The sequence below is a fragment of the Actinoplanes couchii genome (genome assembly GCF_016862075.1).
Taxonomy (GTDB): domain Bacteria; phylum Actinomycetota; class Actinomycetes; order Mycobacteriales; family Micromonosporaceae; genus Actinoplanes; species Actinoplanes couchii.
The window spans coordinates 110,939-167,579 of the sequence record NZ_BOMG01000086.1 but is presented as its reverse complement, the minus strand read 5'-3'; the positions used below and the strand labels follow the sequence as shown (position 1 = coordinate 167,579).

At 68.0% G+C, this 56,641-nt stretch carries 51 protein-coding genes (2 of these 51 cut by a window edge); 28 read left to right on the top strand and 23 right to left on the bottom strand.

Translation table 11 applies throughout. The annotated features are described in order from the left end of the window. Positions 1–1,385, top strand: the 3' portion of a protein-coding gene (locus Aco03nite_RS35065) for a CCA tRNA nucleotidyltransferase (protein WP_203803367.1). Its footprint begins 40 nt before the window's first position; 1,385 of the gene's 1,425 nt are visible here — the last part of the coding sequence; the start codon falls outside the window, past its left edge; its stop codon occupies positions 1,383–1,385. On the opposite strand, the gene Aco03nite_RS35060 is transcribed toward Aco03nite_RS35065, so the two are convergent. Both Aco03nite_RS35060 and Aco03nite_RS35055 read right to left on the bottom strand, forming a co-directional pair. Continuing rightward, positions 1,382–2,395 carry a WD40 repeat domain-containing protein gene (locus tag Aco03nite_RS35060; protein ID WP_203803348.1) on the bottom strand — a complete coding sequence of 338 codons (1,014 nt, stop codon included), beginning with the start codon at positions 2,393–2,395 and terminating at the stop codon, positions 1,382–1,384. The two genes, Aco03nite_RS35065 and Aco03nite_RS35060, sit on opposite strands and share 4 nt — an antisense overlap. Further along, positions 2,392–2,904, bottom strand: coding sequence for a SigE family RNA polymerase sigma factor (locus Aco03nite_RS35055; protein ID WP_203803345.1), 513 nt, complete (start codon positions 2,902–2,904; stop codon positions 2,392–2,394). Before Aco03nite_RS35055 ends, Aco03nite_RS35060 begins: the two co-directional genes overlap by 4 nt. Positions 2,905–3,007: 103 nt before the next feature. On the opposite strand from Aco03nite_RS35055, the gene Aco03nite_RS35050 reads away from it, so the two are divergent. Further along, positions 3,008–3,652 carry a hypothetical protein gene (locus Aco03nite_RS35050; protein WP_203803342.1) on the top strand — a complete coding sequence of 215 codons (645 nt, stop codon included), beginning with the start codon at positions 3,008–3,010 and terminating at the stop codon, positions 3,650–3,652. A gap of 14 nt (positions 3,653–3,666) precedes the next feature. Beyond that, positions 3,667–4,131 carry a methylated-DNA--[protein]-cysteine S-methyltransferase gene (locus Aco03nite_RS35045; RefSeq protein WP_203803339.1) on the top strand — a complete coding sequence of 155 codons (465 nt, stop codon included), beginning with the start codon at positions 3,667–3,669 and terminating at the stop codon, positions 4,129–4,131. 33 nt (positions 4,132–4,164) lie between these two features. Here Aco03nite_RS35045 and Aco03nite_RS35040 read toward each other — a convergent pair whose 3' ends face one another. Both Aco03nite_RS35040 and Aco03nite_RS35035 read right to left on the bottom strand, forming a co-directional pair. Continuing rightward, on the bottom strand, positions 4,165–5,244 hold the full coding sequence (locus tag Aco03nite_RS35040; protein WP_203803336.1) for an inositol-3-phosphate synthase: 1,080 nt from the start codon (positions 5,242–5,244) through the stop codon (positions 4,165–4,167). 20 nt (positions 5,245–5,264) lie between these two features. Further along, positions 5,265–5,930, bottom strand: coding sequence for a PadR family transcriptional regulator (locus Aco03nite_RS35035; RefSeq protein ID WP_203803319.1), 666 nt, complete (start codon positions 5,928–5,930; stop codon positions 5,265–5,267). Positions 5,931–6,089: 159 nt separating this feature from the next. Between Aco03nite_RS35035 and Aco03nite_RS35030 the strand changes: the two genes are divergently transcribed. The 3 genes from Aco03nite_RS35030 (at position 6,090) to Aco03nite_RS35020 (ending at position 11,050) form a co-directional block, all read left to right on the top strand. Continuing rightward, positions 6,090–6,554, top strand: a complete 465-nt coding sequence (locus Aco03nite_RS35030) for a DUF5318 domain-containing protein (protein ID WP_203803306.1) — start codon at positions 6,090–6,092, stop codon at positions 6,552–6,554. A gap of 169 nt (positions 6,555–6,723) precedes the next feature. Then, positions 6,724–9,390 carry a transglycosylase domain-containing protein gene (locus Aco03nite_RS35025; RefSeq protein ID WP_203803301.1) on the top strand — a complete coding sequence of 889 codons (2,667 nt, stop codon included), beginning with the start codon at positions 6,724–6,726 and terminating at the stop codon, positions 9,388–9,390. Positions 9,391–9,499: 109 nt separating this feature from the next. Then, positions 9,500–11,050: a glycosyltransferase family 87 protein gene (locus tag Aco03nite_RS35020; RefSeq protein WP_203803288.1), complete on the top strand. Its 1,551-nt coding sequence runs from the start codon at positions 9,500–9,502 to the stop codon at positions 11,048–11,050. Here Aco03nite_RS35020 and Aco03nite_RS53390 read toward each other — a convergent pair. Together Aco03nite_RS53390 and Aco03nite_RS35010 are read right to left on the bottom strand one after the other, a co-directional pair. Then, positions 11,018–13,228, bottom strand: a complete 2,211-nt coding sequence (locus Aco03nite_RS53390) for a hypothetical protein (RefSeq protein WP_239145702.1) — start codon at positions 13,226–13,228, stop codon at positions 11,018–11,020. The genes Aco03nite_RS35020 and Aco03nite_RS53390 overlap by 33 nt on opposite strands. Before the next feature lie 52 nt (positions 13,229–13,280). Further along, a complete protein-coding gene (locus Aco03nite_RS35010) occupies positions 13,281–14,057 on the bottom strand; it encodes a deoxyribonuclease IV (RefSeq protein ID WP_203803276.1) in 777 nt (258 codons plus the stop codon). A gap of 96 nt (positions 14,058–14,153) precedes the next feature. Here Aco03nite_RS35010 and Aco03nite_RS35005 point away from each other — a divergent pair, with 96 nt between their 5' ends. The 5 genes from Aco03nite_RS35005 (at position 14,154) to rplI (ending at position 16,996) form a co-directional block, all read left to right on the top strand. After that, on the top strand, positions 14,154–14,936 hold the full coding sequence (locus Aco03nite_RS35005) for a hypothetical protein (protein WP_203803273.1): 783 nt from the start codon (positions 14,154–14,156) through the stop codon (positions 14,934–14,936). Between the two features lie 350 nt (positions 14,937–15,286). Further along, entirely contained in the window at positions 15,287–15,577 is a 291-nt protein-coding gene (gene rpsF, locus Aco03nite_RS35000; RefSeq protein WP_014448192.1) for a 30S ribosomal protein S6, read from the top strand. Positions 15,578–15,643: 66 nt separating this feature from the next. Continuing rightward, positions 15,644–16,252: a single-stranded DNA-binding protein gene (locus Aco03nite_RS34995; RefSeq protein ID WP_203803270.1), complete on the top strand. Its 609-nt coding sequence runs from the start codon at positions 15,644–15,646 to the stop codon at positions 16,250–16,252. Between the two features lie 40 nt (positions 16,253–16,292). Beyond that, the gene (gene rpsR / locus Aco03nite_RS34990; RefSeq protein WP_007073789.1) at positions 16,293–16,532 is read left to right on the top strand and encodes a 30S ribosomal protein S18; all 240 of its coding nucleotides are present in this window, start codon (positions 16,293–16,295) and stop codon (positions 16,530–16,532) included. Between the two features lie 14 nt (positions 16,533–16,546). Next, complete coding sequence (gene rplI, locus Aco03nite_RS34985) at positions 16,547–16,996, top strand: 50S ribosomal protein L9 (protein WP_203803267.1); 450 nt, start codon at positions 16,547–16,549, stop codon at positions 16,994–16,996. A 288-nt stretch (positions 16,997–17,284) separates the two neighbouring features. Here the strand turns inward: rplI and Aco03nite_RS34980 are convergent, their stop codons facing one another. Continuing rightward, positions 17,285–21,283, bottom strand: coding sequence for a hypothetical protein (locus tag Aco03nite_RS34980; protein WP_203803264.1), 3,999 nt, complete (start codon positions 21,281–21,283; stop codon positions 17,285–17,287). 603 nt (positions 21,284–21,886) lie between these two features. On the opposite strand from Aco03nite_RS34980, the gene dnaB reads away from it, so the two are divergent. From dnaB to Aco03nite_RS34940, 8 genes are all read left to right on the top strand, one after another. Continuing rightward, positions 21,887–23,359, top strand: coding sequence for a replicative DNA helicase (gene dnaB / locus Aco03nite_RS34975; RefSeq protein WP_203803261.1), 1,473 nt, complete (start codon positions 21,887–21,889; stop codon positions 23,357–23,359). 376 nt (positions 23,360–23,735) lie between these two features. Continuing rightward, positions 23,736–24,362 carry a TnsA-like heteromeric transposase endonuclease subunit gene (locus Aco03nite_RS34970; protein ID WP_203803473.1) on the top strand — a complete coding sequence of 209 codons (627 nt, stop codon included), beginning with the start codon at positions 23,736–23,738 and terminating at the stop codon, positions 24,360–24,362. Further along, a complete protein-coding gene (locus tag Aco03nite_RS34965; protein WP_203803258.1) occupies positions 24,359–26,563 on the top strand; it encodes a TnsB C-terminal domain-containing protein in 2,205 nt (734 codons plus the stop codon). The genes Aco03nite_RS34970 and Aco03nite_RS34965 overlap by 4 nt, the downstream gene beginning before the upstream one ends. Beyond that, positions 26,560–27,675 (top strand): AAA family ATPase, encoded by a 1,116-nt coding sequence (locus Aco03nite_RS34960; RefSeq protein ID WP_203803255.1) that lies wholly within the window; start codon positions 26,560–26,562, stop codon positions 27,673–27,675. The genes Aco03nite_RS34965 and Aco03nite_RS34960 overlap by 4 nt, the downstream gene beginning before the upstream one ends. Beyond that, on the top strand, positions 27,672–30,059 hold the full coding sequence (locus tag Aco03nite_RS34955; protein WP_203803252.1) for a TniQ family protein: 2,388 nt from the start codon (positions 27,672–27,674) through the stop codon (positions 30,057–30,059). Before Aco03nite_RS34960 ends, Aco03nite_RS34955 begins: the two co-directional genes overlap by 4 nt. 152 nt (positions 30,060–30,211) lie before the next feature. After that, positions 30,212–31,528 (top strand): hypothetical protein, encoded by a 1,317-nt coding sequence (locus Aco03nite_RS34950; RefSeq protein ID WP_203803249.1) that lies wholly within the window; start codon positions 30,212–30,214, stop codon positions 31,526–31,528. Next, entirely contained in the window at positions 31,497–32,741 is a 1,245-nt protein-coding gene (locus tag Aco03nite_RS34945) for a hypothetical protein (RefSeq protein ID WP_203803246.1), read from the top strand. The genes Aco03nite_RS34950 and Aco03nite_RS34945 overlap by 32 nt, the downstream gene beginning before the upstream one ends. A 120-nt stretch (positions 32,742–32,861) precedes the next feature. After that, positions 32,862–33,185 carry a hypothetical protein gene (locus Aco03nite_RS34940; protein WP_203803243.1) on the top strand — a complete coding sequence of 108 codons (324 nt, stop codon included), beginning with the start codon at positions 32,862–32,864 and terminating at the stop codon, positions 33,183–33,185. Positions 33,186–33,281: 96 nt separating this feature from the next. On the opposite strand, the gene Aco03nite_RS34935 is transcribed toward Aco03nite_RS34940, so the two are convergent. From Aco03nite_RS34935 to Aco03nite_RS34920, 4 genes are all read right to left on the bottom strand, one after another. Next, on the bottom strand, positions 33,282–33,959 hold the full coding sequence (locus Aco03nite_RS34935) for a Rossmann-fold NAD(P)-binding domain-containing protein (RefSeq protein WP_203803239.1): 678 nt from the start codon (positions 33,957–33,959) through the stop codon (positions 33,282–33,284). A gap of 282 nt (positions 33,960–34,241) precedes the next feature. Then, entirely contained in the window at positions 34,242–35,105 is an 864-nt protein-coding gene (locus Aco03nite_RS34930) for an SDR family NAD(P)-dependent oxidoreductase (RefSeq protein ID WP_203803236.1), read from the bottom strand. 39 nt (positions 35,106–35,144) lie between these two features. After that, entirely contained in the window at positions 35,145–36,167 is a 1,023-nt protein-coding gene (locus Aco03nite_RS34925) for an aldo/keto reductase (protein WP_203803233.1), read from the bottom strand. 98 nt (positions 36,168–36,265) lie between these two features. Continuing rightward, positions 36,266–37,183, bottom strand: a complete 918-nt coding sequence (locus Aco03nite_RS34920; protein WP_203803223.1) for an SDR family oxidoreductase — start codon at positions 37,181–37,183, stop codon at positions 36,266–36,268. Positions 37,184–37,286: 103 nt separating this feature from the next. Here Aco03nite_RS34920 and Aco03nite_RS34915 point away from each other — a divergent pair, with 103 nt between their 5' ends. Continuing rightward, positions 37,287–37,988, top strand: a complete 702-nt coding sequence (locus tag Aco03nite_RS34915) for a TetR/AcrR family transcriptional regulator (protein ID WP_239145701.1) — start codon at positions 37,287–37,289, stop codon at positions 37,986–37,988. A 47-nt stretch (positions 37,989–38,035) separates the two neighbouring features. Here Aco03nite_RS34915 and Aco03nite_RS34910 read toward each other — a convergent pair whose 3' ends face one another. From Aco03nite_RS34910 to Aco03nite_RS34890, 5 genes are all read right to left on the bottom strand, one after another. Then, the gene (locus Aco03nite_RS34910) at positions 38,036–38,782 is read right to left on the bottom strand and encodes a hypothetical protein (protein WP_203803217.1); all 747 of its coding nucleotides are present in this window, start codon (positions 38,780–38,782) and stop codon (positions 38,036–38,038) included. Positions 38,783–38,873: 91 nt separating this feature from the next. Beyond that, positions 38,874–39,587 (bottom strand): DUF998 domain-containing protein, encoded by a 714-nt coding sequence (locus Aco03nite_RS34905; RefSeq protein WP_203803215.1) that lies wholly within the window; start codon positions 39,585–39,587, stop codon positions 38,874–38,876. A 54-nt stretch (positions 39,588–39,641) separates the two neighbouring features. After that, on the bottom strand, positions 39,642–40,553 hold the full coding sequence (locus Aco03nite_RS34900) for an SDR family oxidoreductase (protein ID WP_203803212.1): 912 nt from the start codon (positions 40,551–40,553) through the stop codon (positions 39,642–39,644). A 337-nt stretch (positions 40,554–40,890) separates the two neighbouring features. Next, positions 40,891–41,601 carry a TetR/AcrR family transcriptional regulator gene (locus tag Aco03nite_RS34895; RefSeq protein ID WP_203803210.1) on the bottom strand — a complete coding sequence of 237 codons (711 nt, stop codon included), beginning with the start codon at positions 41,599–41,601 and terminating at the stop codon, positions 40,891–40,893. A 138-nt stretch (positions 41,602–41,739) separates the two neighbouring features. Next, positions 41,740–42,690 (bottom strand): alcohol dehydrogenase catalytic domain-containing protein, encoded by a 951-nt coding sequence (locus Aco03nite_RS34890; protein ID WP_203803208.1) that lies wholly within the window; start codon positions 42,688–42,690, stop codon positions 41,740–41,742. A gap of 139 nt (positions 42,691–42,829) precedes the next feature. Between Aco03nite_RS34890 and Aco03nite_RS34885 the strand changes: the two genes are divergently transcribed. Further along, the gene (locus Aco03nite_RS34885) at positions 42,830–43,765 is read left to right on the top strand and encodes a hypothetical protein (RefSeq protein ID WP_203803199.1); all 936 of its coding nucleotides are present in this window, start codon (positions 42,830–42,832) and stop codon (positions 43,763–43,765) included. A gap of 853 nt (positions 43,766–44,618) precedes the next feature. After that, positions 44,619–46,106 (top strand): DUF8370 family protein, encoded by a 1,488-nt coding sequence (locus tag Aco03nite_RS34880; RefSeq protein WP_203803197.1) that lies wholly within the window; start codon positions 44,619–44,621, stop codon positions 46,104–46,106. Positions 46,107–46,198: 92 nt separating this feature from the next. Here Aco03nite_RS34880 and Aco03nite_RS34875 read toward each other — a convergent pair whose 3' ends face one another. Next, positions 46,199–47,623, bottom strand: a complete 1,425-nt coding sequence (locus tag Aco03nite_RS34875; RefSeq protein ID WP_203803195.1) for a hypothetical protein — start codon at positions 47,621–47,623, stop codon at positions 46,199–46,201. A 304-nt stretch (positions 47,624–47,927) separates the two neighbouring features. Here Aco03nite_RS34875 and Aco03nite_RS34870 point away from each other — a divergent pair, with 304 nt between their 5' ends. The 3 genes from Aco03nite_RS34870 to Aco03nite_RS34860 all read left to right on the top strand — a co-directional run bounded on the left by Aco03nite_RS34870 (position 47,928) and on the right by Aco03nite_RS34860 (position 49,097). Then, positions 47,928–48,359 carry a hypothetical protein gene (locus Aco03nite_RS34870; protein WP_203803193.1) on the top strand — a complete coding sequence of 144 codons (432 nt, stop codon included), beginning with the start codon at positions 47,928–47,930 and terminating at the stop codon, positions 48,357–48,359. A 138-nt stretch (positions 48,360–48,497) separates the two neighbouring features. Then, entirely contained in the window at positions 48,498–48,740 is a 243-nt protein-coding gene (locus Aco03nite_RS34865; protein ID WP_203803191.1) for a hypothetical protein, read from the top strand. A gap of 39 nt (positions 48,741–48,779) precedes the next feature. Then, positions 48,780–49,097, top strand: a complete 318-nt coding sequence (locus Aco03nite_RS34860; protein ID WP_203803188.1) for a hypothetical protein — start codon at positions 48,780–48,782, stop codon at positions 49,095–49,097. Between the two features lie 327 nt (positions 49,098–49,424). On the opposite strand, the gene Aco03nite_RS34855 is transcribed toward Aco03nite_RS34860, so the two are convergent. From Aco03nite_RS34855 to Aco03nite_RS34845, 3 genes are read right to left on the bottom strand one after another with little or no spacing between them, the layout of a single operon-like run. Next, on the bottom strand, positions 49,425–49,655 hold the full coding sequence (locus Aco03nite_RS34855; protein WP_203803184.1) for a hypothetical protein: 231 nt from the start codon (positions 49,653–49,655) through the stop codon (positions 49,425–49,427). Positions 49,656–49,706: 51 nt separating this feature from the next. Beyond that, positions 49,707–51,095, bottom strand: a complete 1,389-nt coding sequence (locus Aco03nite_RS34850) for a hypothetical protein (protein WP_203803174.1) — start codon at positions 51,093–51,095, stop codon at positions 49,707–49,709. After that, positions 51,092–51,904 carry a hypothetical protein gene (locus Aco03nite_RS34845; RefSeq protein ID WP_203803172.1) on the bottom strand — a complete coding sequence of 271 codons (813 nt, stop codon included), beginning with the start codon at positions 51,902–51,904 and terminating at the stop codon, positions 51,092–51,094. Before Aco03nite_RS34845 ends, Aco03nite_RS34850 begins: the two co-directional genes overlap by 4 nt. Positions 51,905–52,139: 235 nt before the next feature. Here Aco03nite_RS34845 and Aco03nite_RS34840 point away from each other — a divergent pair, with 235 nt between their 5' ends. The 3 genes from Aco03nite_RS34840 (at position 52,140) to Aco03nite_RS34830 (ending at position 54,470) form a co-directional block, all read left to right on the top strand. Beyond that, a complete protein-coding gene (locus Aco03nite_RS34840; RefSeq protein WP_203803170.1) occupies positions 52,140–52,454 on the top strand; it encodes a helix-turn-helix transcriptional regulator in 315 nt (104 codons plus the stop codon). Positions 52,455–52,705: 251 nt separating this feature from the next. After that, positions 52,706–53,347, top strand: a complete 642-nt coding sequence (locus tag Aco03nite_RS34835) for a hypothetical protein (RefSeq protein WP_203803168.1) — start codon at positions 52,706–52,708, stop codon at positions 53,345–53,347. After that, positions 53,325–54,470, top strand: coding sequence for an XRE family transcriptional regulator (locus tag Aco03nite_RS34830; RefSeq protein ID WP_203803166.1), 1,146 nt, complete (start codon positions 53,325–53,327; stop codon positions 54,468–54,470). The genes Aco03nite_RS34835 and Aco03nite_RS34830 overlap by 23 nt, the downstream gene beginning before the upstream one ends. Positions 54,471–54,537: 67 nt before the next feature. Here Aco03nite_RS34830 and Aco03nite_RS34825 read toward each other — a convergent pair whose 3' ends face one another. From Aco03nite_RS34825 to Aco03nite_RS34815, 3 genes are all read right to left on the bottom strand, one after another. Next, positions 54,538–55,806, bottom strand: coding sequence for a hypothetical protein (locus Aco03nite_RS34825; RefSeq protein WP_203803164.1), 1,269 nt, complete (start codon positions 55,804–55,806; stop codon positions 54,538–54,540). After that, positions 55,803–56,390 carry an RNA polymerase sigma factor gene (locus tag Aco03nite_RS34820; RefSeq protein ID WP_203803162.1) on the bottom strand — a complete coding sequence of 196 codons (588 nt, stop codon included), beginning with the start codon at positions 56,388–56,390 and terminating at the stop codon, positions 55,803–55,805. Before Aco03nite_RS34820 ends, Aco03nite_RS34825 begins: the two co-directional genes overlap by 4 nt. A 133-nt stretch (positions 56,391–56,523) precedes the next feature. Further along, positions 56,524–56,641 carry the 3' portion of a hypothetical protein gene (locus tag Aco03nite_RS34815; protein WP_203803160.1) on the bottom strand. 89 nt of this gene lie beyond the right edge of the window, so only the last 118 of its 207 coding nucleotides appear in the window; its start codon lies beyond the right edge, outside the window; its stop codon occupies positions 56,524–56,526.

Sequence of the window (56,641 nt, the reverse complement as noted above, 5' to 3'; positions counted from 1 at the left end):
AGTTGCTCCGCGTGTCCCCCGTCGCCGATGAGCTCGGGCGGAGGTTCGCCGACGCCGGACACCAGCTGCACCTGGTCGGTGGCTCGGTCCGGGACGCGTTGCTGGACAGCCTCGGTGACGACCTCGACTTCTGCACCGACGCGCGACCCGAGCAGACCCTCGCCGTGGTCGACTCCTGGGCCGACGCGATCTGGGAGACCGGTCGCGAGTTCGGCACGATCGGCATCCAGAAGAACGGGCTGCGGATCGAGATCACCACGTACCGGGCGGAGGCCTACGACGGGGTCACCCGCAACCCGGTGGTCTCCTACGGCGACTCGCTGCACGACGACCTGTCGCGGCGGGACTTCACCATCAACGCGATGGCCGTCTCGGTGCCCGGCCACGAGTTCACCGACCCGTTCGGCGGGCTCGACGACCTGGCCGCCCGGGTGATCCGGACGCCCGCGTCACCGGCCCAGTCGTTCGGCGACGACCCGCTGCGGATGCTGCGGGCCGCCCGGTTCGCCGCGAAACTGCGGTTCACCGTCGACCCGCCGGTCCTCGCCGCGATGACGGACATGGCCGCCGACCTGGACCGGATCACCGCCGAGCGGATCCGGGACGAGTTCACCAAGCTGATGTGCGCCGCCGACCCGCTGACCGGCCTGCGCCTACTGGTCGACACCGGGCTCGCCGACCGCTTCCTGCCGGAGATCGCCGGTCTCAAGCTGGAGATCGACGAGCACGCCCAGCACAAGGACGTCTACGAGCACACGCTGATCGTGGTCAGCAACGCGATGCGCCTGGAAGGTGACGAGAGCCCCGACTTCGTGCTGCGGATGGCCGCGCTCATGCACGATGTCGGCAAGCCCGCCACCAAGGCGGTCGGCCGCGACGGGCGGGTCAGCTTCCACCACCACGAGGTGGTCGGCGCGCGGCTCACCAAACAGCGGATGAAGGCGCTCAAATATCCGAAGGACGTGACCTCCGAGGTGGTCGGGCTGGTCGCCCTGCACCTGCGGTTCTACGGGTACGGCCGGGGCGAGTGGACCGACTCGGCGGTGCGCCGGTACGTGACCGACGCCGGCCCGCTGCTCTCCCGCCTGCACAAGCTGACCCGCTCCGACGTCACCACCCGCAACCGTCGCAAGGCCGCCGGGCTGGCCGCCGACTACGACGCGCTGGAGGAGCGGATCGACCGGATCGCGGCCGAGGAGGACCTGGCCAAGGTCCGCCCCGACCTGGACGGCAACGCGATCATGGAGCTGCTCGGGGTGCCGCCGGGCCCGATCGTCGGGCAGGCGTGGCGGCACCTGAAGGAGCTCCGGCTCGACCGGGGGCCGCTGGACCGCGACGAGGCCGAGGCGGAGCTTCTTCGATGGGCCGAGGAGCAGGGCTTCTAAGGGCGCCCGACGCTCACGGTCCGGCCGGCGAACGCGGCCGGCAGCGTCTGCGTCTCGAGCAGGCGCCCCTTCACGTCGTACACCTCGGCGGTGGTGTCCTGGATCGACAGGATCCTTTCGTCGTCCAGGAAGTGCAGGGTCGAGTCGGGAACGGTGCCGATGACCTGCCCGTGCCGCACGTCGACGACATGCCGGGGTCCTTTCAGGTCGGCTGCGTCGACGACGATCACGAACTGGCCGTCCGGTGACCAGGCGCCTGGTCCGGCCGGAGATCCCTGAACGGGCAGCGTTCGGAGTTCATTGCCGGTCTCGGAGTCGAGCACGACGATACCGCCGGAGGCTTGTGGGAGAGCGATCTCCTTGCCGTTCGGCAGCCAGGTGAAATAGCAGATCACCTTGCAGTCCCGCAGCAACGGCGCCTTCTGGATCCGCTGGCCCTGCCCGGCGGCGACCTCCCAGATGGCGTACTCCTTCGAACCGGTGGTCAGCACCCGGTCGCCGTCCGGCGACCATTGCGGCGAGAAGCCGACCTTGTTGCTGACGCTGCTCGTCGCGGAGTCCGGCCCGTGCAGGACCCGCAGGGTGCTGCCGTCGGAGACGACCGCGCCGGTGGCCGTCGGCGAACCCCAGACCATCTCGTAGGCCCGGGGAATCTGCCAGTAGGTGCCGGTCAGCCGGTCGAGCATGATGTTGTCGTTCTGACTACCGGTGAGAGCCGTGACGATCAAACCGCCGGGCAACTGGTAGGGCTGATCCCACCAGTCCTTCTCGGCGACCGACGGCGACGGGGTGGGCGCGGCGGGCAGCGCCTCCCGCTCCTGCCGGAAGACGACGAACGGGGTGGCCGCCACCAGCAGCAGCGCGACCGCGGCCGACCCGATCGCGGTCCGGCGCCGGCGACGGATCCGGCGTCCCTGGGTACGCGCGGCGGTGGCCAGGTCGAACGGCGGTGGCGCGTCGTCCGCGAGATCCCGGACGGCTGCCCCCACGATCTCCTCCAACTCCTTCATCGGGTTCCTCCCATCGCGACACGCTGGTCACCAACCAGAGCGCGGAGTTTGTCGAGAGCCCGGGAGGCCTGACTCGCGACCGTGCCGGGCCGGCATCCCAGCATTTCGGCGGTCTCCTCGACACTGCGATCCTCCAGATAGCGCATCACCAGCACGGCACGCTGGCGGGTGGGTAGTGACAGCAGCGCCTCCCGGACCGTGATCCGGTCGGTGACGGCCTGGTCGTGACGGTTGTCGACAGCGGGTTCCGGCACGTCGGCGACGGACACCTCGTTGCGGCGGACGGGCCGGCGCCAGGCCGACACCCGGTCGTTGTAGATGATTTTCCGTACGTACGCCTCGGCGTCCCCGTGGATCCGGGGCCATCGGGCGTACGCCTTGGCCAGCGCGCCCTGCACCAGGTCCTGCGCGGCGTCCGGATCCCCCGTGAGCGCGTGCGCGATCCGGAGCAGTGACTGCCCCCGGGCCGCGACGAACGCGGTGAACTCGTCTTCGAGTGACTGTCTCAACCGGTCACCTCCGAAAGGGTCAGACGCGGCACGGGTCGGAATGTTTGCATGCATCGTCCGAAAAGCTGGTGACGTCGGAACGGTAGCGTTCTACATTGCTGCGGTGACCTCCGTACGCAATCGCGTTTTTGCTGCTCTTCTCGCCCTCACGCCGGCCGCCGGGCTGTTCGCCGCGTCGCCCGCCCAGGCCGCCCCGTTGAAGATCACCGTCAAGTCCGTCGCGGTCAGCAAGAGCACGTTCGTGCTCGGCTCCAAGGCCGGCAGCGGCGACATCGTCAAGGGCAAGAAGTTCACCCAGGTCGGCACGACGTCCACCTACAAGGGGTCGCTGAACCTCTGCGGCAAGGACACCGCCGGGCGCTGGACCGCCGACGTCTACGGCGTCGTGGTGAAGACCGGCAGCACCGAATTCGACTCCACCAACACCGTCACCAAGTCGATCTACCTCAAGCGGCCGTCGTCGCTGACCCTGAACGCCGCTCCCGAGCCGGTGGTCAAGGGCAAGAAGCTCACCACCAAGGGCGTTCTCAAGGTCAACGGCAAGGTCCTCGCCGGTACGACGGTGAAGATCTACTTCCAGGCGACCGGCGCCTCCACCTACACCTACAAGGGCGCCGCCAAGACCAACGCCAAGGGTGTCTACACCAAGGCGTTCACCGCCACCAAGAGCGGCGTGTGGAAGGCCGTCTACGCCGGTGGCAGCGCGCGCAACGCCGCCTCCGCGGTCGACGCCGTCAAGGTGAAGTAGGCAGACTGGGCGGCATGTTCGTCATCGAGACGTCGATCGGGCCGCTCGGAGTCGCCGTCGACGGTCCGGCCGTGGTGGGCGTGCGGTTCGCCGCCTTCGCCACCCGGCCGGATCCGTCCGCACAGCATCCGGCGCTGGACCAGCTCAAGGCCTACTTCGCCGGGGGCCTGACCGATTTCACCGTGCCGTTCGAGATGCGCGGCGGGTCGGAGTTCGAGCGGGCGGTGTGGGCCGAGATCGCGAAGATCCCCTACGGCGAGACGATCACGTACGGGGCGATCGCCACCGCCCTGGGTGATCCGGGCGCGGCCCGCGCGGTCGGCACGGCCTGCAACCACAATCCGGTTCCGGTGATCGTGCCGTGTCATCGGGTGGTCGGCGCCGGCAACAAGATGGTCGGTTTCGGCGGCGGCCTGGACCGCAAACGCATCCTGCTGGAGCTGGAGGCCGCGGTCGCCTTCCAGCGGGCCTGGAGCTGAGCATCAGCCGGCTCCAGGCCCGGTGGAACAAGGTCAGCGCTCGATGTCGCCCTTGATGAACGCCTCGACCGACGCGTGGGCGTCGTGGTCGCTGTACTGCACCGGCGGGGACTTCATGAAGTAGGACGACGCCGACAGGATCGGGCCGCCGATCCCGCGGTCCTTGGCGATCTTCGCGGCGCGCACCGCGTCGATGATCACGCCGGCCGAGTTCGGCGAGTCCCACACCTCGAGCTTGAGCTCGGCGTTCAGCGGGGTGTCACCGAAGGACCGGCCCTCCAGGCGGATGTACGCCCACTTCCGGTCGTCGAGCCACGGCACGTGGTCGGACGGGCCGATGTGCACGTCGCTCTTGATCATCTCGTGCGGGATCTGGGACGTCACCGACTGGGTCTTCGAGATCTTCTTGGAGACCAGGCGGTTGCGCTCCAGCATGTTCATGAAGTCCATGTTGCCGCCGAAGTTCAGCTGGTACGTGCGCAGCAGCTCGACCCCGCGGTCCTCGAACAGCTTCGCCAGCGCCCGGTGCACGATGGTGGCGCCGACCTGGCTCTTGATGTCGTCGCCGACGATCGGCACACCCGCGTCCTCGAACTTCTTCGCCCAGACCGGGTCGGAGGCGATGAAGACCGGCAGCGCGTTCACGAACGCCACACCGGCGTCGATGGCGGCCTGCGCGTAGAACTTGTCCGCCTCGTCGGAGCCGACCGGGAGATAGGAGACCAGGACGTCGACCTCGGCGTCCCGCAGAACCTGCACCACGTCGACCGGCTCGGCCGGCGACTCCTCGATGATCTCGCGGTAGTACGTGCCCAGGCCGTCGAAGGTCGGGCCGCGCTGCACGGTGACGCCGGACGGCGGCACGTCGGTCAGCTTGATGGTGTTGTTCTCGCTGGCGACGATCGCCTCGCTGAGGTCCATGCCGACCTTCTTGGCGTCCACATCGAACGCCGCGACGAACTTCACGTCGGAGACGTGATAGTCGCCGAAGGTCACGTGCATGAGACCCGGGACGCGGTCATCGGGGTCGGCGTTCCGGTAGTACTCCACGCCCTGCACGAGGGACGAGGCGCAGTTACCCACACCGACGATGGCGACGCGAACGGAGCCCATCGCGTTTTCCTCCTTGTTCGTCACGGCCGGTCCTGTTGGGGACGCGGTGTCTCTGGGGAAGCCGCCCCGGTCGTCGTCGGGTCGGCGACGGGGGCGGTGCTCGGGGCGCCGGTGAGGCCGGCGCGATTGCGGGCGGCGGGGGCCCGGCCGGAGCGCTCGTTGGTGATCAGCTCCTCCAGCCAGCGGACCTCGCGCTCGCACGCCTCCAGCCCGTGCCGCTGGAGCTCCAGCGTGTAGGCGTCGAGCCGGTTGGCGGCGCGGGCGAGGATCTCGCGCAGGCCCTCGCGCCGCTCCTCGATGCGGCGGCGACGGCCTTCCAGGATGCGCAGCCGGGTGGCGCGGTCGGTGCGGGAGAAGAACGTGAAGTGCACCCCGAAACCGGCATCGTCGTACGTCTCCGGGCCGGTCTGGGTGAGGAGGTCGGCGAAGTGTTCCTTGCCCTCGGCGGTGATCTTGTAGACGACCCGGCCGCGCTTGCTGGTCATCACCGGGACGACCTCGGTGTCGCCCTCCGCCGCCGCCTCGCTGATCCAGCCGGCCAGCTTCAGCCGCTTCAGCGTGGGGTAGAGGGTGCCGTAACTGATCGCGGCCCGGATCGTGCCGAGTTTGGTGGCCAGCTCCTTGCGGAGCTCGTAACCGTGCATCGGGGCCTCCTGGAGGAGACCGAGGATCGCCATGTCGAGCACTGGCCCTCCCTCTGGGTGTGGTCCCGATGTATCGGCCCGATACATCGCAACGGTAAATCGGGACCGCCGGACACGCAACTCGGCCCGCCAGCGCAGTCGTCACGCCACTGTGCGTGATGGCGGTCGCCGCTGGCCCGGCAACCGCGTACTCTCGTCGCCATGCGCACGCAGCGGCAGATAGTCGACTACTCGCTACAGAGGCGGGCAGTCCTGCGTGACGTTCGAAACGGCCGGATCGGCACGCTCGAGGTGTGTGACGCGTCTCCTTACCTGAGAAACGCTGCGACGTTCCACGGCGAGCCGACCGAAGAGCGATGCCCGATCTGCCGCCGGGAAAACCTGACGTTGGTGCATTACGTCTATGGCGACGAGCTCAAGCAGTCCGCTGGTCAGGCCCGGAAACTGGCCGAGCTGCCCGACCTGGCGGTCACTCTGCGTGAGTTCCAGGTCTTCGTGGTCGAGGTGTGCCGCTCGTGCTCGTGGAACCACCTCATCGAGAGGTTCGTACTCGGCCGTGACGGCCTCGTCACCGATGAGACATTGCCGACCGAAGTTATGGTCTCGTCCGGCGGTGGGGGATCCCGCCGGAATGGTCCGTCACAGAGCGGGGAGGTCCGGCGGTGAACCGGATCGATCCCGTTAACGTGTACGAGTTTGTGGCCGGTTCACGGTCAACGAAGACAGACGAGGGGGCTGCCGGGACCGCAGCCCATGACGCCCGATCGAGGCGCAGTGCCGGGGCGGCCCTTCCGGGCCGCCGGGCAGCGCCCCCGCGACCGGTAGGTGTGAGGGAATGAACGCGTACGGCGATCCGCAGAACGCACGAGCCCGGGCCAAAGTGCCCGGGCCGTCCGCTGCTTCCACGCCTGGCGACGAGCCGGCCGACGAGGGCCGTCCGGGTCCGGGCGCCTATCGGCGTCCATCCGGCGCCGCTCCGGTCGGCGGTTCGGGCCGGGCCTCGGTGGGGTCCGCCAGCCCGGGCCGGGCCTCGGTGGGCTCCGCCTCGGTCGGTTCGGCGAGCCCGGGCCGGGCGTCGGTGAGCCCGGCCGCTCCCGGCCGTGCCTCCGTCGGCGCGGCCGCGGTCGGTGGTCGCGCCTCGGTGGGCGCGGCACAGGTCGGTGGTCGTGCCTCGGTGCCACCCGGTGGCGGCGGGCCGCCCGGTGGTGGCTCCGGTGGTTTCGGCGGCGGCTCGGGTGGTTCCGGTGGCCGCAAGCCCAAGAACAAGGCCGATAAGAAGCACCGCCGCGCCAACATCCTGACGGCCGCGGCCGCGGTGCTGGTCATCATGCTCGGTGTGGGCATCGTCGGCGGCACCTACTTCTTCGACGACGTGAAGCTCCCGGCCGCCGAGGCCGAGGCGCAGATGAACAAGATCTACACGTCGAACGGCAAGCTGCTGGAGCAGACCGGCTCACCACGTATCAACGTGCCGCCGGAGCAGATCAGCAAGGTGATGCAGGACGCGGTCGCCGCTGCCGAGGACAACAACTTCTGGACCCACGAGGGCATCGACTTCAAGGGCATCATGCGCGCCGCGTGGAACAACTTCACCGGCGGCGAGCTGCAGGGCGCCTCGACGATCACCCAGCAGTACGCCCGGCACATCGCCGACGAGAAGGACATCAGCTACAGCCGCAAGCTGCGTGAGGCGGTCATCGCCCGCAAGCTGGAGTCGGAGTACTCCAAGACGCAGATCATGGGCATGTACCTGAACTACATCGACCTCGGCCGCGGCAAGTACGGCGCGGAGGCGGCGGCGAACGGCTACTTCGGCACCTCGGTGATCAACAACGCGAAGAAGCCGATCACCATCGAGCAGGCCGCGGTGCTCGCCTCGATCATCAAGCAGCCCTACGCCACCAGCACCCACAAGGGATACGACCCGGCGAACAACCCCGAGGGCGCCCTGGAGCGGTGGGAATACACCATGGGCAAGATGTACGAGATGGGGGCGATCACCAAGGCGCAGTACGACGCCCGGAAGTACCCCACCGTCAACGAGAACAAGAAGACCAGCAGCAACAACACCGCGGGCAAGCCGGTCGGCGTGGTCATGCGGCACGTGACGTACGAGCTGCACAAGCTCGGCATCACCGACGAGATGCTGGAAAAGGGTGGCTACACCGTCACCACCACGATCAACCCGAAGATCCAGGCGGCGGCGGAGAAGGCCGGCTCGCGGCTGAGCAAGACCTCGCCGTTGTACAAGCGGTCGGCCAAGATGCAGTCCGCGGTGATCGGCATCGACCCGGGCACCGGTGAGGTCCTCGGCATGTACGGCGGGGACGACCCGACCGGCACCGACTACGCCGGTTACATGTCCGGCAACGGTGAGGGCGTGCTGCCGAAGGCGGGTCAGTCGCCCGGCTCGACGTTCAAGATCTACACGCTGGCGGCCGGCCTGAAGGCGGACATGTCGTTCGACACGGTCTGGGACGGCACGAAGGAGCGCAAGGGCGGCGGCAAGATCAGCAACGCCGGCGCGGACCCGGGCGCCGTCTGTGGCGGCAAGATCGCCTTCTGTGACCTGCGGACCGGCACGATCAAGTCGTACAACTTCCCGTTCTACTGGATCGCCGACACCCTCGGGTCGGACAAGGTGATCGACGCGGCCCACCAGGCCGGTGTCGACACCATGTGGAACGACGACTTCGAGAAGATCGACCTGAACAACGCCAACGCGACCAAGCTGAACAACAACTTCGACAACGAGGTCGCGTTCGGTCAGTACCGTGTCGTCCCGCTCGAGCACGCCGCGGGTGTCGCCACGATCGTCAACCAGGGCGTCAAGCACGACGCGCACTTCATCAAGTCGATCAGCCAGCGGGACGCCAAGACCGGCGGCAACAAGGTCATCTACACCGCCTCCAAGAGCGGGAAGCGGGTCTTCGCCGCCGACCAGATGGCCGGACTGGCCGACGTGCTCAAGGAGATCGCGAAGAAGAAGCCGCTGGCCGGTGGCCGCCCGTCGATCGGCAAGAGTGGCACCTGGGAGATCAAGGTCGACGGCAAGAGCCTGAGTGGTGACACCTGGTTCGTCGGTGGCATCCCGCAGCTCGCGGCGACCGTCTGGGTCGGCGGCGCGCAGGACCGTGTCGCCCTGAAGGAGTCGAACGGCGACAACATGTTCGGCTCCGGAACGCCGATGTCCATCTGGAAGGAATTCCTGGACACCTCGGCCGAGGCGATGAAGTGGGACAACGAGTCCTTCCCGCCCGGTGTGAAGACCGGTCAGGACGACAAGGGCAACGGTGTCAAGCCGGTCCAGGTCGAGCAGCCGGAGCAGGACAACTCGGCGTACTGCGCGGTGGTCCCGGACGACCCGCAGTGCCAGAACAACGGCGGCGGCAACAACGGCGACGGTGACGACGACGGCGACAACAACGGTGACGGCAACGAGAACGAGAACGTCGGCAACAACGACGGCAACGGCAACGGCGGAGGCCGCGGCAATCGTTGACGACGCACACTGAGGAAACGGCGCTCATCTCGGACGAGGTGGGCGCCGTTTTCTCATGAGGACGCGCCGGTCGCCCTTCCCGGCCACCGATGCGGCATGATGCCAAGACATGAGCGCCCAACCGCCCACCGAACGGCCTGACGTCTCGAGTGCCACCTCGGACGGTTTTGTGCGGGGACTCTCCCAAGCCATCGGGGGGCCGCTCGGCGCGCACGCGGTGCCACCGGAGACGCGGCCCGGGCGGTTCTGGACCGTGCCGCGGATCGTGATGGCGCTGGCCTGTCTGGTGCTCGCCTTCTCCTGGGTGCAGAAGTCGCCCTGCATGGACGGCACCTGGCAGAACAACACCCAGTACACCCGGTACTGCTACACCGATGTGCTGGCGCTCTACTACGCCGAGGGCATCAACGAGGGCAAGGTCCCGTACAAGGACCACGCGGTCGAGTACCCGGTCGTCACCGGCTACTTCATGGGCGCGCTGGGGCTGCCGGTCCACGAGTACGGCAAGACCCACCCCGACATCAACCAGGGCAGCTGGTTCTACAACATCAACGCCCTGGTGCTGTCGCTGCTCGCGATCGCCACCGTGGCCGTCCTGCTCGCGTTGCGCCGCCGGCGCCCGTGGGACGCGGCCATCCTCGCGCTCTCCCCGATCGTCCTGGTCACCGCCACCATCAACTGGGACTACCTGGCGATCGGCCTGTGGGCGTTCGGGCTCTACCTGTGGGTCCGGGAGCGCCCGATCTGGGCCGGTGTCCTCTTCGGTCTCGGCGGCGCGGCGAAACTGTGGCCGCTGTTCATCCTCGGGGCGATCCTGGTGGTGGCCCTGCGCAGCGGCCGGCTGCGGTCGTTCGTCAGCGCCTTCGTCGCCGCCGGGGTCACCTGGCTGCTGGTCAACCTGCCGGTGATGGTGCTGTGGCACGACAGTTGGCTGCGGTTCTTCCGGCTCAACTCGGAGCGGCCGATCGACTGGGGCACGTTCTGGTACATCGGGCGGTACCTGGACGGCAAGTGGAACTCCGGTGAGGCCGGTGACCAGGGCCCGTTCCAGTGGCTGAGCGACAACATCCCGACGCTCAACGTCCTGTCGTACCTGCTGTTCGCCCTGTGCTGCCTGGGGATCCTGCTGCTCGGCCTGCTCGCCCCGCGCAAGCCCCGGCTCAGCCAGCTCGCCTTCCTGATCGTGGCCGCGTTCCTGCTGTTCAGCAAGGTCTGGTCCCAGCAGTACGTGCTCTGGCTCCTCCCGCTGATCGTCCTGGCCCGCCCGAAGTGGGGCGCGATCATCGCCTGGACCATCGCCGAGATCGGTTACCTGGCCGCGTTCTACGCCGAGCTGATCGGCGCCGGTGGCAAGTCGGTCATCCCGGAGGGCACCTTCGTGCTCGCCTCCACGGCGCGCCTGGTCACGGTCGCCGTCCTGGTCGGCCTGGTGGTGCGGGAGATCCTGCGCCCGGAGCTGGACGACGTGCGGGCGAGCTACGACGGCGCGGACCCGGACGGCGGCCGGGTCGACGGCCCCGAACACCCCTGGGTCACCGGGGTGCGCCGGGTCTTCGGCATGGGCCCGTCCGCGGAGGCGCCGCCGGCGCCGGCCGTCGACACCGTCGACAAGGGAGCCGAGCGGGACCTAGTTGAGGTAGAAGACCACCGCGTCCTCTAGGTCCTCACGGCGGATGCCGAGACTGTCCACCGGCCGGTCGGCGGCCACCTCCCAGGGGGTGCCGGCGACCATGTCGCGCAGCAGCAGGACCTTGGTGACGCCCATCGAGATCAGGTAGTCCGAGCTGGCGGCGTCCGGGAAGTTCGCGACCCGGGCCCGCAGTTCGGTCTGCTGCTGGGCGGCGAACGTACCGCCACCGTTGGCGATCTGCTGGAATTTGGATGTCGTCCACAGCTGCACGGTCTGATCACTCAGGTCGGCGGTCGGCAGGACCAGCATCGGTCCGGCGACGGTCCGCATCGACGCCGGTTGCGCCGGGACGACCGGGTGCGCGGTCAGGTTCCAGCCCTCGACCAGGACCAGGACCAGCGGTGTCAGAGTCGCCAGGCGCAGCCACGGCCCGGGCCACGGCGGGGTCCGCTGGGCGGCCAGCTGCTCGGTCCGGCGGACCAGGGCGTCGACGGCGCCCGCGGCCAGGATCGCCAGCAGCAACGTCACCCAGAGCATCAGCCGCCCGGGGACACGCTGGTCGAACGAGGCCGGGAAGTGACCGAACAGCGGCAGGTACGTCCACCGGCCACCGAAGAAGGTCGTGCCCAGGGTGAGGATCACCGCGACCGCCAGGCCGGCGACCAGCATCAGCCGGTGCCGGAGCCGCCAGACCGACAGGACCAGGCCGGCCAGTGCCAGCGCGTAGAGGGCGAACCCGGGCAGCAGCGTCATCTCACCGGCCCAGCCCAGCGAATCCCGCGGGGTGGCGTGCGCGGCGCCCCAGATCCGGGACTCGGCCGGGCCGATCAGCAGGCTCCGCAGCGGCGGGGAGAAGAAGGTGATCTCCTCGATCCGGGAGCCGGTGTCCAGGGCCCGCACGTAGGGCAGGGCCAGCACCGAACCGACCGCGACGAACGTCTGGGCCCCCAGGGCGTTGACCACGAACAGCCACCAGGCGGTGGACGGCTTCTTCGGCGGGGCGGGCCGCGGCCGGGGCGCCCGGGCGGCGGCCCGTTTCCGGGCCTTTTCGGTCACCGGCTGCCGGGCTCCGAACAGCAGCCACCGGCGGCGGCCCTTCGGTTCCACCGCCGGGGTGCCGGCCACCGCGTCCATCCGGGCGGCCTTGGCGACCTCCGACTCGGCGACCGGTTTCTCGGTGATCGGGGCGGCCGCGGGCTCGGATCTCACGGCCCGGCGTGCGGCCCGGTCCGCCAGCAGCCGCCGCACGTGCCGGTAGACGGCGGCGCAGAAGATCACGATCAGGAGCAGGCCCAGCACGTACGCGAACGGCACGCCCAGCGAGAAGCCGAGCATGAGCTGCCAGCACGCCACCAGCCAACCGGCCGCCGCCCACCCGGCGTGCCGGCGCTCCGGCCGCAGCCCCCAGCGCAGCGAATAGCCGTGGGCCCGCGCGAGCAGTGCCAGCGCCAGCGGGATGCCACCGGCCGAGACGATGTCCAGGTGACCCTCCTGCGCCAGCCGCCACGGGGCGTAGGCGAACGCGACGGCCGCCACCGCCGCCCCGGTGGGCCGGGCGCCGAGCTGGCGCACCAGCACGTAGGCGCCGAACATCAGCAGGGCGTGGGCCAGCACGAACAGCACGTTGTAGCGGAGGATCGCGGCGGCCGGACCGGTTCCGATCATCCCGGCGAACGCGTAGCCGACGAGGCTGTCGCCGAACGCGAAGTTGAACGGCTCCGGGTAGTAGGCGTTCGACTGCCACAGCTTGACCGGATTGGTGCTCAGGATGTGCCCGGCCCAGGAGACCTGCCACGCCTGACGGGACGGATCCCCGAGGTCCTGCGGCAGCGTGTACAGCGGGTAGCGCAGAGCCGGCCAGGTCATCGCCACGGCCACCAGGCAGGAGGCGTAGATCGCCAGCGCGTACTCGTGGACCAGGTTCCGCCCGAGCCACCGGGAGCCGCGCCGGATCCGCCCGGGGCCTCTCTCCGGGGTGCTGGCGAACGCGGTCCACGGGTCGGGCGGCGCGCCGGCCGGACGCTCGGTGGGCAGCTTGCCCCGCTGTTTGGGGACCGGGGCGGCTGGAACAGCCGGAGCCGGTGCGGCCGGTGCCGGGGTGGGTGCCGTCGCCACCCCGACCGCTGCCGGAGCGGGGGCGGGCCGGTTCCGGAAGAGACCGAAACGCCGCCGCTTCACGGGCGCGGGCGGCTGCGGTTTCTCGGTCATGACCCTCCCCGGCGGCAATGCGTCAGTCACCCGCCCGCTCCGGCGGAAGGGCTCAGTTGCCCGCCCGCTCCCGCAGGAGGGCTATGTCGGCGGTCTGACCCTCCACCCCGCCGGGCGTTTCCACAATGGCCGGAGCCCCGGAAGCACGGATGGCCGCCACCACCAACTCGGGGTCGATCTTCCCACTCCCGAGGTTGTCGTGACGGTCCTGGCCCGAGTCGAAAGCGCCCTTGGAGTCGTTGGCGTGGATCAGGTCGATCCGGCCGGTGATCGCCTTGACCCGGTCGACGATGCCGGGCAGCTCCTCGCCACCGGCGAAGGCATGACACGTGTCCAGGCAGAACCCGGCCCCGAACGGGCCGACCGCGTCCCACAGCCGGGCCAGGTCGTCGAACCGGCGGGCGCACGCGTTGTCGCCGCCGGCGGTGTTCTCGATCAGCACCGGGAGCGGCAGGCCGCCGTCCTTCTCCGCGTACTCGAAGGCCTTGCGCCAGTTCGCGAAGCCGTCGGCCAGATCGGCGCCGCGGCCGACGTGACCACCGTGCACGATCAGGCCTTTCGCCCCCAGCTCGGCAGCGGCACGGGCATGCGCCATCAGCAGCTTGCGGCTCGGGATCCGGATCCGGTTGTTCGGCGACGCGACGTTGATGATGTACGGCGCGTGCACGAACACGTCGAGCTCGGAGGCGCGGATCAGCTCGGCGTCCGCGCGGGGCTTGGGCGAGTTGTACTTCTGCGGGTCGGTCAGGAAGAACTGCACCGCCTCGGCACCGCGGGCGGCGGCCTCGGCCAGCGGGTCGGCTTGATCGACGTGGGCTCCGATGCGCATGTAGGGAGCCTACGACGCCGCACCCCCGCGTCACCGTGCTCGTCCACCCGTCGTTACCCCGGTGTTCCGACTGGACGGCGAGCTGGGGGATGACTCATGTCACGACAGTTCCGACACCGGATGACGGCCCTGGGCCTGTGCGGGTTCGTCCTCGGTGCGCCACTGCTCGACGGCGGCGCCGCGAGTGCCGACTTCCCGGCGCTGGTCACGGCGATTCCGTCGGCCGCCGCGGAGGAACCGGAGCCGGATCCGAACCTGGAGATCCCGGACGACGACGGCGCTGCGATCGTCACGAAGGCGCCCGGAAGGAGATTCCCGTCACGTACGTCCGTGGGGTCCGCCCGGAACGGCCGGGACCTGACGGCGTCGCGGCCCGCTCGTACCGGCCGGAAGGAACCTCGTCGCGGCACGCGGCGCACCGACGGACCGCGGCCGGTGACCTCCGCGCGGACCGCGACCACCGCCCCTGCCCGGACCGTGCCCAGTGCCGACGTCGGCGCCACTTTCAAGATCAAACCCAAGGCACGGGCAAGGCACAGCGGCGGTACGGGGGACCGGGCGCCCGTCTTCGCCGGCATGCCACCGGGCGGCCGGGCGGCGACCCTGCCCGGGGCGTCGGACGGGACGCCGGGCTCACAGCCGGGCATCGCCGAGACGGACTACGTGGCGGCGCTGGGGCTGGAGCCGGAGACGGCAGCCCCGGCGGCCGGTCCGTCCGCGCCCGGTGCGCACGGTCCGGTGGCGGTGACCGGACCGATCCCGGACGAGCGCCCGGTGGGCCTGCTCGCGATGACCGCGGTGGTCTGCGTGCTCGGGGTAGGAACCGCCGCTATTCGGGCAATCGTGTCACAACGTGCATCTCGTGCAAATATGGCGTAAGGTGGTCTTTGACAGGCTCCGCGGGGCGGACGTGCCCAACCTCATCGGTGTGGTCGTTCCTCCCCAGGTCCCACCCAACGAATCGGGCCGGACGTCCCGCGGCTTCTCGAGAACGACGGCACCGTCTCCGGACGGGGCCGTCGTTTTTTCGATCAGGCCGTCGTTTCTGATCAGCCGGTGTGCTTCCGGGTGGCTCGCTTTTGGGTGGTGGGCCGGACCTGGGTATGCTGGCTCGGTTCGCAGTGTGTTCGCCGTGGGCGCTACCTCACCCACGGTTTTCTTCTGCGTGCGACACAAGACCTCCTGCCACGGAGATTCCGTGGCCGCATAGCCCACAGGAGGTGAATGTCTTGCGTCATTACGAACTCATGGTGATCCTCGACCCTTCGCTCGAGGAGCGCACCGTCGCACCGTCGCTCGACCAGTACCTGAACGTGATCAGGACCGCGGGTGGCTCGGTGGAGAAGCTCGACGTCTGGGGCCGTCGCCGGCTCTCGTTCGAGATCAACAAGAAGGCCGAAGGCATCTACGCGGTCGTCGACCTGCAGGCGACGCCCGAGGCCGTGGCCGAGCTGGACCGTCAGCTCCGGCTGAACGAGTCCATCCTGCGCACCAAGGTCATCCGTCCCGAGACCCGCTGAGACGTTTTTTGTCAGAGGGTCCTGAGACCCTTTGTCTCAACGACTTGAGCGGCGAGGAGAAGTTTCATGGCTGGAGAAACCGTAATCACGGTTGTTGGCAACCTGGTCAACGACCCTGAGCTGCGCTACACCAACTCCGGTGCGGCTGTTGCCACGTTCCGTGTCGCCTCGACGCCGCGGACGCTGGACCGGCAGTCGGGCGAGTGGAAAGACGGCGAGCCACTCTTCCTCACCTGCAACATCTGGCGTGAGGCCGCCGAGCACGTCACCGAGTCGCTGCAGCGTGGCGCCCGGGTGATCGTGCAGGGCCGTTTGCGGCAGCGGTCTTACGACACCAAAGAGGGAGAGAAGCGCACCGTCTACGAGCTCGAGGTCGACGAGATCGGCCCGTCCCTGCGCTACGCCACGGCGAAGGTGCAGAAGGCGAGCAGGTCCGGTGGCGGCGGGGGTGGCTTCGGCAACTCCGGCGGCGGCTTCGGTTCCGGTGGTGGCGGTGGCGGTGGTAACCGGCAGTTCAGCGGGGGTGGCAACAACAACTCCGGCGGCGGTGGTCGTGGCGGTAACAACGACTTCGCCGACGACCCCTGGGCGACTGCGGCCCCGGCTTCCAGCGGCGGCAACCGTTCCGGCGGTGGCGGCGGCAACTCCTCGTTCGACGACGAGCCTCCCTTCTAAGCCCTCCGGGCTTTCAGGATCACAATCAGGAGTTTGAGCAATGGCTAAGGCTGCTGCGCTTCGCAAGCCGAAGAAGAAGGTGAACCCGCTCGACAAGGACGGGATCACCTACATCGACTACAAGGACACCGCGCTCCTGCGGAAGTTCATCTCCGACCGCGGCAAGATTCGTGCCCGCCGCGTCACCGGTGTGACCTCCCAGCAGCAGCGGCAGATCGCCCGCGCGGTCAAGAACGCCCGCGAGATGGCGCTCCTGCCGTACACGGCCACGGCGCGCTGAGAGAGGACATCCAGATGAAGATCATCCTCACTCAGGAAGTGTCCGGCCTCGGCACCCCCGGCGACATCGTCGAGGTGAAGAACGGTTACGGCCGCAACTACCTTCTCCCCCAGGGGTTCGCGATCCTGTGGACCAAGGGCGCGGAGAAGCAGGTCGTCGTGATCAAGCGGGCCCGCGAGGCTCGTGAGATCCGGGACCTGGGCCAGGCCAACGAGGTCAAGGGCCAGCTGTCCGGCCTCAAGGTCACGCTGAAGGCGCGCTCCGGCACCGGCGGCCGTCTCTTCGGCTCGATCACCCCGGCCGAGATCGTCGACGCGGTCAAGACCGCCGGCGGCCCGGCCCTCGACCGCCGTCGTCTCGAGCTGCCCGGTCACATCAAGACCACCGGCTCGTACAACGTGCAGGTCAAGCTGCACCCCGAGGTGACCGCGACGTTCCCGGTGAACGTCGTCGCCGCCAAGTAGTTCCGACTACGCGCGAACGGCGCGTCAGGCTTCCGGCCTGGCGCGCCGTTTCGTTTGCCCGCGCGTCTTCTTTGCGCGTTCTGTACGTTTTCGCGTGTTCTATGCGCGCCGGGGTCGTTGCCGGACCTGGTCGGGTCAGTGTCTGCCGGCTCCGTGCCGGGCCGGGCTGTCGGCGCTTCCCGCGCCGGGCTATCCCGTTGCCGTTGCCGTTGCCGTTGCCGTTGCCGCTTTCGCGCCGGGCCATGCTGTTGCCGCCTCCGTGCCGGCCAGGCCGTTGCCGTCTTCGGGCTAGGTCAGGCTGTTGCCGGAGAGGGCCGAGTTCAGGACCGTCGCCAGCCCGCCGCCGACCACCGCGGCGGCCAGGCCGACGCTCGCCGACTTCCAGGCCGTCGTGATTGACCGCAGGCCGTATGCGAACGCCATGCTCACCACCATCGCGATCGCGAACCCGGGCGCGGCGCTGGTGAACGAATCAAGCGCGTTGCCCTGACCGGAACCGGCCACCAGAGCGCCGAGACCGAAGAGCACGACGGGCACCCCGTACCAGGCGGCCGTGTAACCGACCGCGGCCAGCGGGGTGCCGTTGTCCTCCTCGTCCTCCTCGTCGTCCGGATCGAGTAGGTCACTCGGCGTGGTGCTGGTGGTGAAGTAGTCGTCGGTGACCGGCCGGCGCTCGTACGAACCGAGCCCCTGGAACGCGCCGGTGTTCTGGAACGCTCCTGCGGCCCGGCGAGGCGGCCAGGAGGTGTCCTCCTCCTCGACGGCGAGAGCCGTCCCGCCCCCGGAGGGCGCGGCGCCGGGCGCCGTGGAGATCACCGAGGTGGCACTCAGGGCCAGATTCGACGTTCCGTCGACCGAGGCTGAGCCGCTTGGCCGAAAGGGAGGAAAGTCCGACGTGCTGTAGCGGCGGGACTCCCCCTCCGCAGGTTCTCCGGACAACTGTCGACGCCAGTCGGTCTCACCGTCCTGCCCGGCGCCCGCGTTCCGATAGTCGGCTCCGCGCCGGTCGGCGCGTTCCGTGGCGAGCCAGTCCGCGAGCGGCGGACGGCCACCGAGTCCACCACCGGCGGGCGGCGGATCGTCGTAACCACGCCGGCCCGGCCGCTCATCGAGCGGGTCGGCCCCGCCGTAGGCGGGTTTCTGCTGCTCGGACCAGCTCGGCGCGGCACTGCCGGCGGGCAGTTCCCGGGCGCCGTACGCCGGGCGGCCGGAACCGCCGCCGGGCGGCGTGTCGTAGCCGGGCGGCTGGGACGGGATCCGGGACGAACCCGGCTGCGACCGATCCTGATCCCGCCAGGCGGGGCCACTGACCGGCTGGTTCGACGACGACTGCGCCCAGGCGGGCCGCTCGCCGGACCGCTGCTGCGGCGGCGGGCGACGATCCTGGTCGTCCCACGACGAGCCCTGCTCCCGGCGGTCGCCCCGCTGACCCTGATCGCGACGGTCGTCCCACGACTGACCCTGGTCCCAGCGGTCGTCCCGGGACGGACCCGGGTCGCGGCGCGACGGATCGGGGCCGGGATCGCCGTAGGCGGGCCGCTGCGGGCTCTGCTGCCCCGGATCCCGGTCTGCCCATGCCGGGCCGCTGACGGGGCGCTGGGGAGGCTGCTGGGGGCGTTCCTGATCGGCGGACCACGCCGGGCCGCTCACCGGACGCTGCGGGCGCTCCGGCTCACCCCACGACGAGGCGTCCTCCCACGACGGGGCGCCGGAACGCTGCTGGCGCTCCTGCTCGTCCCACGAGGAGCCGGGGCGTTGCGGGCGCTCCTGCTCGTCCCACGAGGAGCCGCCCGAGCGCTGCTGGTCGTCCCAGGACGGGGCGGCCGGGCGCTGGCGGCGCTCCTGGTCGGACCAGGACGGTGCCGCCGAAGCGGACGCGGCCGACGACGGGCCGGCTCCGTTCCCGTACGACGACGGACCTGCCGGAAGCTCGCGTTGCGGGCCACCGAAAGCGGGCCGCTGGGGCTGAGCCGACGGACCTGCCGGAAGTTCCCTGGCCGGACCGCCGAAGGCGGGACGCTGAGGCTGCGCGGACGGACCGGCCGGAAGCTCCCGGGCGGCACTGCCGAAACCACTGCGCCGCTGCTGCGGAGGCGGATAGGACTGCCCGTAACCGTCCGGCTGCTCCTCGCGGTAGCCGGCCGGCGCCGGGTCCTGCCACTGCGGCGGGCGGGGACCGGGACGGCCCTCCGGCTCGGCGCCACGGCGACGGCTCTGCCGGGGCTCGAAGTCGGCCGGCTCGTCGAAACGCTGCGGGCCGGGGCCGTCGTCGTCCACCCGGCGGCGGCGACGGGGCTCCTCGGCCGGGCCGGGCTGGGCGCTCCGGGGCCGGTTGCCGGGTGGCGGCTGCTCGTCCGGTTCCTCCGCCGGCTCCTCGGTGGCGGGCTTGACGGCCTCGCGGCGGGCCGCCTCGGCACGCCACGCCAGCACCCGGGGGTCGTCCTCGGCGCGGCTCCACTGACCGGTGTCCGGATCCCGGGTCCAGTTGCTGGTGTCCTGGTCGCCGTCCCACGAGGCGGTGTCCTCGCGCCAGTTCGTGGTGTTGGCGTTGTAGCGCGGGCGGCCCTTCGCCGGGCCCCGCTTCGGGCCGGCCTCGCGGCGCCCGGTGTCCTCGGTCCGCCCGATGTCGGTGCGGGACCGGTCCGGGCGGCCCAGGTCGGCGCGGGACTGATCGGGACGGCCCTGATCCGGACGACCCTGCTCGGGACGGCCCTGATCGCCGCGGCCCTGGTCCGGGCGGGACCGCTCGGGACGACCGATGTCGGTGCGCGACAGGTCGGAGCGGGCGGGCTCCGGACGGGCCTCCTCGGCGGCCCGCCGCCGGTCCCGCCGCGACGGCGTGCCGGACCGGGTGCCCCAGCTCGGTGCCGCCGGCCCGCTGTCGGAGCGGGTGAAGCCGCCGGTGTCGTCGTGCCCGGCCCAGCCGTCGGACGGAGCCTCGGCACCGCTGGTCCAGCCGGTGCCACCGGACGGCGCGGTGCCGGCCTCGGCGGCCCGCCGCCGGCCCATCCGGGTGGGCCGCTCGCTGTAACCGGCGTCGCGGCGCCAGGCGGCCCGGTCGTCCTCGCGCACCAGGTGCCGGGCGTCGTCGGCGGCCGAACGCTGCCAGCCGGGTGCGTCGGTGCGCTCCCAGCGGGTGATGCCGCCGGTGTTCTCGCCGGGCGGGGTGCGGTCGGCCCGATCCGACCGGGAGACGCCGGACGTGGGCGCGGCGGACCAGGACCCGGTGTCCTCGGCACGGCGCCGGGACGGGGTCGAACCGGACGGCTGCTGCCAGGAGGGCGTCTGCTGGGGTTGCTGCCAGGACGGTGTCGGGGAGGACTGCTCCTGCCACGACGGGGTCCGGCCGGAGGACTGCTGCCACGACGGCGTCGAACCGGACGGCTGCTGCCACGAACTGCCGCCCGACGACCAGGTCTGCTCGACCGGGGTGGTCGCGGACGGGCCGTCGGCGCGCCGCCGCCAGGACGTCGAATCGTCCGGGTCGTTGCGCTGCCAGGACGGGGTCTCCGGCTCGGACCGCTGCCGCCAGGACGGTGTCTCGGGCTCGGACTGCCGCCACGACGGTGCCGGGTCCGGCTCCGGCTGCCGCTGCTCCGCCGCCGGCTGCCGCTGCTCCGCTGCCGGCTGGCGCCAGGACGGGGTCTGCTCCGGCGGGGTCTGGCGCCACGACGGGGTCTGCTCGGACGGCGACTGCCGCCACGAGGGGGTGGAGTCGGACGGCGACTGCCGCCACGACGGCGTGGGGTCGGGCGAGGCCGGCGCTGGTGACTGCTGCCAGGAGGACGACGGGGCCGGTGACTGCTGCCAGGACGGCGTCGGCTCCGGTGCGGACTGCCGCCAGGAGGGGGCCTGCTCGGCCGCCGACCGGCGCCAGGACGGGGTCTCCGGCTCGGTCTCGGTGCCCGGGGTCGGCCACGCGGTCCCGGCGATCGCGGGCTGCTGCTGCTCCCGGCCGCCCGGCTCGCGGCCGTTCTGCGGGTCGTCCTCGTCGTCGCCCTGCCAGGCCTCGGTGGTGGAACGCCACACGTGCGAGCCGGTGGACGAGCGCCACTCGGTGGTCTGCCGCCAGCGCGCCCCGGTCGCCCGCCACTCGGCGGTCTGGGTGCGCCAGCCGGCGCCGTCGGCCGGGAAGGTGGACCGGCCACCCGTGGTGCCGACCTCGGCCGACCACCGGTTCGCCGGCTCGATGGCCTGGCCACCGCCGTTGTACGGCTCGACCTCGGCCTGCTGCGCCCAGTCGTCGGCACGGCGCTGCCAGGTGAGTGCTTCGTCGCTGGGAGCCATGCTGCCGGTGTCGGTGAGTGACGACCAGCGGGGCTCCGGATCCTGGACCTCCGGTTCACGGGTGGGCCAAGACCCCGCAGCGCGCCGAGGGCGCGACATGCGGGTGCCGTAGTCCCACTCCCGTTGGTCCACCTGAAAAGGGTGACGTGCGCGGGGCAGAACCGCAACGCCTCAGCGCGACTGCTTGCTCACCCGAGTCGGTATTTCAGCAGATCCGGAACCTTTTCTGCCCTCCACAGGTGTGGAGAACGAAACACCTGGTCGAGTTTGCCGTTGCCAAAAGTTATCCACACCGTATTCACAGGGCTACCCACAGAAGTCGCCGGAGCTGTCCACAGGTTGTCCCAAGACTTGTCCACCGCGGCAGTTGGGCCGCGGGCGACCGGATTCGTAGAGTGGTGCAGCCTCACTCGCGGACTTGATCGGATCCTCACGGACCTGATCGGCTCCTCCCGGATGTGATCGGGCCCTCGCTGGCCTGCTCGGGTCCTCGCGGACGTGGTCGGACTGGAGCGCTGAATCCTGAGCGGGATCAGTCGAATGGGTTGTACCGAGGCGGGTTCGATCGAGCGAGCGGCGTGGCCGAGTGGAGGGGGAGTTCGGGTGTCGATCACCGACGACGCGAGGTCTGAGTCACGGCCACCGGCCGCATCCGGGGGTGGCGGCGGTTCCTTCAACGGGGGCGGCGGCTTCAAAGGCGGCGGCGGGAAAGGTCCTCAGGAGGGCGGCGGCGGGGGCGGTGGTGGCGGGTTCGACAAGGCGCCGCCGCAGGACGTCGCAGCCGAGCAGGGTGTGCTCGGCGGCATGCTCCTGTCCAAGGACGCCATCGCCGACGTCGTGGAGATTCTCAAGGTCAACGACTTCTACCGGCCGGTCCACGCGACCATCTACGACGTCATCCTCGATCTGTACGGGCGGGGCGAGCCGGCCGACGCCCTGACCGTGGCCGCCGCGCTCGCCGACTCCGGTGAGCTGCAGCGCATCGGCGGTGTGCCCTACCTGCACACGCTGATCGAGAGCGTGCCGACCGCGGCGAACGCGTCGTACTACGCCCGCATCGTCTCCGAGCGTGCCATCCTGCGTCGCCTCGTCGAGGCTGGGACCAAGATCACCCAACTCGGTTACGGTACGGGTGGGAACGGTGGCCGTGACGTCGACGACATCGTCGACCTGGCCCAGCAGGCGATCTACGACGTCACCGAGAAACGGGTCAGCGAGGATTACGCGGCACTCGGTGACATGCTGCAGCCGACCCTCGACGAGATCGAGGCGGTGGGCGCGTCCGGTGGTGTGATGACCGGCGTGCCGACCGGGTTCGCCGACCTGGACCGTCTGCTGAACGGGCTGCACGCCGGCCAGCTGATCATCGTGGCCGGCCGCCCCGGTCTCGGTAAGTCGACAGCGAGCATGGACTTCGCCCGTAACGCGGCGATCCAGCACGGTCACGCCAGTGCCATCTTCTCGCTGGAAATGAGCAAGATCGAGATGGTGATGCGGTTGCTGTCCGCCGAGGCACGGGTGCCGCTGCACACTCTCCGGTCCGGCCAGCTCTCCGACGACGACTGGACCAAGCTGGCCCGGCGGATGGGCGAGATCAGTCAGGCGCCGATCTTCGTGGACGACACCCCGAACATGAACCTGATGGAGATCCGGGCCAAGGCGCGACGTCTGAAGCAGCGTCACAACCTGCGGATGCTGGTGATCGACTATCTCCAGCTGATGTCCTCGCCGAAGAAGACCGAGAGCCGTCAGCAGGAGGTCTCGGAACTCTCCCGTGGTCTGAAGCTGCTGGCCAAGGAGATCGAGTGCCCGGTGATCGGCGTGAGCCAGCTGAACCGTGGCCCCGAACAGCGAACCGACAAGCGCCCCCAGCTGTCCGACTTGCGTGAGTCAGGCTCGATCGAGCAGGACGCTGACGTGGTGATCCTGCTGCACCGAGACGACTACTACGACAAGGAGTCCCCACGCGCCGGCGAGGCGGACTTCATCGTGGCAAAGCACCGAAACGGCCCCACCGACACCATCACGGTGGCCGCCCAGCTGCACTTGTCCCGCTTCGTAGACATGGCAATCTGACCCACTCTGTAGAGTCTCACGAACCGTAGGACAATCTCAGACCTGATGCGACATGGATAGGACATGTCGCATCGTTCGTGAGACTGGCAGGAATCCTGTCTTTCATGTCCACCATGACGCCATGTGCGACATGGGTGGACTTTCGTCCGATAAATGCTATTAATGGCATCTGTGATATATGACTATCGCTCGATAGGTTGGATCTAGTTTCAGGGCTTAGTCGCCCAGATGTTTCGCGTGCTCGACTTGAGTGGTGAAAGACTCCGCCAAGGAAAGCCTCCAGGGTGCGGGCGGGCGCTGTGCGCTCGTCAGCATTCGACGCGAAGACGGGAAATTGGAGTCCGACATTCCCTGGACCTCCGCTCCCGTCGACGTAATGGCGTGCGCAGCGCCGTGGCGGGTATTCCGGTGGTATCGGGGTCAAAGGCACTATTCTGGGCATTACTGGTCGAGTACCCAGAAGCAGCATGTTACGTATGAATCTCGTCTGGAACTGTCGCGACTACTTCTGGCCGACTTTGATCCGTCCGTGCTTGGGATCGTTTCTCAGCCCTTTCTGCTGTCTCTACAGACGGACCGCGTGCGAAGGCATGTGCCGGACTACCTGCTGCTGACCACTGGGAACCCGGCCGTTGTCGATGTAAAGCCTGCGCGGTACGTGGAGCATCCCAAGATCGCCCCAACCCTGTCGTGGACGCGAGAGATTGTGGAGGGCCGCGGGTGGGACTACCGCGTGGAGGTCGAGCCGCCACGGGTACGCCTGGAAAACGTGCGTTTTCTGGCCGGATACCGCAGAGCCTGGCTGATTCCCGAAGAGCCGTTGGCTCGGCTGCGCGAGAAGAACCTTGACGGGACAACGCTTGGCGACGCCTTTAAGTGTCTGCCCGATATCCCGGAACCCTACGTGCGAGCAGCCGTTCTTCACCTGCTCTGGACAGGTCATCTTGTCACTGACCTGGACCAGCCGCTGGACTCCAGCCAGAAAATCTGGGAGCGGCAGTGACTGCCGCCGGCGTTCGGGTTGGTGTGGGAACTCGCTTTGCCTACGACGGCGAACTACTTGAGGTGACCGAGGTCTTCAGCACCACGCACGGTGTAGAGGTCGTCCTTGTAGACGGTCGACGCCGGCCGCGCCGCATGGCGGTTCGCGACCTGCTTACCTCCGACGCCGCCCGTGTCCTGGCGCAGAACCCCGAATCGGGAGACGACGGCGTTCCTGCTGCGGCACTACTCGACCAGCTATCCGAATCCGAGCGCGCAGAGGTTCGAGCCAAGGCTGAACACGTTCGGGAGGTGCTGACCGGCTACCGATCCGGTAGCGCCGAGTTGGCGCTGCCCGGCGAGCCGAGAGACGGGTATCTACCCACGGCATCGATGGAAAGCCGCTATGTCAAGAAGTGTGCGGAACTGGGGATAAATCGAAGCACCATCATCCGCTGGACCAGCGAGTACCGGTCTGGCGGTGAGGCCGCACTTGCCAGTCGTCCGAAGGCGAAGAGAAAGGGTCCTGACTTCTCTACCTGGACCGAGATCGCCCTGGAGATCATGGCGGAGCACACCCTGGACTCGAAGCCGTCGAAGAAGATGGTCGCCGCCCGAGCCACCGCCCGTCTGCAAAGCCGCCATGGCGAAGATCGGCCGATACCGAGCCGGGCCACCGGATTCCGGATTCTGGCCGAGCTGGAGGAACGGCACCCAACGTTCGACAAGAGCGCCAAGCGCAACAGGGAGATCGCGGAACGCCCCAGTGGGGTCTACGGCAAACTAAGGCCGGCCAGACCCGGCGAGTACGTGTTGATGGACACAACCAGGCTCGACGTCTTCGGGCTGGACCCGGTGACCCTGCGGTGGGTGCAGGTCGAGCTGACGGTCGCTATGGACTGGTACACACGATGCATCGTCGGGCTGAGGGTTACCCCGGTCAGCACGAAGGCGAACGACGCTGCTGCGACGCTCTACCAGGTCTTTCGTCCCAAGCCCGCTGGTGCCGGGTGGCCCGCTTACGCGGTGTGGCCGGATCACGGAATCCCCCGATCGTTGCTGCTCGATCGGGAAGCCATCGACGGCCCGATAGCTGCCGGGCGGGCGTCTCCGGCCCTGGCCCCGGAGACCATTGTCGTGGACCACGGAAAGATCTACGTCTCCGACCACCTGAACAGCGTCTGCGCCAATTTCGGGATCTCGATCCAGCCCGCCCGGCTGCGTACCGGGCGCGACAAAGGGCCGGTAGAGCGCTTCTTCCGGACCATCCGCGAAGATCTCCTGCAAGCTCTGCCCGGCTACAAGGGGCCTGATCTTCACGCACGAGGCGAGAGCCCGGAAGCGGACGCCTTCTTCTTCCTGAGCGAACTGGACGCCATCATCCGCGAGTGGGTGGCGCTGGTCTACCACCACCGCCCGCACCAGGGGCTGACCGACGCGCATATGCCTGGGCTGGAATTATCCCCGGCCGCAATGTTTCAGCATGGAGTTGCCCGGGCGGGATACATCGAAATCCCCCGCGACCCGGACCTCGCCTACCAATTCCTGAGACCTGTTTGGAGAAAGATCCAACACTACGGGATCGACTGGGACAACCGAACCTACAACGGGAAGGCCCTGAACGATTATCGGAACGTGCGCAGCCCTTACCGCGGGAAACATGGCGACAAGTGGCCCATCTACGTCGATGAGGACGATATCACCAAAGTCTATTTTCAGGACCATCTGACCAAAAGGTGGTCAGCCCTGAATTGGGAGCATGCCCCGAACCTCAACATGCCGCTGAGCCGGGATGCCATGAGGTTCGGCCGGAAACTGGCAGCGTCCAAGTACCGCTATCCAAACGACCAACTGGTCGTCGGTGATCTGCTCGAACGTTGGAATCTCGGGCTCGGGACAACGAAGGCCGAACGGCGTATCGCGTTGCGTGCGGCCCGAGACCAGGTCGCGATCGAGTTACCTGACGACGACGAGGCGGTGACCATGCTGCCGTCGGTGCGCAAAGCGTTGGGCCGCGACGCGCTGCCCGTTGATCCAGGCGAGGATCAGGCGCAACCCGATGACCAGGACGAAGCAGACGAAGCAGTGAGACGGCAGCAGTTGACGGTTGCGCCGTCCGCGGACGAGGCAGGCGATGACGATGACGCTGGCCTGGAGGGACTTGCCCGGACGCACGACGAGCCGTTGGACGACTTCTACCAAGATGCGCTGGAGGACGTATGAGCACTGCCGCAGTGGCCTCGGGAAATCTCTCGCTGGCGACCAAGGAGGACTGGAAAGCCTACGCGGAGAGCCCTCGCCGTGAGCGCCCTGAACGGCTCACCCGGCAGCAGATCGATGCGCTCTCGTCACCTGAACTGGCGCAGTACGACCAACGTCGCCGCGAATGGCATGCGAACCTCGGTCCCATCAGAACGCCGCAACTTGACCACCTGCACGAAGACATGTGGGACATCGTCGACAGTAACCTTCAGGATGGTGACAAGGCCCGCGGGGCGATCGCCGTCGAGGCGTTTCCCGGCCTCGGCAAAACCACAGCCGCGCTCGCTTTTGCCCGGAACTTCCATGTCCGTGAGGTCAGCGAGAAGGGTCCCTTCACGGACGAGGGAAACGAGCGTATCCCGGTGTGCCGGGTAGGGCTGAACGGTGACACCGGGATCAAGGACTTCAACCGATACATGCTGGACTTCTTCGGTCACCCCGGCCGGCATCGCGGTACCGCATCGGAGTACGGCAGCCGTGCCTTGGACTGCGCGTTGAAGTGCGGAGTGCGCCTGATGGTGATCGACGATCTCCACTTTCTTCGGTGGCACCGCAAGAACGGCGAAGAGGTGCGTAATCATCTTAAATGGATTGCGAACGAGTTTCCCGTGACCTTGCTGATGGTGGGCGTCGGACTCACGCAAAAGGGCCTGTTTAACGAGGGTGTTTCCCCAGCGGACATGATCTTCGCGCAGACCGCACGGCGCACCACCAAGCTTGCGATGGAACCGTTCACCATCGACAACGAGGAAGGTCGACGCGCCTGGCGTAATCTCCTCCTGGCGATCGAGCAGCGGATCGTGCTCGCCGATGGCTATCACGGGATGGTCGCCGACGATCTGAGCGACTACCTCTTCGCTCGTAGCACCGGCCACATCGGATCACTGATGAGCCTGATCAATCGTGGCTGCCAGCGAGCCGTGCGAACAGGCCGCGAATTTCTCGACGAAGTCCTGCTGGACGGGGTGAAAGTCGATCAGGCCGCCGAGACGGCGCGCCGCGAGATCGAGATCGCCATGGCCAACGCCAAGATCACCAGTCGTCCGCGGCAGAACCGGAAGCGCGCGGCATGACGTCCGGGCCGCGGACGTTGCCACTACGCCTGGCACCGGTCGACGGAGAAGCCCTCGACTCCTGGCTCGAAGCCCTGGCCGCTCGCCTGTCCACCCCGCTCGGCAGCCTCATGGAGCACCTCAAGTTCCCGGTGCGCCAGCGAACCGGGAACACCGCACGCGACATCCCGACGGACTGGACGATCATGCTGCGCGACGCCGAGATCACCAACGTCGCGGCGGCGAGTGGGCTCACCCCCGAGACGTTGCACGCCATGACGCTGGCCCACTACGACCGGCGTGCCGTGCGCTTGGACCGGGCGCGACGACGGGTGCAGCGCCAGGTTCTCTGGGGACGCGCCCGCGGCTCCCGGTTCTGCCCCGACTGCCTGCGGGGACCGGCCGGCCGCGGCCGGTGGCAACTGTCTTGGCGGCTTGGCTGGGCCTTCGCCTGCCCCGTACATGAACGCCTCCTGGCCGACGCCTGCCCCGAATGCGGCAGAGTCCAACGCCTGCGGCCACGATACGGAAAGAACGTGCCTCTTCTCGCCTACTGCGACGCGCCGTTCGACGCCTGCGGGGGCGACCTCGCCCGGGCAACCTCACTGCGCCTGCCGGTCGGGCATCCGGCGTTGGCCGCCCAGCGCCGGATCACTACGATCATCAGCACCGGTACCAGCGGCTTCGGCCCCTATCAGGCGTTGCTGCAACCCGCGCCGGTGGTTCTCACCGACATCCGCGCCGTCGCGGCCCGTGTCCTGGCCGACCTGCCGTCCGCTGACCTCGCCGACCTACTGCCCCGCGACCTCGTCGACGCCTACGAGATCACGCTGGCCGGCCACGAGACAGCGAGGGCTGCTTCATCCCGGAGGGAACCCGAGGTCCGTCCCGGATTCATGGCTCCTGTGCACGCCGCGAGCACGGCCCTCGCGGTGACGATCGCCGTACGGACCATCGAGCACGACCTGCCCGGCAGCGGCGCGGCGCTACGCGACCTGCTGGCCCGGATGCGCGAGAACCTCGGCCAGGTCAGCGCGACCAGCATCGATCAATGGGGACGGGAGATCAGCCCGATTCTCAAAGCCGTCCATCTCGCCGCCGTCGCTGACTCGATGCGGCCCAACGAACACCTGCGCTACCGGACGGCCTCGGATCTGCCCTCCCGTCCGCATGCCGGCCGCCGCACGGTCGAGACCAGGGCACAGCGCACGCCGAGCGTGCTCTGGCCCGCCTGGCGCATCCGGCTCAGCCCTGTACGCGGCACGTACCCGCGTACCCTCGGCCCGATCTTGGCCGGTTGCCTGATGATCGTCGGTAACACCGTCCTGCTCGACGACGCGGCCGGCATGCTCGGCGGCGTCACGACCGGCAGCGACATTTCCCGCATCCTTCAGAAACTCCACGACGAGCCCACCTGGCCGGACATCGCCGCGGCACTCACCCGGCTCGCCGACTACCTGGACACACACCCCACCCCCATCAACTACCAGCGCCGGCGCACCCTCGACTACACCGACTTGCTCCCGCACGAATGCTGGCGCGACATGTGCCGGAACCTCGGGGTCCAACCCGGGACCGGCCGGCGGGAACGCCTGATCCGTGCCTATCTCTTTCACCGCATCAGCGGTCTTCCCGAGGAAGACGCCCCCGGCTACCGCACCGATGAGCAGGCCAGGTTCCGGGCACAGACCGCGGCCCTGAGCATGTTTGTCCAGACGCCGGAACTTGCCGCCGCGCTGAAGGCCGAGGCCACACGATTCCTCGCCACGTATCGCATCCGACGCGAGCCGCCGACCTGGCAACCCCCGATCAGCCTGCTCGACGGCCTCGATCTTCCCGGCCCTGATCCTGCGTGGGTCGACCTGGAGCGACTGCACGACCTCGTGCGCGCTCCCGGCGAGACGCCCGGCTCGGTCGCCGAGACGCTGGGGACCGACATCGAGGTGGTCCGATACCTGCTTGCCGAGCACCCGGCGGTCCCCGTGCCGCGTTCCCTGGCCGCCGACCGGGCTACCGGGCAGATCATGGTGCGCGCCCGTCGGAAGTTGCCGCCCCGTCTCTTCGCCCAGATCTACCTGGAGCAGAAGACGTCGCTGCGGCAGATGGCGGACTCCACCGGATGCTCGCGCAAGACCCTTGCCCGGCTCGCCGTGGAGTACGACATCCCGCTGCGCGGCGGCGGAGCCCCGGCGCGGCACGACCCCGTCGACCGGGACTGGCTCTATGAGCAGTACGTCAACCGGAAACGCCCCTTTCCCGATCTTGCACGTGAAAAAGGAATGAGTACGACCCAAATGGAACGATGGGCGCGAGAATACGAAATTCCGCGACGACCCCGCGGTGGAGCGAGCCACAGCATCCGTCTGCGTGACCAGGGGACCATCGCCATCGAGACCACGAAATGAGGATCTTGAATGGGGTTCCCGGTGAGTACGCGACGGGCGCGGAATTCGGCGCGACAGGTGGGTCAAAAACGTTCGCGTGCCCGATGCCTGCCCCGGTAGTCTGAACCGTCCAAGTGCAGAAGATCGTGACCGGTCCAAGGGGGAACTGAGCCATGAACGCGGCGGCCCAGCAGGATCAGGTCAAGCGACTCGGCCGCGCCGTGGTGTTCGTCCACCAGCACGATCACAAGATCACTGATCCGCTCGTGCGGTCCCAGATCGAGGTCCTGTTGATCACCGGGCGGGCGATGGACCTCGCGGTGCGGCTCCGCGGCCATCAGGATTTCGTTCCGCTGACCCACGAGCTGGTCGTCGGGTACGCCGGACACGCGAGTGTCGGGGCGCTGGAGCTGTTCAACATCGTGCTGCCGGCGCTGAAGAGCGCGAACCTCATCGACTACCGCGTGGATGCCGCCGGGCGCATCATCGGGCTGGATGAGTACGTCGGGGTGTCGGCGACCTTGACCGAGCAGACCGTCCAGGTACTCAGCGTGCTGAAACCCTCCCGCGCGGGTCTCGCGTTCCTGCACTCGGTGGAGGTGGGCGCGATCGCGCCGCTGGCCGAGAGCCAGCATTTGCAGGAGATCGTCAAGCGGGGGTTCACCGACGTCGAGGCGACCGAAGCGCTGCGCCTGACCCGCGCGGCGAAGCTCAACCTGACCACGCCCTCGGCGGACCTCAACGAGAAGGTCGTCTACAGCCCCTACGTGTGGGGCACGAAGCAGATCTCGCTCGCGAAGTTCCTTCAGGGCCTGCCGCCCAACGAACGCGACGCGCTGCTCGGCATGTCCGAGCAGGTATTGGCCACCCCCGGGCTGCACATGTCGAAACTGTCGGCACCGCCCGGCATCATTCGCAGTGCCCAGAACGTGGGCCTGATCCAGGCCGCGAGCGTGCAGTCGGCGACGGGCGCGAGTTCGACCTACGTCTTCTCGCCGCTGCTGGAGGCCGTCGACGACAACTGCATCACCACCGAGGCATTCCACCTGCGCAAACTCTTCGTCGCTCACATCCTGTTCGGACACGAGAAGGCGGTGGCCGGTCGCGGGCGCATCAGTAGCCCCGCTGTTCTGGTCGACCGCCTCATCAGCAGGGGACGCGTCGGCCCGGCCACCAACATCGGGACGGACTACCACCTGCTGGAGGCCGCCGGCGTCGTCTCCGTCGACGATCAGGGCGACCGGCCTTTCCTGCGCCTGGTCAAGCCTGAGATCGCCCAATCGGGACTAGAGTGGATCAAGAGGATCACCGATCCTGCCGGTGATGCGAGCGTCACGTTGAGTCAGCGTCCGACCGGCTTCGTCAAGCCCGAGGACTCCCGCACCGGCGGCGGCGAAGACCCCGCCTCGCAGGAGATCCTCGCCGCATCGATCAATGAACTGCGAAAGGAGACGCAGCGTGCCGCGCGGCGAGACGACCCGTGGTCTTGAACCCGGAACCCTGGCTGAGGTTCGTGTCGCGCAGGCGTGGTTCTGGGACGGCTTCTACGTGCGCCGGGGCATCGATCTACAGCACCGTTTCGGTGCGGACGTCACGACGGTGACGGACCTGGACATCCTCGGGTACGCGTTCGACACGTCGCTCGGCTTCCGCAAACGCATCGGCGAGGTCAAGTCCGGTAAGTCGGGCAACACCCCCCGCCCGCTGGACCGTGCGATCTGGGTCCACGGCCTGCAGGGGCTGGTCGGCGCGGGCAGCGGTGAGGTCACCACCGCGTTCTGGCCTACGGGCACGATCCGCGACGCCTGCCGCACACTGGGCGTCACCGTCCAACACCTCGACGACCTCGCCGCCCGCGAACAGCGCCTGCGCATCGAGGCATTCGACGACTTGGGTTCCCAGGGCGTGAGCATCGCGGTCCTCCGCAAGGATGTCCAGGCGTTCGTCAAGACCGACAGCGTTCTCGAACGCGGGTTCTGGTTCCTGGCGTCCGAGGTGTGGTTCCTGGAACCACTCGACGCCCTGAAGCGAACCCTCGGGCTGATCCGCGAATTGTCGCGGCTCTGGCCACCGAGTGGGCACCGGCAAGCCGAAGAGGCCGCTCGTTGGTTCTTCGCCGAGGCAATCTCCATCGCCACGCTCAACCTGGCCATCATCGCGGGTGAGGCCAACTCGATGGATGCGGCGACGTTCAAGCAGACCGCCGCGGCCCGTCTCGCCACCGGCGACATCCCGTACCACGCGATCCAGAAACTGTCCGAGCACGTCGACGAATACCTCGGCAAGATTTTGACCTCGCTGGACGCGCCGGCCGACGTCAAAATCAGCGCCATGGGGGCGTTCGCGCCCTCGCCGCCGGACTACACCGAGCCGCTGCTCGAACTGATCTCCCGGCTAGCAGCCAACGCAGGAGGCACCTCACGCCTGCCGCGGCAGATGGACCTGATCATCTTCGAGCGCCTGGTACGTCGTCGTGACGCGTCCGCCCAAGCCCGCCATCGCCTGGGAATCGCGACGGGCACCGAGCGGATGATCAGCCTCATCGGCGCGTTCCTGCGCGGCCAGTTCAACCTTCCGGCACCGGTGAACGACGCGCTGGCAGTCAGTCGATTCGACCACGTAGACGAGTCCGCCGACGAAACTCAAGGGGCCCTGTTCGAGCGCACGGCCGAGACGGACCCGAACGACTCCAACGGGAATTAACCAGCGCCCTCGACACCCGTAACGGCGGCCTGCACCAGCCGCCGGACTCACAGGGCGTTCCAGCCTTGATCGTGTGGACCCTGGCGGTCGTTCGCGCGCAAGCTCGCAACGGTTGAGAGGATGAGGGATGTGACCCACAACCCAGACGGTGACCCTGCCGCGTTCGATCCTACGGATCTCGACGCGGCGAACGCCTGGCTCGACGATCCGGTCGTGAACGCGTTGCATGAAGACCTCGGGCGACAGTTTCGTGCGCTCCCGCCCGAGCAGCAGTTGGCTGGACTCATTCCGGAGCTGGAAAAGGCACAGGAACGGTACGACGAATTCGCCGGCGTGGTCGCCGATGCACCCGTCGACGATCCTCGCCGAATCCTGCTCGTTGCGATGGGTGAGCAGGTGGAGATGTTCCGCGCCCGGATCAATGAACTCGGCGGGAACGCCTAGCTCGGCCTGCGTACCAGAGGGCGCTAACCGGACGTCCGCATGTGCCGGATGATGACTCCCCGATCCGCCGGCCGGTGAGAAACGCCCGGCCGGTGCTCACCTGCGTAAGGCATCGATCGTGACGATGTCGCGGTTTTCCAGGACATGGCGGGAGTAGCCGGCGCGGGCGAGATGCAGGGCGACCTGGCCCATCTGCGTGGTGCTGGTCATGAGGACGGGCGTGAGGCGCAGCAGGCGCGCGATCAGGGCGATCGCGGGCAGGGCTCGGACGAAGATCCGGTACGCCGTGGTCTTGGACTGTTTGCCATGCAGGGGCTCGACGAAGCCGGGACGCAGGGCATAGCCGTTGCGGAAGATCTTGATGATGGCGTTCTCGGTGCGGCCCTTCACTCGGGCCCAGCGGCTGCGGCCCCGTTCGGTGCTGTCGGTGCCGCCGCCGGAGACGTAGACGAAGGTCAGGTCGGGGTTGATCGTGGCGAGGGTGCGTGCGGCGGCCATGGTGTAGTCGTAGGTGATGCGCTCGTAGTCCTGGGCGCTGACGGTGCTGGACGAGACCCCGAGGGCCCAGAAGCACGCGTCGACGCCGGCCAGGTCGTCGGTGATCGCGGTGAAGTCGCTGAAGTCGGTGTGCACGACCTGGCGCAGTTTCGGGTGGGACAGGTCGAGCAGTGTCCTGCCGACGGTGACCACCTCGGTGACGTCGGCGGCGGCGAGACTCTCCTTGATGAAGCCGTCGCCGACGAGGCCACTGCCCCCGAACACCACTACCTTCACGATGGTTTGCCCTTCGGCCGTTGTCGATTGCTGAGGACGATCACCGGACCTGGCGGCACGTTGCCACCACCGGGAACGTGGCCCAGCACGAGGTCAGGGTTCGCCACCGGCCAGATAAAGACCGGTAGTCTTTTACTGCGTGAACCGTAACAGGACTATCGGTCCGTAACCAAGAGACCTGAGGTCTGCTGAGATAGCGGGTGGCCATCGTCCTTGATCGGGCAGTCATTCGACCGGCCCCGGCCTCGCCGGTTCGAGAGCCGAGGCAGGTCGTCTCGTCGCCTACGGGCGCATGCTTGCGCCGCCCTCGACGTCGAAGGTCGAGCCGGTCATGTACTTGCCTTCGGTCTTGGCGAGGAAGACGCACAGGCCGCCGACGTTGAGTTCGGCGTCGCCGATGCGTCCGAGTGGGGTGACTTTCAGGACGTCGGCGAGGATCTCGGGCTTCTCCTTCTCGAAGCGGATGGATTCCTCGGAGTGGACGAACGGATTGATGACGTTGACGGTGATCCCGTACTGGCCCCATTCCCTGGCGGCGATGCGTGACAGACCGCGGATGGCTTCCTTGTTGGAGCCGTAGGCGCTGGTGCGGGCGACCGACATGGTGCCGGAGCCGGAGCCCATGTTGATGACGGTGCCGCTGCTGTTCTTCAGGTGCGGCAGGGCGGCGACCATGTATCGCCAGGTGGCGAAGATTCCGGATTCGTAGCTGGCGATCATGTCGTCCCAGGTGGTGTCCTCGATGAGGATGCCGGTGCGGAATTCCTGGGCGTTGTTGATCAGGATGTCGAGCCGGCCGAACTGCTCGATCGTCTGGGCCACGACCTGTCCGGCGGCGGCGTGGTCCTTGTTGTCGGCCTTGATCGGCAGGACCCTGGAGCCGGGGACGAGGGTTCCGAGTTCGGCCTTGGCCGCGTTCAGGGCGGTCTCGTCGCGGCCGGTGATCACTACGGCGATGCCCTGCTTGACGTATGCCTTGGCGACACCGAGGCCGGTGCCTTTGCCACCGCCGGTGATGATGGCGACCTGGCCGTCGAGTTCCGACATGGGTGTTCTCTCTTTCGGGGCCTTGCCGAGAGGTCTCGGGGTGTGGGTGTGCGTGGGATGGGCTGGCCGCACGGAAGGCCTGGCGGCCGGCGAGGTCACGGCGTGCGGCAGCGCGTCGTGTGCTGCCGGGCGGGTGGGTCAGCGGCGGCGCTGGGCCTTGTCGGCAAAGCGCGGGTGCGGGGCGGCGTAGTCCTCGGCGGTGTTGATCGTGGTGCCGGGCGCGACGATCTCGTCGATGCGGTCGAGCACGTCGTCCGGGATGACGTAGTCGGCAGCACCGAGCTGGGTCTCCAGGTGCTGCATGGTGCGCGGGCCGACCAGGGCGCTGGTGACACCGGGATGGCGGATCACGAACGCCAGGGCCAGGTGGACGAGGCTGACACCGACCTCGTCGGCGAGCGCACCGAGCGCGTCGGCGGCTTCCAATTTGCGCTGGTTGATCGGCGTGGACAGGTCGTAGAGCGACGGGTCGAGCGCTCGGTTCTGCTCGGGCTTGGCGACGCCCTTGCGGTATTTGCCGGAGAGCCAGCCGTTGGCCAGGGGGCTCCAGACCAGGACACCCATGCCGTACTGCTGGGTGGCCGGCAGCAGCTCGGTCTCGATGCCGCGCGAGAGCAGTGAGTACGGCGACTGCTCGGTGGTGAACCGGTGGTGCCCGCGCTTCTCGGCGACCCATTGCGCCTCCACGACCAGGCTCGCCGGGAACGTCGAGGAACCGACGGCCAGGACCTTGCCGTCGCGGACCAGGTCGGACAGGGCGCTGAGGGTGTCGTCCAGGCCGGTCGAGTAGTCGGGGCGGTGGACCTGGTAGAGGTCGATGCGGTCGGTGCCCAGCCGGCGCAGGCTGTCCTCGACGGCCTGCTTGATGTAGCGGCGCGAGGTGCCGCCCTGATTCGGAGCCTGGCGCAGCGGGTTGGCGAACTTGGTGGCGAGCACGACGTCGTCACGGCGTCCGGCGATGGCCTTGCCGATGATCTCCTCGGACTCGCCGAAGGAGTAGATGTCGGCGGTGTCGATGAGGTTGATGCCGGCCTCCAAGGCCCGGTGGATGATCCGGGTGGAGTCCTCGTGGTCCGGGTTGCCCCAGGCCCCGAAATTCATCGCCCCGAGGGCGAGCGGGCTGACCTTGATGCCGGTGGTGCCGAGGGTGCGCAACTGCATGACTGTCCTTTGTGTTCGGGTGTGCCCGTCGGGCACGCGACGCCCCCGCGCGGGCGCGCGGAAGCCGGAAGGTCTCGAAGAAGAGGTGTGACCAGGGGTCAGAGCTGGGCGGGGACGCTGAGGCCGGTGAGGCGCTCGGCCTCGGCCCACAACCGGGCGCGGACCTGCTTGTCCAGTGCGCGGCTGGTCGGTTTGGCCGTGATGGTGGGGCCGACCAGGCCGGCCCAGCGGGGGCCGTAGTAGCCGCCGGCAACCGCGTCGGGGCTGGTCGCGGCGTACAGCAGCGGCTCAGCGCCCTGCGCGACGTCCTGGATCGGGGTCAGCCGACCGGCGATGCGCAAGGCCAGCGGCGGCTTGCCGCCGCCGAGGTTCGGGCCGGACGACGCGATGTTGGTCCGGGTGTTGCCGGGGTGCGCGCCGGCCGACAGCAGCGGCCAGCCGTGCTCGTGCGCGAGATCGGCCAGGTGCAGCGCGAGCATCAGGTCGGCCAGCTTCGACTGCGCGTACGCGGCGACCGCCCCGTATCCCTGCTGTGATTGCAGGTCGTCGAAGTTGATCCGGCCGCGGGCGGCGGTGCCGCTGCTCATCGTGGCGACCCGCGGGGTGCGGGCGGTCAGCAGCAGCGGCAGCAGACGCACGGTGAGCGCGAACGGGCCGAGGAAGTTGCTGCCGATCTGAAGCTCGAAGCCGTCCTTGGTCTGCATGCGCTGCGGCACCATCATCACGCCTGCGTTGTTGAGCAGCAGGTCGAGCGGGCGGCCGTCAGCGTTCAGGCGATCAGCGAAATTGTGGACCGAGGCGAGATCGGCGAGGTCGAGCGGATGAATCCGGACCCTGGCCCTTGGGTGGGCGGCCAGGATCTCGGCGCGGGCCTGCTCGCCCTTGCTGGGTGTGCGTACCGCGAGGATCACGTCGGCACCGGCACCGGCCAGGCGCTTGGCGGCTTCCTTGCCGGTACCGCTGTTCGCGCCGGTCACGACGGCGAGCTTGCCGCGCTGGCTGGGGACCTCGTACATGACGACTCCTAGAGACCGTTGGTCTTTAACGAGTTCAACGGTAAACGACCGATGGTCTTTTGGCAAGAGACCCTTGGTCTGTAAGATTCCAAGCATGGGATTCATGCGTGCTCGCAGTGACGAACAGCGCGAGGAGCGCCGTCGGCAGATCTTGGCCGCTGCGGCGGCGATGCTGGTGGAGATGCCAGTCGCGAAGGTCACCCTCAACGAGTTGAGCCGACGGACCTGCCTGGCCAAGTCGAACGTGCTGCGCTACTTCGAGTCCCGCGAGGCGGTCCTGCTCGAACTGCTCGACACGGAGATGCGGGACTGGCTGACACAACTGGAGACCACATCCGAGCCCGTCGCCGGGACGGCGCGCGAGCGCGGTGACCAGCTCGCCGACGTTCTCGTCACCTCATTGACGAGCCGGCCGACGCTGTGCGATTTGATCAGCGTCCAGGCCGCGGTGCTGGAGCACAACGTCTCCACCGAGGTCGCGCTGCACTACAAACGCGCGTCCCGGCGCACGGTCGAGCGGCAGGCCCGCTGGGTGCTGCGCTACCTGCCCGAGCTTGGCGATCAGGACGCGACCCGGCTCGTCGCGATGACCACACTGATCACCGCCGCGGCGTGGCCGTGGAGCCGGCCGTCGGCGGCGATGCTGGCCGCCTACGCCGCCGACCCGGCCGTGGCCGCCATGCGCGGGGAGTTCACCGACCTGCTTCGGCAGAGCCTGCACGTCACCCTCTCCGGGCTCCTGGCCCGCCGCGACGACCTGCCGGTGGGAACCGCTCGGATCGACACGGTCCACCGCGACGCCTGAACGCGACCGGCCCGACGCCAAAGACGCCGGGCCGGGGAATGCAGGATTCAGTTCGATCGAGGTTGGCGCAGGTCGGCGTAGGTGACCGTCAGGCCGATGACCAGCAACGCCCAGACCGGCGCGCCGACCGCGGTGTGGATGGCATCGATGAGGCCGCCGGCGAGACCGTGTCCGTCGGCACCGAAGCCGGGATCGCCGAGCAGGACCAGGCTGAGGGTGCCGAAGACTAGGCTCATCGTGGCTTCGATGGCGACCGTGACCGCCGCGAGCATGCCCCAGCGTGCGAGCGCCCGTCCAAGTCGGGCGTGTGTCAGAGCGAACGAGCGCAGCAGCGGGCGGCGGTCGTGCTCGAACAGGACGCCGAAGCTGAACAGCGACAGCGCGAAGAGCAGGTAGATGCCGGGCACGACGAAGGCGGCGAGCCCGGCGACGAGCAGCAGTGCGGCGGCCAGTGTCCACGGTCCGAGGCGCGTGAGCCGGCTCAGTCCGTAGCGGTAGGCATCGGCAACGCGGACGGGCCGGCCGGTCACCGCCTCGGCGGTCAGCGCCCAGATACCGCCCGCCCACCCGACTGAGCCGACAGCGACCGCGACGCCCAGCAGGACCACCGGCAAGACCACGCTCATCATCAGCGTGGAGACGCTGCCGGCGGCGGCAATGACGTCCGGCATCGAGGCTACGGCGGGATAACCAGCGGCCTCGGCCAGCCCTCGGCCGAGTTCCACGGCGGCCAGCGGAAGGGACACCGAGACACCGGTGACGAGCAGACCGGGCCGCCAGCTTCGCCGGGCCACCTGCAGCACAGTGGCGGCCCAGGACCCGAACGTCGCAGCGGGCGGGGCAAGCCGATCGGCGTGACCGACCAGTCCCGTGGGCGGAGACGCGTCAGCCATGTGCCGCGAGCACTATCGGTACGGACGTACGGCGAAGCCGTGTCAGCAGGGCAATGCCGGCGGCGAGCTGGGCGGCCATGATGGTGTAGACCGAGATCCGCTCGGCGATCGCGACGCCGGAGATGACGCCGCCGGAGGTTGCGGCCACCACGGCGAACATGACGATCACGCTGATGTTCCCGACGATGCCGAACCCGATCAGCGCGCTGCCGAGGCGGCGGTGCCCCTGCCGGTGCAGGGCGGTGCCGACGATGATGGCGGCGATGTTCCCGCCGAAGATGGCCATGCCTGCACCTGCGGTGTGGATCGCCACGGTGCCGTCAGCCACGGCCTCCGGGGAGCCGGGGAACGTTCCCACCAGGAGCAGGCCGACCCCGGTGATCACCGCGAAGATCCGGTACACGCGGGCCGAAGCGCTGGCCAGTAGCGGAGCGAGCAGGAACGCGGCGACCGCGATGACCGCACCCTGGAGCAGGAACGCGGTGTTCATGACCGGATACAGCGGCGAGCAGACGGGGTGGTCGATGAGTGTTCCGCAGGAGGGGACGCCGAGGTCGCTGATCGCGTTGTTCGCGTAGCTGTAGGCGGGGGTGCGCCAGGCGGCGGCCGAGACCGCCTCGGCGATCAGGTAGACGGCGGGGTTGAGCAGGAGCAGCAGGCTTCCGGCGAGTGCTCTGCCGCGGGGCAGGGCGATGGCAGCAGACATCAAGGGTCCTGACGACGAGGGACGGCGAGCGGACGAGGCGGGAGGTCGTTCGGGTCAGCGGTGGGCCGGGAGCGTGACGCCGGTGAGCTGCTCGGCCAGGGTCCACAGGCGCGCGGCGATCGCCTTGTCGGCGGCGGAGGCCGGCAGTTTCACCTCGACGGCCGGGCCGAACAGGTTGTACTTCGGCCCGTAGTAGCCGCCCTGCACGACGTCGGGGCTGGTCGCGGCGAGCACGATCGACCGGGCCCCCTCGGCCGGGGTCTGCGACGGCGCGACCCGGTTGAGGACCCGCAGGATCAAGGGGGCCTTCCCGCCCATCGTCGGTCCGCTCGCGGCGATGTTGGTCTTGGCCGCGCCGGGGTGCGCGCCGATCGACAGCAACGGCCATCCCCGCTGGTCGGCCAGGTGCGCCAGGTGCTGGCTCATCAACAGGTCCGCCAGCTTGGACTGGCCGTAGGCGGGGATCGGCTTGTAGCCGCTGGTCCAGTTCAGGTCGTCGAAGCGGATGGTGGCACCGTTGGCCTGCCCACTGCTCATCGTGACCACCCGCGGAGCACGGGCCTGGAGAATCAGCGGCAGCAGACGCACCGTGAGCGCGAACGGGCCGAGGAAGTTGCTGCCGATCTGCAGCTCGAACCCGTCCTTGGTCTCGTGCCGCACCGGCGGCATCATCACCCCGGCGTTGTTGAGCAGCAGATCCACCGGGCGGCCATCGGCGATCAGCGAGTCGGCGAACTCCTTCACGCTGGCCAGATCCGCCAGATCGAGCCGGTGGACCTGCACCTCCGCGCCCGGGTGTGCCGCCAGGATCTCCCGCTTCGCGTCCTCGCCCTTCGCCACCGTGCGCACCGCGAGAACCACCGACGCTCCCGCGCCGGCAAGCGCCTTGGCCGCCTCCTTACCCGTCCCGCTGTTCGCCCCCGTCACAACCGCGAACTTGCCGCGCTGAGCTGGCATCTCACCCATGTCCACTCCCTAACGACCGATGGTCTGTTACGTGTTCAAAGTTAACACACCGCTGGTCTATAAGGCGAGAAGTGGCGGTAGCAGGCACAGTGCGAACGGGGTGCGACGCAACCGGCAGCGGCGGGCGGACCACGCGCGCAGCAACCAGCGCCACCACGAGACGCGAGTCCGGGCATCGGCCGGCATGGGTCTGGACCATCGCGGTTCGGCCGCCGGACGGTGCCGTGGCGATCAGGCTCAGGACGCCGAGCGATGCCGCGGACGGTCAGCGGCGATGCTCGGCAGGCAGGGAGGCAGGAAGAGAAGAAGGCGGAGGGCTGGTGTCAGCCTGACCGATCTATTGCGCCTGGAGGGCGATGTCGATGGGGGCGGAGCCCACGGGGAGATCCTCTTGGCGGGCGAGAAGACCTGAGATGGTCACGGCCAGGGCCTGACGCAACAGGTCGGTGAAGTCGGTGCGCATGGCGGCCAGCGACGGGTCGGCGGCGTACGCGGCGAGCATTGCCTCCGGCGGCTGGCTGTACGGCCAGGCCGCACCGGCGATGAGGGTGGTCATCGCAACGACCCGGGTCGCGTCCTGAGCACCCAGTTCCGGCACGTAGCGCAGGATGATCCTGGCCTGGGCCTCGATCGACTTGCGGGACGCCCGCTTGTACGCCAGCGCCACGTCGGCGGACACGTTGTGGTCGAGGACGGACGCTTGCGCACTGTTCAGATCGCACAGCACCGGCCGGCGGGCCAGCGTCTCGGCGATGACCGCGGCCAGCCGGTCCCCTCGCTCGCGCACGGTGCCTTCTACGGGTTCGAGCGTCTGCTCCAGCTCGGTAACCCACTGTTCGAGTTCGGTGTTGAGCAGTTCGAGCAGGATCGCTTCCCGCGACTCGTAGTAGCGCAGGACGTTGGACTTGGCCAGACCGATCCGCCGGCTTAGCTCGTTAAGGCTGATCTTCGCGACCGGCATCTCGGCGAGCATCACCGCCGCGGTGTCCAAGATCTGTCGGCGTCGCTCGGCCCGCTGCTCCTCGCTGTGAGCGCGCTTGAAGTCCATGAATCCATCCTACAGACCGTGAGTCTCTTGCCTGGTGGTCGGCGGTTGCCTGGCCGGCACGGAACCGGTATTGCGGCCGAAGGCGTCGGATCGCGAGGCGTTTCGCGCCAGCACCGACCAGCCGGTCCGGATTACGCTTCAGAACACGGCAACCAGTCGGCCGGTGACCTCGCCGCGCGTCAGCCGTTGGATGCCCGTCCCGATCTCGTTGAACCCGATCTGCTCGATGTGCGGCCTGACCTCGCCGCGCCTGAGCAGATCAAGAAATGCGGCGAGATCCTCCCGCGTGCCGGTGCTCGATCCTCGGTATTGCACCTGTTTGGCGATGACGTCCAGCAGGTCGATCGTCGCCTCGGGCCGACCGATGCCGACCTGCACTATCCGGCCACCCGCGCGGACAGCGTGAAAGGCACCCCTGGTCGTCTCCATTCCGGCGAAGTCCACGACGAGGTCAAGTCGCTTGTCGGCGAAGTCGGTGATGCTCGACGAGCAGGCGGCGACACCCTGCTCGGCCGCGGCGGGGTACAGCGACTCGCGTAGTTCCGCCGCATACACCTCGGCCCCGGCGAGCACCGCCAAGCGAGCGCCGATCATGCCGAGCCCGCCGAGCCCGATGACGCCGACCCTCATCCCCGGCTGAATCTCGCCCTGCACCCGCATTGCGTGATAGGCGGTCAGGCCAGCATCGGTCGCGGCGGCGGCAGCCGCATCGTCGACACCTTCAGGAACGGCCACCAGCAGATCGGTCGACACGGCGACACGGCTGGCGTAGCCGCCGTCGCGTCCAGTTCCAGGACCGCCCGAAGACGCCAAGACCGCCACTCGATCACCGGCAGCCCACCCCGTCACTCCCGCACCGATCGACGCGACGGTCCCGCAAATCTCGTGCCCCAAGGTCAAAGGCACCGCAGCCGGACGCAGATGGCCCTGCACGACACCAACGTCGGTATGACACATCCCGGCGGCGCGAACGTCGATGACGACCTCGCCTGCCAGCGGCTGGGGAACCGGCACCTCTGCCAGCAGGAGCCCGTGATCGACCGAACCGAACCGCCATGCCGGCATGCTGCCTACCTCAACGTGATCCACAATCCAAGACTACAGACCTACGGTCTATTGGCAATAGACCGTAGGTCTGAAAGCGGTGGCACTCGCTGACGGCAGCGTCCGGCGGTGGCGAGCGGCTGCCGATACCGGTGTCGTCGAACCGTTGAGGTCAGGAGCCGCAATGACTGATTTTCAGGATTTCTCGTACCGGGCAGAGCCTGCCGCCTGCCGTACCTCTGCGGCAGGTGTCGACGGCGCAGGGCTGCCGGCGGCGGTGCTGGCGCACGTCGCCGAACTGCGCGAGGACCAGCGGCAGAACGCGGGGCACTCGGCGGCCGGCGGCGACTGGGAGATCCTGGTGAACGTCGGGGCCGCCTACCATGACTCGGCGGACAACCTGCCGTGCAGCGCGGAGGTGCAGGCGCCGTACCGGACGGTGCGATCAGACCTCGTCGGCCTGGATCTGGACGAGATCGCCGCTCACGACGGGTGGGGCGTCCGGCCGCTGGAAGCGGTGGCCTGGCGCTACGTACTGCTCAGGTCCCGGCCGGGCTTCAACTCGCTGCAGCCGCTCGCTGTTCGCGCGCCGCACGTGCGGGCGATCGCCTCGTGGAAGGCCGCCGGAGCCACGATCGCCGATCTCGACCCGTCCGGGAGCGCTGCAGCGTGGCTGCGTGCGGGCGTTGCGCTCGGCGAGGTCGCCTCGTGGGAGAACGCCGGCCTGGCAGAGGTGCTCGACCAGCCGGGCCTGGCCGCGTTCGCGGGCGGGTGGGGAACCCCGCAGTACGCCGCCGACTTGGAGGCGATCTGGCGGCACGCCGCAGCGGCAGGGAACGTCGACGGACCGTGCCGTGCCCTCGAACTGGGCTTCATGATGCTGTTCGTGAACGTCTGCCCGCCTGCGCTGGCCCGCTACCTGGGCATGTGTGCTCCACGCGCGATCACCGCGGAGGAGGCCATCGCCTACTTCCGTAGTTTCTTGCTCTACCAAAACGATCGGTGGTACGAGTTCCGGGACGCCTGCGAGCAGGGCCTTACCGTGGACGAGATGCGGATGCGACACGCCCGCGACGTGATACGTCTCCACCGGTCGAGCACCGCGGAACCCGCCCGGTAGCGGCCTCCCGGGCGAGGCCCGACCCGGCAAACCGCTCCTCGCAGGCGGTCCAGGCTGCCGCGCGCTTCGGCCCAGCCGCGAGGAGCGCGCCCCTGGGGTACCACCCGCCCTGAAACTGACGGCCCCAGCCACGATGTCGTTCGCCGGGAACAGCCTCTTCACCGGCCTTGCCGCTGGAATCGAGACCCCGGCTGTGCGCCCAATCGGCCTCCGTGCGGCAGTCAGCACTTCGGTCTCCACCTTCGCCAACTGCGGCCCGGCATGCCTGATCCGGTGCACCGGCGACCCCTGATTCCCGAGTCAACCGGTGTGATTCAGCGAACAGGAGGCCGCGTACCAAGGTCATACACCAGACGACACGGCTCACCCGCGAGACCCTCATGCTTCGGCCCACCAGGACCCCCTATAGGCCGGTCCAAGATCGCGAATTCCTGCCCGACCAGGGGTTACATACAGTCACCGTCGGCCCGGTTTGGTGAAGGGCTCGGGAGTGTACAGCGAGGGTCCGACAAAAATGCCGGTCGCCGGAACATGATGTGGTCTGAGCGGTGGATATCCACAACATCGTCCACAGGATGTGCACAGAAGTGCCCCTCCGACATGCACGCGTGTCGTTGACTGCGCATCGCAGACCGGGTTACCGTTCGTGTCGGTCCAAACGCGAAAGACCCCGGCACAGGACGTCGAGGTCGACATCCCGTCCGGGGTCTCAGGTTTGCTTGGTAGGCGACCTGACCCTAACCGAGGCCCACTGTGCCCACCAGGGTTCAGTGGACTTTCTCATGTCGGGAAGAGATCGCGGCGGTCCGCCGCATCCGGGCGAAGGTCCCGGGCGCGGAGGAAGGTACCCACCGTGCGCTTCGGCGAACACTACGAAATCATCCGGTCGGAAGCCGACGACTGGTTCGACCCGTACCTGGCGACCGACACCCCGTTGTGTGTCGAGCCCTTCGCCATCTGGGCCGACACCGACGACCTGTGGTTCGGCGCTCACGACCACGTCCTGGACTTCTTCGCCATGGTCTTCGACCTGGTGCGCGAGTCCGGCGGGAACACCGCCTCCCTGGCCTGGAAGAAGGCCCAGGCGCTGATGCTGTTCCCCGAACCGGCCGAGTTCTGCCTCGGCGTCGCCGCCGGGTCGCCCAACGGCAACGGGGCCGGCAAGATCCTGCAGGAGGGCATGCTGGAAGGCGTGCGCACCGCGCTGGGGCTCGGGTTCGACAACGTTCCGCACATGGAGATGCTCGCCCTGTTCCAGGGCGGCATGGGCCTGGACCGCATCAGCGACGCGGTCTGCAACATCGCCAAGAGCTTCTTCATCACCTACACCCAGCAGGTCGCCCGCCGGCACAACGTGCCGACCGAGACGTTCCGCGTCCGTAACGCGACCTGGGACGCGGCCGCCGCCATGTGGCGCGACGCCGAGGTCGACCTGCCCGTCAACCCCTACACCTCCCGGCGTACCCCGGTGCTGCTGGTGCCCAAGCGGTTCCTGCGCGACATCCCGGTGGTGACCGCCGACGGGTTCTGGAGGTTCGCCTGGAACGGGCACGCCGAGGAACTGCGGACCCACTTCAACTACGACATCGCCCGGCACGTCGACCGCCGGGAGAAGGCGAAACTGGCCCGGCAGAACCCCGCCATCGTCGCGGAGTACCTCACCTCGCTGGAGCACGAGGACCACCCGCCGTACGACGTCGACAAGGACCCGAAGCTGCGCACCTCCTGGTGGGAGCGCGGCGGCGCGATCGCCGCGACTGCCACGACGTCGTTCGTCCCGGAAGACCCGGCGCAGTTCCCGGACTTCGTCGGCACGGTCATCGACGTCTTCAAGCGCGGCATCGAGCGCGAGGGCGAGTGGCAGCAGTTGTGGCACAACAACTTCGCGTACCCCGAGAAGAAGGTCCAGATGGTCTTCCGGGCGTGCGTCAAGCACTACTGCAAGGCCAACGACGTGGCGATCGCCGGCGAGGCGAACGCCGGCCGCGGCCCGGTCGACTTCGAGTTCGCCCGCGGCTGGATGGCCCGCTCCGTCGTCGAGCTGAAGCTGGTCTCCAACACCCGGTTCTGGGACGGCATCCTCGCCCAGACCCCGGAGTACGCCATGGCGGCCGACGTCAACATCGCCTACTTCGTGGCGGTGGCCTTCACCGACGCCGAGATGGCCGACAGCTTCACGGCCAAGGTCGCTAAGGCCGCCCGGATCGCCTCGGAACTCCACAACGTCGAGGTGCGGGCCGTGATCGTCGACGCCCGGCAGCGGCCCTCGGCCTCGAAGCTCAAGCCGCCGCAGGAGGTCCGCGACGAGCTGCATCGTCCGGACGAAGACGCTGCGGCCTGACCGGCAAATCACCGGACGCGGGGCGGCGCGACTGCTGTCGCTCGCCCCGCCCCGTACGTTGTCGGTCGTCTCCCGCGCCCCGTGAACGACGGTCAGTCCGCTACGGGCACCTCAGTGTCAAGCAGAATGTCCTCGTCGGCATAGACGATCAGACGCCGGGAACTGGGGAAATACTCGGTGTGCGTCACCTCAGGGAACATGTCCAAGCCAGCGTCGACCGCGCTGCCGACAATCGCGAGATCTCCGTCATTTGATGGATAGACGGTGGCATATCGCACGCTGCTGCCGCTGCCCCGATCCAGCTCGTTGACCCGTGAAATCTGGGCGGTGTCCATGACAAGCGGCACCACGTCGCGTTCCGCACGGCGCACACAATCGATCAGGCAGGAGCGCATCGCTGCTGCTGATACCGGCCCGTACATGACTTCGTCAATGAAACGGTTCGAGAAAACCTGGTGATACCCGTTGTGAGTCCACTGTAGGAGCTGGCCATCTCGTAAGGTCAGGCCAACCCCATCGTCGTCAGGCTCCTCGAAGATGGAAAGATCGACCACTCGGACCATCACCAAGTCGGACTCCAGCAGCGCGGCCCGGAACTCCCAGTCAAGGGGGTACGACAGAATCGACCGGCAATGTGGCAGCGGCTGGTTAAGTTGCTCGAAGTGCATAGACACACACACCTGGCGCAGCGGGGGCAGGGTTTGCAGAACGTCTCCGAGTTGGTCGACGGCGGACTCATTTCGCTCGGTGATCAGCAGGTAGTCGCCAGCTCCAATTTCCACCAAGCCCACCCCCTGCGGCGACTCCTCGTACCGCGTGTATGCAGCAGCCAGCCACTCAGGATTCGGTTCGGGCAGTGCGACATCCATAGCGACGAGTTCCGGAATGGCCGGAGATGGGCCCACCGGTCTCGGGATGGCGAGGGCGTCAGCGACTGCGGCGACGGCTGCCTGACTCCCCTGGGGGTGAGGCATCACGCTCTCACGCAGGTAACGCGTGAGCATCTCACCACGTTGCCGTTGCCTGGCGAGCCGGCCGCTGGCCGGCGGCCGTACCGGAATACGAGTGTTCTTGCACTCCACGACTTCAACGCTGCCGCCGGATTCAACAGCGACCACGTCCCCGACGAGTAGGACATTTGTCAGGTCCGAAATGACAGGCACCCGGCCCGCTCGGAACAACTGTTCGACGACCTGCATGACAAACGCGGCGTCCTCCGCGTTCATCGGCGGCGGCGCTGCGCGACCCGGATGCTTGGACAGCGTCCGGATGGTGTGGGCAGGTAGCAGAAGCCACGCCAAAGCGTCACCAATCGCCCTGAGCTTGATCCGATGATGTTTGAATAGATCACGTTCAGCCCGGGTCGTACCCTTCCGAGCGTGCTCGTCGAGGAGCTTTCGCTGTAGGTCGACGACAGAACCGGAGTCGGGCAGGTCGACGAGAAATCGCAGCAGAAGCCGTCGAGTGCCGTACAACTCTTCCGCCAGCGCCGCCAACGCGGCTTCCTCGGGGTCCATGCACCCATGGTGACGGAGCGCCCACGAAGTCGCGAATGCGATTCCGTCCCGGTGACGCACTCACCGAATGTGCGGAGATGGATCACGACGGTGGCTCAAAGGAGAGAAAGACCCAGGCTGGCCGGACATCCTGCGTAATGCGGCGGCCGGGTCGGAACCTGCCCGACGGCTACCTGCACCGAAGTCCCGGAACGCGCCGCGGAACGGCTGGGCCGAACGCCAACAACCGAACCGCGCCCCGAGGAGAGGCATACTACGACGAACTATGATCATCTTAGGGTGAGCATAAAACTACTTTCGGCCGATGCTTTCGGCGGTCAATGGCGTGACGGCACGGCAGTCGACAGTGTCCAGTCCAGCAGCTGATGCCCAGCGCGCGCTCGGCAAACTCGCTCTGACCCTCGCCGGGGTGTGGGGGCTGCTGCTTGTGATCACCATCGTGGTCGCTGCGCAGGGCAGCCTCCATCTGCCGGCGATCACCATGCCGCTGCTGATCGTGCCCGGGTTCGCGTTCGTTCCCGCCGCGCGTTACGTGATCAAGGTGCATCAGGCCGAGGACCACGCGACGGAGAAGGCCCTACTCGGCAAAGCATGGCTGCTCGCGGCCGTGGGCCTGGTCCTGGGTATCGCTGTGACCGTGATCCTCAACCACGTCAAGGGGGGGTCAATCGATGACACTCGAAGTGCAGTCGGCCGAGCTGGCGGGAACGGCGTGGTTCTGCGGCCCGTGACCTGATGCTCGGTCTTGAAGCTGCTAGAAGGCAGCAAACCTGCCGGATCTTCCGGTGGTTGGCTCGGCTGTCGACCTCGCCATCTTCAATCGGAGCGCGTACCCTAATTGGGTAATGGGGTACTGCCCCGCATTGGAGGCGCAATGAGCGAGAAACGTGATCGCGAATCGGACATGGTGCTGGTGGAACTCGATGACCGACGCAGAGCGTCGCTGGGTCGTCTCGGGAAGAAGGAGCACACCCGATACCTCGTGGAGGAGCGGGAGGACGGAACTCTCCTGTTCCACCCCGTCAAGGTTGTTCCTCTTGGTGAGCTGGTCAGCCCCGCGGTTGTGGCCATGGTCGAGAAATCCGCTTCCAGCACCACGGCACCGCAACTCTCATAACCAGGACGCGCGGGGCCGGCGTTTGGAAACATCGTCTCTGTGACGGGATCAGCCTCCGACAACGACTGTGACTACCCGCTGACGATCGTGGAAGGCGAAGCTGCTCCGGCGCTGCAGGCGATCCGCGAGCAGCCCGGACCACTGGCCAACTCAGTGGAGTCCGCGCTGGAACGGATCAGGAACCTCGCGTTCCCTCCATCCTTCTTCTTTCGGGCTGTCACCTGGGGCGAGGCCGGTCATAGCGGGTACATCTCACGGGCCAACGAAGGCAGATCGGATGAGACCGTGATCATCTGGGAGTTCGTGGGAGCGAACTGCACCATCGTTCTGCACTATGTCGGCCCTGCGTATCCCTGACTCGACCTCGCTCAGCCGGCGAATTAGACGGAAACCGATCTTTCGATCCTGTGCGCTTACCGGGGTCTCCGCCGACGTTTTGATGTATTTGTGCTGTTCCGGTCTTAGTGATCGACGTGCGGGGTCGAGGTGCTGGCTGCACTGGTGCTGACCAGGCCCACGGCACCGGGACCTGAGTGGGCCCGGCCAGATATCCGTTCGGTGTTCTTGCGTTCGGCGGGACACGAGCGGGGGCTGTCTCGATGACGATGCCTCGGCCGGGTCCGTTATTGCCCTGATCGGAGGCAGGCTCGAAGGGGGGCGGGGCACCGCTGAAGGTCTCGACCGCTACTCGCCCGGCTCGCCCGGCTCGCTTGGTTGGGCGGGCTGGTTTGGTTCCGTCGGCTCGGACGGGATGGGGGGTTCGGGCGTGGCTCGCTGTCGGATCTGCCGGGTCACGTACTGCTCGGTGACAACCGCCACGAACGTCTCCGGGCTGATGTCCATTTCTCGGGCGGCGGACTCTACGTCGCGGTAGCGCGACTCATCGATTTCGATCACGATGATCGTTCGTGCCATCTCGGTGCTTCCTTTCAGGATTCCAACGGCGGGTGTGGTCGTGGTTTTCGCTCACGATGTTCGGTTGAGGGCTTTCAGTAGGGCGAGACTCTTGTCGTGGCCTGCGGGATCGTCGAGCAGGATGCGGTAGAGGCGGGGGGCGTCGCCGGGACCGATTCCGGTTTCCGCGCCTAGTGCTCGGTAGCGGTCGCGGACCGGCCACGGGATGTGGCGTACCTCGGGGCTCGTCCATCCTTCGATCGCCCGCCGCACCAGTTGGGACGCGATGAAGTCCAGCGATGACCGGGGACGGCGGAGTGCCCAGGCTCCCGCGTCGAGCGGGTCGACATTGCGTACGGCAAGCGGATCGACGAGGTCCTGCCAGAAGCGTTCGTCGGTGTGGAGCCGCTGGCCCATGGCCTGGGCCCAGCGACTGGCGGCGACGGGTGGGATGTCGCTGCTGCGCAGGGTCATGAGGCTTGCGATCCTGGCCTGCGTGCCACTGAGACGGAGCTGGCTGAGAACGGCGCACCAAGGCCTTGCGTGTCTGTCGGTGAGGTCGTGTGCTAACCAGATCGGTTTGCTGGCCGCTTTCGGGCACGGGCCTTTTCCGTCGGCTATGGGTGGAATTTTGAGTTCTTCCCAGCGCCGTCCCGATGCCCTCCACTCGTCGAGCAGCCTCACCCGGAGCGGGTGGGCCATCTGGCAGGCGTCGCGGGCAAGCTGGCCGGGAAACGCGTCGTACAGGCCACCGTGGGCCACGGTGTCCAAATGCCAGGCAGCGGCGGCGATCTGCGCTGCGGTCAAGCCCGCCCGTAAGCCCAGGCGGTTCTTGACCTCAGCCGGATGCTCCACGCCGGGCTGCCGACGACGGCTGTCGAACGCGTCCACGTCAGGGGTGATCGCCCACCACGCGGCGGCCTCAGCCCGCATGGCGGCGTCCCCACCAGGATGGGGTGCGCTCCGTAGGGCCTCAGCGGCTCGGCCGGCAAGCCGGCGAGCCGCACGGTGCGGAACATCGAACGTGTCCCAGCACGGCTCCATGGTCCAGTACGACGGGTGGGCAGGGCTGGCCGGCCGCTCGGCCGATCGGGGGATCATGCAGTCGTAGTCGCGGTGGAACACGTTGAAGTACGAGTTCCACATGTCGATCAGCGCCCCAGGACCGTTCAGGCTGGCCAGCGCATGCAGCGAGCGGACCAGTTCCGCCCGGCCGCGTACCGCGACGCGGACGGATCTAATCACCAGCGTGACGCCAGGCTCCATCGCGTCGCTGAGCAAACTGATCCCCCACCCGCTGGCGAGGCCGACGTTGCGATGATCTAGACGAAATCGCTGATCTGTTCGCCCTTCGGAGACTGCTGCGATTCGGCGGAGAAGATCCGGTGCACGCCAGCGGAGGTCGTCCGTGACGGGCTCCGCGTCCCAGATCAGGGTGTCGTGTGCCGTCACTATGGTCATCCGGTCGTCAGCCGTGCGTCGGGGGAATCGTCGGCGGTGGTCTGTGTCGGGGGTCTGGGGTGGCGTTGCCGCAGGTCGGCGAGCAGGCACTCGGCGTGGTACCACCGGCGGCGGCCGATACGCCGGCCAGCGCTGACGAGATCTCCCCGATTTAGCGGCGAAGTGCAACGCGCGCACGTTCCGCCGCGCTGGGCGTTGATCGACTGGCGGGCAAGCCGATATGCCGTGAGGAGCCGCGGGGCGTCGGCCCGGCAGGTCTTGTCGCGGGTGTGATCGCTGTGGCCGCAGACAGGACGGTCTGCCCGGCCGTTCTCTACGTCGACGAGACCACAGGTCTCACATGCGGTCCACTGGCACGAGTCGCCGCTGATGGTGTACATCGCGTGGTGAGCGACGGATCGCGGGCCGGCCGCGGACATGTCCTCGGCGGCGGGTATGCCACCGATGCTGAACAGCACGCTGCGGGCCTGCCAATCCTCGGACAGCGGCCCGGTGGTGTGACTTCCGGGAAGCCCGCTGCCCACCTCGGGAGCCGGCAGTCCCGGGCCGTCATCGGCAGTGGCGGTGGCGATGGCGGCGAACTCTTGCCACCGCCGGAAGTCCTCGGGGTCCGTGCCGTCACCGACCTGGACCCACAGCGCCTGGCGTGGCAGCCAGAAGTCCGGCTCGTACTCCACGCCACTGCCCAGGATCAGTTTCCGGCTGCGGAACTGCCATGGGACGAATAGGTCCTCAAAGCACAAAGCCCATTGGGCGTGCACCAGCGTGGGGAATCGAACGCCCGCGAAGTGAACATCGTTCGCGCTCATGGTGAGGGCTTTCTGTCTCGGGAGCAGAAGCGCCGTACCCCCGGCTGGGGAGATGCCATCCATTGGTGGCGGAGACAGTAAGCCGCCATCGTCGCGGTTCAGGTCAAAACGGGGGGTCACCGGTAGTCCGGACCGCGCGGCGAGGTCACACCAAGGTTGACTGCAACGCAATTTAGCTCAGAAAGTGCAGTTTCCTGCACTGACATGCCGGAGTGGGACAAGTTGCCTTGATTTTGTGATCGAGCCACCACCGCCGTACGACGAGGTGGCTCTCGGGGTGGCAATCAGCAGGCTCCGCATGGAAGAAGGGCTGACCCTTGAGCAGCTCGCCGAGCGCAGCGGCGTCTCTCGCCGCCAGTTGATCAACATCGAGCAGGCGAAGCATGCCCCGACGGTCACCACCCTGCACGCCATCGCGTACGGCCTGAACGTAGAGGTCGGAGACCTGGCGAACGTCGGCTCTGCGCGTTCGGCATCAGGCCCGAACGCCGTCGCCCCCGTGTTGCCGGGGCGAACGAAGCCCCTCGGCGAACGGCAAGCCGGCTCCTGACGTCCGCTGGCCCCGCCACGGCCGGGGCCATATGACTGACGACCTGCGACCCCCGGTCCCCGCCGTGTTCTGAACCCGGCATTCCATCCGGCTGTGCCGGCTCAGCGAGGTTCCGCAAGGCGTCCAAGGCGGCGGCGGACGAGAGGATCGGCCGCGGTGCGGCGGTGCTGGCGGGCGGCCTCCGGGCTGCCCGAACCGCCACGCCGCGTACAACCTCGCGCCTTAATAATCTCGGTGATAATATATCGCGCATGTTTAACGATGACGTCGAGCGGATTCGGACGGCGCTGCTGCCGCTTTGTGAACCGCTACACGGCGTCTTCACTTGGGCGGATCAGCGTCGCCGCGAGGTGTTGAGTGATCTCGACGGTGAGGCGGTGTACCGCTGGCACGCGACCCACACCGTCCGGGCCTACGCCCACCTCCAGTTGGGCAGGACCGCGATCACCCCTTGGCAGTTGACGGGCAACCATGCCCGCAACGGCGAACTGTGGCTGTCCGACGGTGACTACCGAATCCGGTTCCTGCACGCCGTCCGTGACAGTGACGTCCCGCCTCCTGGCTTTAACGACGCCCGGCAGGCGTACTACCGCAACCCGCCGCTGTTCGATTTGCCGGTACCGCGCCTATTGGGCCCGCCGGACGACCGGCTGCTGTTCGTCTGGCGCATCGACGCCAAGACCGGCGTGCCGATCTTCCGTGTCGTCAGGCCGATCGGTACCTGGAAGTGGGGCGATCATGCGGCGACGGACATCGACTTCATCCTGCCGGAGACCGCAGAGGATCTTGCTGCTCTAGAGTTCGAGCCGTCGGATGAGGGTATGGAACTAGACATCCCGGACGAGGATGGTCTGGAAGGCGGGGCCGAAGATGCTGGCGGAAGCGCCGGGTGAGCGTCTCAAGACGCTCCGCGACATCCTCGGGCTGACCCAGGCTCAGCTGGCTGAGGTTTCCGGCGTCACCCAGCCTTGGATCTCCGATGTCGAAACCGGCAGCCGCGATGCCACCGACGACAAGCTGACGCAGATCGCCGCCGCCACCGGTACGCCGTTTACCTTCTTCAGGGTTCAGCCGACGTCGGTCCCGTTGGACAGCCTGCGGTTCCGCAAGAACTCACGGGCCCGTAAGACGATGACCCGGCGCGTCCATGCCGTCTACGGCGAGAGTTTCCGGGTTGCGGAAACCCTGTTCGACGCGGAGCGCTACCCGACACCGTCACTGCCGTTCGCCGCCGGAGATGATGACCTCGACGACAAGCAGATCGAGCAGTTGGCGGCGGAGACCCGCGAATCGCTGAGGCTCGCGCCCACCGCGCCGATCCCTCATCTGACCCGCGCGCTGGAACGTGCCGGCATCGCGGTAGCGCCGCTGGTCCTGCCGGATGTCGAAGGTGAGGAGAACATCCCGGTCGGGCATTTCGGTGTCTCCCATTGGGCCGGTATCGGCGCGGCGGCCCTGGTCGGGTACTTCCCCGGTCAGCAGGGCGACCGGGACCGATTCACCCTCGCCCATGAGGTGGGTCACCTGGTGCTGCACACGTTCCGGCCCCGCACCCAACAGGCCGTGGCCGAGGACGAGGCCAACCGCTTCGCCACCGCGCTGTTGGTGCCGGTGGAACGCGCCACGGTGATGATGTCCGAGGCCCTCACCTTGTCGGACTACGCCCGGCTCAAAGCGACGTGGGGTGTTTCGATCCAGGCCCTCATCATGCGCGCCCACACCGTCGGGGCCATCGGCGACACCCGTAAGAACTCCCTGTACGTGCAGTTGTCGGCGAAGGGCTGGCGTAAGCAGGAACCGGTGACCGTCGGCCATGAGGCCCCGAAACTGCTGTGGACGCTGCTCTCGCGCCGATACGGTCCTCGGCCCTACCTTCCCGGTTCCGAGGACCTCGCCATCCATCCCACGCTGCTACGTTCGATCGCTCCCACCGAGACCCCTGCGGCAGCGGCACGGCCCGCTCCGGCAGCGATCGCCGAGCCGGCGTTGAAGGTTTACAACTTCCGGCGTCGCTGACGGCCGCCGGGCAGAACGGTCCGGCAACCCCAGCACGGGTGTGACGGGCAGCCAGCTCGATGGGTCATCAGTCCTGCACGCCGGCGTGCACGGCCTCGTCGTCATCGCTGTTCGGTAAGTCCTCAGGGCCCTCCGACACTTCCCACCCGAGAGACAGAACACGCACGTCCGGCGAGGACGGCAATGATAGTTGCGCCACCATAGGTGAATTAGCCATCAAAGAAATCGTCCTACGAATCATTTCACCATGTGATTCCCAGATACTCGATTGAACGGTGAGGGCTTGCAGGAGGGACCACATTTCAAAAGGATCGCGGTCGTGGCATGCCTGAGAATGGCGAGCAGATTGACTTAGCTCATTATTCTGAAAATGCGCGACTCGTTCGATGTCGTCGAATCGGAATGACAGGAAATGGCCCGGTGTCGAGCGAGAAGTGGCTGTTGCCGCTTCCTCGTTCGACTCCTCCGGCTGAGCACGTCGCAGCCAGTCGCGGAGCCTTCCACCCAGACGCCTCTTAGCTGGAGGTTCAGCAGCTTCAGCCTCCCCATCGTCGTTCCAGAGATCGGCACCGGCGGCCACGTCGGCGTAGCGTCGAATTCTCCCAGCGGCCTGAAGCAATTCCGTGAGTGAGCTTCCTGCGCTCCAGGCGCCAAAGCAAAACTCCACCTCCTCATCGCGTTCTTCCTGATTCTGGGCGCGCGCTGTCAACAGCCACAAAGCCGCAGTCTTCCCCGAATCATGAGTACCGGTCAGATAAGTGAGATGATCCCGGGATCGGTCGATTTTCTCAGCTTTCAGTCGTGCCTCGGCGATCATGGCGTCCGCGTCGGCGCGCGCCTTGTCGAGGATCTCCTGCGCCCGGTCCAGCGCCGTGTTCACGTAGGCATCCAGGCCCTCCTCCGCGCTGTGGGCCCGGGCCTGAGCTTCGGCCGCGATTTCTTCCGCGGCGGCGGCGGTAACGGTAGCGGCGTGCAGCCGGGACAGTTCGGTGTCACGGCGCTGGCGTGCGACGAGGGCCTCGGCATCGAGGCGGGCGATCTCGGCCTGAAGCGTTCGGCGACGGCATTCGAGATCGGGTAGCTCTGTTGCGCCGGCCAGGTCTGCCAGGCTGAACTGCCCCAGATCGTCGATCCGCAGGCCGACGGGGCCGCCCGTCAGATCCGCGGCGTCGGGCTCCGGGTCGAAGCCCTCCAGCACCAAGAGCGCATTGAGGTGCGCGTCGATGTCTTCGTCGGTGATGTCGTCGACGGCCTGGTCGATGAGGTCGAAGACCTCCCGGAACTCGTCGCCGGACGGGTCCTCGCCTCGCGGGTACGAGGTCGGGTCGATGGTCATCGGGCCTCCTCTCCCAAAGGGTTGGCGTCGTGGTCCGCCGCCTGGTCCTTCTTGATCGTTTTCTTGAGCCGAATACGCGCCTCATGCAGGCTCTGCCGTACGGCGTCCGAGCTGCGGCCCAGCATCGCGGCGATCTCGTGCGGCGCGAAGCCGTCCACCACGAACGCCATGACCTTGCCCTGTTCCGGCGGCAACGACCGCAGCAACTGCATGACCCACTGGGTGTCCTCCCAGAGGTTCAGGTTCGCGTCCGGCCGGGACGGGGCGGTGGCCGCGCCGTAGCGGACCTGCTGAGCCCGGACCCGGTCGAGGGTGTTCGTCTTGACCTTGATGAGGTTGTTGATCACCGCCTTCCGCCCGTAGGCCCGATGATCGCCGATGTCCGCCCAACGGCGGAGTACCTCCGCCATCGACATCTGGGCGGCCTCGATGGCCTCCTCCCGCGTCGCGCCCGAGTACATCGCGGTCCTGACCAGCGTCTTGAACTCGTCGCGGTAGAACGCGGCGAAGCCGGCGGGCGGATGCGGCCGAGGCGTGGCGAGCGGCGCGGCAGTGGCCTGCGCTACGGCGTTGTCGGCATCCACTCGGGCCTGCCTCCGATCATCGTGGTCGGGCGGCCACTCCGGATGGCCGCGTCATGGAGATAGGTCCGGAAGGAAGCCGGTGTGTGAGGTCGACCGGACAACTTTTTTGACATTTCTTTCCGTAACTTCACCATCACCTGATGTGACGCTTTGTGGTCAGGGCGATCACGCCGACCGCAACGCCGGCGGTGATGGCGGTCACCGCAATCGACCCAGTGGTGAGGAAGACCCCGGCGACAGCCGCGCAACTG

What these genes read in the sequence shown, in the direction of transcription:
- Aco03nite_RS35060 (WP_203803348.1), bottom strand. Translation starts at nt 2,395, where the DNA reads ATGAAGGAGTTGGAGGAGATCGTGGGGGCAGCCGTCCGGGATCTCGCG.
- Aco03nite_RS35045 (WP_203803339.1), top strand. Translation starts at nt 3,667, where the DNA reads ATGTTCGTCATCGAGACGTCGATCGGGCCGCTCGGAGTCGCCGTCGAC.
- Aco03nite_RS35040 (WP_203803336.1), bottom strand. Translation starts at nt 5,244, where the DNA reads ATGGGCTCCGTTCGCGTCGCCATCGTCGGTGTGGGTAACTGCGCCTCG.
- Aco03nite_RS35030 (WP_203803306.1), top strand. Translation starts at nt 6,090, where the DNA reads ATGCGCACGCAGCGGCAGATAGTCGACTACTCGCTACAGAGGCGGGCA.
- Aco03nite_RS35025 (WP_203803301.1), top strand. Translation starts at nt 6,724, where the DNA reads ATGAACGCGTACGGCGATCCGCAGAACGCACGAGCCCGGGCCAAAGTG.
- Aco03nite_RS35020 (WP_203803288.1), top strand. Translation starts at nt 9,500, where the DNA reads ATGAGCGCCCAACCGCCCACCGAACGGCCTGACGTCTCGAGTGCCACC.
- Aco03nite_RS53390 (WP_239145702.1), bottom strand. Translation starts at nt 13,228, where the DNA reads ATGACCGAGAAACCGCAGCCGCCCGCGCCCGTGAAGCGGCGGCGTTTC.
- Aco03nite_RS35010 (WP_203803276.1), bottom strand. Translation starts at nt 14,057, where the DNA reads ATGCGCATCGGAGCCCACGTCGATCAAGCCGACCCGCTGGCCGAGGCC.
- Aco03nite_RS35005 (WP_203803273.1), top strand. Translation starts at nt 14,154, where the DNA reads ATGTCACGACAGTTCCGACACCGGATGACGGCCCTGGGCCTGTGCGGG.
- Aco03nite_RS34995 (WP_203803270.1), top strand. Translation starts at nt 15,644, where the DNA reads ATGGCTGGAGAAACCGTAATCACGGTTGTTGGCAACCTGGTCAACGAC.
- rpsR (WP_007073789.1), top strand. Translation starts at nt 16,293, where the DNA reads ATGGCTAAGGCTGCTGCGCTTCGCAAGCCGAAGAAGAAGGTGAACCCG.
- rplI (WP_203803267.1), top strand. Translation starts at nt 16,547, where the DNA reads ATGAAGATCATCCTCACTCAGGAAGTGTCCGGCCTCGGCACCCCCGGC.
- Aco03nite_RS34980 (WP_203803264.1), bottom strand. Translation starts at nt 21,283, where the DNA reads ATGGCTCCCAGCGACGAAGCACTCACCTGGCAGCGCCGTGCCGACGAC.
- Aco03nite_RS34970 (WP_203803473.1), top strand. Translation starts at nt 23,736, where the DNA reads ATGGCGTGCGCAGCGCCGTGGCGGGTATTCCGGTGGTATCGGGGTCAA.
- Aco03nite_RS34960 (WP_203803255.1), top strand. Translation starts at nt 26,560, where the DNA reads ATGAGCACTGCCGCAGTGGCCTCGGGAAATCTCTCGCTGGCGACCAAG.
- Aco03nite_RS34955 (WP_203803252.1), top strand. Translation starts at nt 27,672, where the DNA reads ATGACGTCCGGGCCGCGGACGTTGCCACTACGCCTGGCACCGGTCGAC.
- Aco03nite_RS34950 (WP_203803249.1), top strand. Translation starts at nt 30,212, where the DNA reads ATGAACGCGGCGGCCCAGCAGGATCAGGTCAAGCGACTCGGCCGCGCC.
- Aco03nite_RS34940 (WP_203803243.1), top strand. Translation starts at nt 32,862, where the DNA reads ATGAGGGATGTGACCCACAACCCAGACGGTGACCCTGCCGCGTTCGAT.
- Aco03nite_RS34925 (WP_203803233.1), bottom strand. Translation starts at nt 36,167, where the DNA reads ATGCAGTTGCGCACCCTCGGCACCACCGGCATCAAGGTCAGCCCGCTC.
- Aco03nite_RS34920 (WP_203803223.1), bottom strand. Translation starts at nt 37,183, where the DNA reads ATGTACGAGGTCCCCAGCCAGCGCGGCAAGCTCGCCGTCGTGACCGGC.
- Aco03nite_RS34915 (WP_239145701.1), top strand. Translation starts at nt 37,287, where the DNA reads ATGCGTGCTCGCAGTGACGAACAGCGCGAGGAGCGCCGTCGGCAGATC.
- Aco03nite_RS34905 (WP_203803215.1), bottom strand. Translation starts at nt 39,587, where the DNA reads ATGTCTGCTGCCATCGCCCTGCCCCGCGGCAGAGCACTCGCCGGAAGC.
- Aco03nite_RS34900 (WP_203803212.1), bottom strand. Translation starts at nt 40,553, where the DNA reads ATGGGTGAGATGCCAGCTCAGCGCGGCAAGTTCGCGGTTGTGACGGGG.
- Aco03nite_RS34895 (WP_203803210.1), bottom strand. Translation starts at nt 41,601, where the DNA reads ATGGACTTCAAGCGCGCTCACAGCGAGGAGCAGCGGGCCGAGCGACGC.
- Aco03nite_RS34885 (WP_203803199.1), top strand. Translation starts at nt 42,830, where the DNA reads ATGACTGATTTTCAGGATTTCTCGTACCGGGCAGAGCCTGCCGCCTGC.
- Aco03nite_RS34875 (WP_203803195.1), bottom strand. Translation starts at nt 47,623, where the DNA reads ATGGACCCCGAGGAAGCCGCGTTGGCGGCGCTGGCGGAAGAGTTGTAC.
- Aco03nite_RS34870 (WP_203803193.1), top strand. Translation starts at nt 47,928, where the DNA reads ATGCTTTCGGCGGTCAATGGCGTGACGGCACGGCAGTCGACAGTGTCC.
- Aco03nite_RS34865 (WP_203803191.1), top strand. Translation starts at nt 48,498, where the DNA reads ATGAGCGAGAAACGTGATCGCGAATCGGACATGGTGCTGGTGGAACTC.
- Aco03nite_RS34855 (WP_203803184.1), bottom strand. Translation starts at nt 49,655, where the DNA reads ATGGCACGAACGATCATCGTGATCGAAATCGATGAGTCGCGCTACCGC.
- Aco03nite_RS34850 (WP_203803174.1), bottom strand. Translation starts at nt 51,095, where the DNA reads ATGACCATAGTGACGGCACACGACACCCTGATCTGGGACGCGGAGCCC.
- Aco03nite_RS34845 (WP_203803172.1), bottom strand. Translation starts at nt 51,904, where the DNA reads ATGAGCGCGAACGATGTTCACTTCGCGGGCGTTCGATTCCCCACGCTG.
- Aco03nite_RS34835 (WP_203803168.1), top strand. Translation starts at nt 52,706, where the DNA reads ATGTTTAACGATGACGTCGAGCGGATTCGGACGGCGCTGCTGCCGCTT.
- Aco03nite_RS34830 (WP_203803166.1), top strand. Translation starts at nt 53,325, where the DNA reads ATGCTGGCGGAAGCGCCGGGTGAGCGTCTCAAGACGCTCCGCGACATC.
- Aco03nite_RS34825 (WP_203803164.1), bottom strand. Translation starts at nt 55,806, where the DNA reads ATGACCATCGACCCGACCTCGTACCCGCGAGGCGAGGACCCGTCCGGC.